The organism is Enterobacter cloacae complex sp. 402C9, assembly GCF_050030745.1.
GTDB classification, from domain to species: domain Bacteria; phylum Pseudomonadota; class Gammaproteobacteria; order Enterobacterales; family Enterobacteriaceae; genus Enterobacter; species Enterobacter intestinihominis.
The window spans coordinates 4,695,039-4,752,709 of record NZ_JBLGUW010000001.1 but is presented as its reverse complement, the minus strand read 5'-3'; the positions used below and the strand labels follow the sequence as shown (position 1 = coordinate 4,752,709).

Genomic DNA, 57,671 nt, shown 5'->3' with positions numbered 1-57,671 from the left:
CTGACCCTGCCTGGCCTGCGCATTGCGAAGCCGGGTGAGTTCTCCGAGCGTGCCTTCCTGAACGATAAGCTCGACCTGGCGCAGGCCGAAGCGATTGCCGACCTGATCGACGCCAGTTCCGAACAGGCAGCCCGCTCCGCGCTGAACTCGTTGCAGGGGGCATTTTCCGCACGCGTGAATCACCTTGTGGAAGCACTTACTCACCTGCGAATCTATGTTGAAGCTGCTATCGACTTCCCGGACGAGGAGATTGACTTCCTTTCTGACGGCAAAATCGAAGCCCAGCTCAACCAGGTGATGAACGATCTGGATGCCGTTCGCGCCGAAGCGCGTCAGGGCAGCCTGCTGCGTGAGGGCATGAAGGTGGTCATTGCTGGTCGCCCCAACGCCGGGAAATCAAGCCTGCTGAACGCTCTGGCGGGCCGTGAAGCGGCGATCGTGACCGACATAGCCGGCACCACCCGCGACGTCCTGCGCGAGCATATCCATATCGACGGCATGCCGCTGCACATCATCGATACCGCTGGCCTGCGCGATGCGAGCGATGAAGTCGAGCGTATCGGTATCGAACGCGCCTGGCAGGAGATCGAGCAGGCCGACCGCGTGCTGTTTATGGTGGACGGAACCACAACCGACGCCGTTGACCCGGCAGAAATCTGGCCAGACTTTATCGCCCGTCTCCCGGCCAAACTGCCGATCACCGTGGTGCGCAATAAGGCCGACGTTACCGGCGAAACGCTGGGCATCAGCGATGTGAATGGCCACTCACTTATTCGTCTGTCGGCCCGTACCGGGGAAGGCGTGGAAGCCCTGCGTAACCACCTCAAACAGAGCATGGGTTTTGACACCAGCATGGAAGGCGGCTTCCTGGCGCGTCGTCGTCACTTGCAGGCGCTGGAAGAGGCGGCTCGCCACCTTGAGCAGGGCAAAGCCCAGCTGATCGGCGCGTGGGCCGGCGAGCTGCTGGCGGAGGAACTGCGTCTGGCGCAGCAGAACCTGAGCGAGATCACCGGGGAGTTTACGTCGGACGATCTGCTTGGACGAATTTTCTCAAGCTTTTGTATTGGTAAGTAATCCCCGAAAGAACATGGTGATTTCCTCCAGGGAAATCACCATTGTCCCAATGGCAACTCGCTTAATCCCCCCATGCCCCCTATCCTGCTTGCCTGCACCTATGGGGGATTTATGGCTCGTTTTCTGTTTTGTAGTTTCGCATTAGTTCTGCTGTATCCGTCCGGTATTGATATGTATCTGGTGGGGCTACCGCATATTGCCCGCGATCTGGGTGCCAGCGAGGCGCAACTGCACATCGCGTTTTCGGCCTACCTCGCGGGAATGGCGTCGTCGATGGTATTTGCCGGGAAAATCGCGGACAGAGCCGGCCGTCAACCCGTCGCCATTACGGGGGCGGTTATCTTTACGCTGGCATCGGTACTGTGTTCAATGGCTCAGGAAAGCACAATGTTCCTGTCAGGGCGCTTTATCCAGGGCATTGGCGCGGGCGGCTGTTACGTGGTGGCGTTTGCCATTCTGCGCGATACCTTGAGCGCCCAGCGCCGCGCCAGGGTGCTGTCGATGCTGAACGGCATTACCTGCATCATCCCGGTGCTGGCACCGGTTGTAGGCTACCTGATCATGCTGAAATTTCCATGGCAGAGCCTTTTCTGGACCATGGCCACAATGGGCGCCATCGTCTTTATACTGTCCGTGACGGTGTTGAAAGAGACCCATCCCGGTTCGCAGCAGACGCACCACGCTGCTACCATTCATCCGGCTGAAAAGCTTCTGAATCGCTTTTTCCTGAGCCGCCTGGCCATCATCACGCTCAGCGTGGCGGTGATCCTCACCTATGTAAACGTTTCCCCGGTGTTACTGATGGAGACGATAGGCTTCGATCGCGGTGAGTATTCGACGGTGATGGCGCTCAATGCGATGGTCAGCATGGCGGTTTCATTCTCGATGCCCTTTGCGCTCAATATCTTCCGCCAGCGCACGCTGATGCTCGCTTCACAGACGCTGTTTCTCGCCGCAGGCGTAATTCTGGCGACCGCCACCTCACATGCGCTGATGCTGGTGGGTATGACCCTGATCTGCGCCGGATTCTCCGGCGGCTTCGGCGTGGCGATGAGTCAGGCGCTTGGCCCGTTCTCACTGCGGGCAGGCGTGGCAAGCTCGGTGCTGGGCATTGCGCAGGTCTGCGGTTCGTCGCTGTGGATTTGGCTGGCGGCGGTGATCGGCCTTAACGCGCTGAATATGCTGATCGGGGTTCTGATTGGCTGTAGCATACTCTGCATTACCTTACTTATGGTCATCCAGCCCGCGGCGCACTATGAAGAAGCCCATCAGCAGTCTCGATCTTAATCTTTTACTTTGCCTGCAGTTGTTGTTGCAGGAGCGCAGCGTCACCAAAGCCGCGAAGCGAATGAACGTGACGCCGTCCGCGGTGAGTAAATCGCTGGCGAAGCTGCGCGACTGGTTCGACGATCCGCTGTTTGTGAAAACGCCTTTAGGGCTACTGCCCACGCCGCTAACGGTGAGTCTGGAACAGGATCTGGCCGACTGGATGCAGATTGGCAATCAGATCGTCGATAAATTCCACCATAGCTCTCCTGGCGGGCTCAAGTTTGTGCTCGCCGCCGAAACGCCGCTGATGCTGATTCGCTTCAACACCCTGCTGGAGCAGGTGAATGAGCGCTACCCACAGGCGACGGTGAAGTTGCGCCAGTGGGATTATGATTCGCTGGACGCCATTACGCGCGGGGAGGTCGATCTCGGTTTTACCGGCCGCGAAACGCACCCGCGCTCCCGCGAGCTGCTAAAGCTGATGCCGTGGTTTATTGACTACGAAATCCTGTTCAGCGACCGTCCGTGCGTCTATCTGCGAGAAGATCATCCGGCACTTCACGAAGCGTGGAACCTTGAGACGTTTCTGCGCTACCCGCATATCAGCATCTTCTGGGAGCGCAGCGATACCTGGGCGCTTGATGAAGTGCTAAAAGAGATGGGCCGGGAGCGCAACGTCGCCATGAGCCTGCCCGGCTTTGAACAGTCGATGTTTATGGCGGCTCAGCCGGACCACAACTACATTGCCACTGCGCCCTACTACTGCCATCACTACAATCAACTCCACCAGCGTAATCTGGTCTGCCTTCCCATTCCCATCGATGAGGCGCAGGCAGAAAAGCTGACCGTACCCTTCACGCTAATCTGGCATAAGCGGAACAGCCATAATCCGAAAATTATCTGGCTGCGCGAAACTATAAAAGCCCTGTATACCGCGCCAGGTCAGGTTTTTGCCTAAGATAATGTAAAGTTCGGTCCTCAGGCTTCTCTTATTTCTATTTACTGATTAAAACAGAAGCTGAGTTAAGCGATAATCATGTAACCGTTTAACCGACTACGACCATTATCAGGGAGCGAAAAATGGCTACGCACTTTGCACGAGGAACATTAACGGAAGGGCATCTCGTATCGGCCAGAATTTCTTCAGCCTGTCACAGTGAGGCGCTCAAACTACCTGAACACCGCAGGACGCGGTTTTTAGCTTCCAGAGCGCTCCTCGCAGAACTGCTTTTTATGCTGTACGGCACCAGCGAATTACCGGACATACTCACCCAGCCAGAAGGTCGCCCGGTTTTTGCGGACCCGGCACTCCCCCATTTTTCCATTGCGTATACCGGCAACATTGTTGGCGTCGCGCTGACGACTGAAGGTGATTGCGGCCTGGATATGGAGCTGCAACGGGTCACGCGCAGCTTCCATGGTGCTAACGCGCTCGATGAATACCCGCTCTCCAGCAATGAAAAGCTGTGGATACGTAACCAGAACGATCCCGTAGAAGCCAGAGCGCAGCTCATCACCCTTCGCCAGAGCATCCGTAAACTGAGCGGCGCGGCATCAGACGACGCCAGCCTGTTGCAGCTGCTTCCCGGCTCCGGACGCCTGCGCGCCGCGAAAGCGTCGCTGGTAGAGGCGCTCAGCGACGCTGAGGATGTACTGATCTGGTCCGTTGCGGTGAGCCCCGCCATCGAACGGCTGAAAATCTGGGAGTTTGACAGTATTCGCGGTTGGCGTAGTCTTCCGGATGTACCTGAGCGCGCCAACGAGCCCGCCGCGCGCCTGATGCGATTAACCAGTTTACCGGTAGAAAAAGCATACACCCATAGCTGATCCGTCCAGGGTCATCATGATGAAACAGGAGTAATCATGTCTGATACGTTGAAAGTTGTTACGTTACTGGGAAGCCTGCGCAAAGGTTCGTTTAACGGGATGGTAGCGCGCACGCTGCCACAGCTGGCGCCTGCGGGAATGGAGATCAGCGCCCTGCCGTCTATTGGCGACATCCCGCTTTATGATGCTGACGTTCAGCAGGAAGAAGGGTTCCCGCACAGCGTGGAGGCGATAGCCGAGCAGATCCGTCAGGCTGATGGTGTAGTGATTGTAACGCCAGAATATAACTACTCGGTTCCGGGGGGTCTGAAGAACGCGATTGACTGGTTATCCCGTTTACCGGAGCAGCCGCTGTCAGGCAAACCGGTGCTGATCCAGACCAGCTCAATGGGCGCCATCGGCGGTGCGCGCTGCCAGTATCACCTGCGACAGATCCTGGTGTTCCTGGATGCGATGGTGATGAACAAGCCGGAATTTATGGGCGGCGTGATTCAGAACAAAGTCGACCCGCAGACGGGTGAAGTGGTGGATCAGAGTACGCGTGATCATCTCTCTGGTCAGTTGACTGCGTTTGGGGATTATATTAAGCGGGTTAAAAGCTGATAAAAAAGCCCGGTGGCGCTAGCGCTTACCGGGCCTACACTCATCAGTAGGTCAGGTAAGCGAAGCGCCACCTGACACCACAAACCGCACCTTAGTGCGCGTCAATAAACACAATCTTGAGCACAAACAGCAGCGCCACAATCATCACGCACGGGCTGAGTTCGCGGAAACGGCCGGTACCGATCTTCATCACACAGTACGAGATAAAGCCCAGCGCGATACCTTCGGTGATCGAGAAGCTGAACGGCATCATCACCGCGGTAATAAACGCCGGAACGGCTTCCGTCAGATCTTCCCACTTCACGCGCGCCAGGCTCGAGGTCATCAGCACGCCGACGTAGATCAGCGCGCCAGCTGCCGCGTACGGTGGCACCATCCCCGCCAGCGGAGAGAGGAAGATCACCAGCAGGAACAGCAGACCCACGACTACCGCCGTCAGGCCAGTACGGCCACCCACGGACACGCCCGAAGAGGATTCAATGTAAGCGGTAACAGACGAGGTGCCGATGAAAGAACCCGCAACGGACGAGATGCTATCCACATACAGCGCCTGCTTCATGCGCGGGAATTTGCCTTTCTCGTCCGCCAGACCCGCTTTGTCCGTCACGCCAATCAGCGTACCGGAGGAGTCAAACAGGTTGACCAGCATGAAGGAGAAAATCACTCCGGCCAGACCCAGGTTCAGCGAGCCCGCCAGATCAACGTGACCAATCACGGTAGAAACGCTCGGTGGCGCAGAGACAATACCGCTGTAATGCACGTCACCCAGCATCCAGCCCAGCAGCGTGGTCACGATGATAGAGACCAGCACCGCAGCGTGGATGTTACGCGACGCCAGGATCGCGATAATAAAGAAGCCCAGCACGCCCAGCAGCACGCTGTGAGAGGTCAGGTTACCAATACTCACCAGCGTTTCCGGGTTCGCCACGATTACGCCAGCGTTTTTCAGCCCCATCATGCCGATAAACAGACCGATACCGCTGGTGATACCCACGCGCAGGCTCACGGGAATGTTCGCAATCATCCAGTAGCGCACACGGAAGATGGTCAGCAGCAGCAGGCCGACCGCGCCCCAGAAAATAGCGCCCATCCCGACCTGCCACGGCAGGCCCATCGCCTGAACCACCACGAACGCAAAGAACGCATTAAGACCCATTGCCGGGGCCAGCGCCACGGGCAGATTAGCGAAAACGCCCATCAGGATGCTGCCAAGGGCCGCGATCAGACAGGTGGTAACAAAGACGGCGCTGGTGTCCATGCCAGCCACGCCCAGAATTTGCGGGTTAACGAAAACGATATAGACCATCGTCAGGAAGGTAGTAAAACCGGCGATCACTTCGGTGCGTGCCGTTGTGCCGTGCTCGCGCAGTTTGAACACGCGCTCAAGCAGCCCCTGACCAGATGTCTGGGTAGTGTGTTGTTGACTCATCATCAATTTCCGAACAAGGAGGGAAAATTCGTCGCTATCCTATACCAAAATGCGACAATAGTGGCGGTTACGGGATACTTTTTTCATTGATTTTGCTTATACGGCAACGATTGCGTCTCGTTAAACTGTCGTACGTAAACGTTAAACTTGTTAAAAGGGAAAGGCATGTCCGGAATTGAAGCGGTATTTTTCGACTGTGACGGTACGCTGGTCGACAGTGAGGTCATTTGTTCCCGCGCGTATGTCGCCATGTTCCAGGAATTTGGCATTACGCTCGATCTCGAAGAGGTGTTTAAACGCTTTAAGGGCGTGAAGCTGTACGAGATCATCGACATCATTAACGAAGAGCACGGGGTGGATCTGGCGAAAGCGGATCTGGAACCGGTGTACCGCGCCGAGGTCGCACGCCTCTTCGACGCCGAGCTGGAAGTTATCGCCGGCGCTAACGCGCTGCTGGATGCGATGACGGTGCCGATCTGCGTGGTCTCTAACGGCCCGGTCAGCAAAATGCAGCACTCACTCGGCAAGCTGGACATGTTGCACCACTTCCCGGAAAAACTGTTCAGCGGCTACGATATCCAGCGCTGGAAGCCGGATCCGGCATTGATGTTCCACGCGGCGAAGGCGATGAACGTCAACGTGGAGAACTGCATCCTGGTGGATGACTCGTCTGCGGGCGCGCAGTCGGGGATTGATGCGGGGATGGAGGTGTTTTACTTCTGCGCCGATCCGCACAACAAGCCGATCGATCATCCAAAAGTGACGACCTTTACAGACCTGGCGCAGCTGCCGGAACTGTGGAAGGCGCGCGGGTGGGATATTACTCGCTGAAAAAACAAAGCCGGATGGCGCTAACGCTTATCCGGCCTACAAGGATCGTAGGGCGGGTAAGCGATAGCGCCACCCGCCACACACATCACTCTTTCGGATCTTTACCCGCCAGCAGCTTGTCCAGCTCGTCGCCGCCCACGTGACGGAAATCCTGTCCCTTCACGAAGTAGAAGATGTATTCGCAAATGTTCTGGCAGCGGTCGCCAATACGCTCAATTGAGCGCGCGCAGAACAGCGCGGTCAGCACGCTTGGAATGGTACGGGAATCTTCCATCATGTAGGTCATTAGCTGACGCACTATGCCTTCGTATTCCTGATCAACTTTCTTATCTTCACGGTAGATACGGACCGCTTCGTCCAGATCCATGCGCGCGAAAGCGTCCAGCACATCGTGCAGCATCTGCACGGTGTGGCGACCGAGAGACTCCAGGCTCACCAGCAGCGGCTGGTGCTGCTGGGAGAATTTCTCCAGCGCGGTGCGGCAGATTTTATCCGCCACGTCACCAATACGCTCCAGCTCGGCGATAGTTTTGATGATCGCCATTACCAGACGCAGGTCGCTCGCGGTTGGCTGACGCTTGGCAATGATGCGCACGCACGCTTCGTCGATGGCGACTTCCATCATATTGACGTTGTGATCGCCTTCGATAACGCGCTTCGCCAGCTCGCTGTCCTGGTTGTGCATTGCCGTAATCGCATCAGAAAGCTGCTGCTCGACCATGCCGCCCATGGTCATCACCTGGGTGCGAATGCTTTCCAGCTCTGCGTTAAACTGGCCGGAAATGTGTTTATTAAGATTGAGGTTGTCCATGGTTTCTCCACATGCACTAAGGCAAATCAACCGTAGCGGCCAGTAATATAATCTTCGGTTTGTTTCTTCGCAGGACGGGTGAACAGCGCGTCCGTATCGCTGAACTCAATCAACTCGCCCAGGTACATAAACGCCGTGTGGTCAGAACAACGGGCAGCCTGCTGCATGTTGTGAGTGACGATCACCACGGTGTAATCCTGCTTCAGCTCGGTGATCAGCTCTTCGATACGCCCGGTTGAGATCGGGTCCAGGGCTGAGCACGGCTCATCCAGCAGCAAGACTTCCGGGCGAATGGCGATACCGCGCGCAATGCACAGACGCTGCTGCTGACCACCGGAGAGAGAGTACCCGCTCTGGTGAAGTTTATCTTTGGTTTCGTTCCATAATGCGGCCTTGGTCAATGCCCACTGCACACGCTCGTCCATATCCGCACGGGAGAGCTTCTCAAACAGACGCACACCAAAGGCGATGTTGTCATAGATCGACATCGGGAACGGCGTGGGTTTCTGGAACACCATCCCCACTTTCGCACGCAGCAGGGCGATATCCTGGGTATTGGTCAGGATGTTGTCACCGTCCAGCAGAATTTCACCTTCTGCGCGCTGCTCCGGATAGAGCGAATACATTTTGTTAAAGGTGCGCAGCAGCGTGGATTTACCACAGCCAGACGGACCGATAAATGCCGTGACCTGGTTCTTCGCGATATCCAGGTTGATATTCTTCAGGGCATGGAATTTGCCGTAGTAGAAGTTCAAATCACGAACCTGAATCTTACCCGGGGCAGTATCAACCATACTCATTGACTCATTTCCTCATTCGGCGCCGCGATGTGCCGCGCCGTAAAAATTTAACCGTGTTTCTGCTTCGCGAAAATGACGCGCGCCAGAATGTTCAGCAACAGTACGCAAAGGGTGATGATCAGCACCCCGGCCCAGGCCAGCTGCTGCCATTCCGCGAATGGGCTCATCGCAAATTTAAAGATCGTCACCGGCAGGTTGGCGATCGGCTGCATCATGTCCGTACTCCAGAACTGGTTGGAGAGGGCGGTAAACAGCAGCGGTGCGGTTTCACCAGCGATACGGGCGATAGCCAGCAGGATACCGGTCATGATCCCCGAGACGGACGCTTTCAGGGTGATCGCCGAAATCATTTTCCATTTCGGCGTGCCCAGTGCGTAAGCCGCTTCACGCAGGCTGTCCGGCACCAGTTTCAGCATGTTTTCAGTGGTACGAATAACGATAGGCACCTGCAACAGCGCCAGCGCAATCACACCCGCCCAGCCGGAGAAGTGTTCCATTTGCGCCACCACGATGGTGTAAACAAACAGACCTACCACAATCGACGGGGCAGAAAGCAGAATGTCGTTAATAAAGCGGATGACTTCAGCGATCCAGGACTTGCGGCCATACTCCGCCAGATAGATACCCGCCATGATGCCCAACGGCGTACCGAAAACGGTCGCCCACAGGATCAGCAGGCCGCTGCCCGCCAGGGCGTTTGCCAGACCACCACCCGCCGTGTTTGGCGGCGGCGTCATCTCGGTGAACAGCGCCAGGGACATTCCATCAATACCACGGGTGATGGTGGACATCAGGATCCAGATCAGCCAGAACAGGCCGAACGCCATCGTGGCCATGGAAAGCGTCAGCGCAATGCGGTTTTTAATCCGGCGCTTTGACTGCATTTTGCGACGAGATTCCGCAAGCTGAGCGGTGTTTTGCATGTCGAGAGTCGCCATTAGCGTGCCCCCTCGTTTTTAGCCAGACGCATAATCATCAGCTTGGAGATAGCCAGCACAATAAAGGTAATAACAAACAGGATCAGACCCAGTTCCATCAGCGCTGCGACGTGCAGCCCGGATTCCGCTTCGGCAAATTCGTTCGCCAGCGCAGAGGTAATACTGTTCCCCGGCATGTAGAGCGACACGCTGTCGAGCTGGTAGGTGTTGCCGATGATAAAGGTCACCGCCATGGTTTCACCCAGCGCGCGGCCTAAGCCCAGCATGATGCCGCCGATCACCCCATTTTTGGTGAACGGAAGGACGATGCGCCAGATAACCTCCCAGGTGGTGCAGCCGATGCCGTAGGCCGACTCTTTCATCATCACCGGGGTTTGTTCGAAGACATCGCGCATGACCGCCGCAATGTACGGAATAATCATGATGGCGAGGATCACGCCAGCCGCCAGAATACCGATACCGAATGCCGGGCCAGAGAACAGGGCCCCCACAAACGGAACGGCGGAGAGAACATTACCCACCGGCTCCTGGAAGTACGTCGCAAACAGCGGAGCAAAGATAAACAGGCCCCACATGCCGTAAACGATACTAGGGATGGCCGCCAGCAGTTCAATGGCGATACCCAGCGGGCGTCGCAGCCAGCCCGGCGCCAGCTCCGTCAGGAACAGGGCAATACCGAAGCTTACCGGCACCGCAATCAGCAGAGCGATAAAAGAGGTCACCAGCGTGCCGTAAATCGGCACCAGCGCACCGTAGATATCGTTCGGCGCATCCCACTCTTTGGTCCACAGGAAGGCGAAACCAAATTTTTGAATGCTCGGCCAGGAGGAGAAAATGAGGGACACGATAATGCCGCCCAGCAGCAATAGCACAATCAGCGCAGCCAGTTTCACCAGCGCGCTGAAAATCATGTCACCTTTTTTACCCGGAGGGTTAAATGCAGGCTTGGTTGCAGCCATAAATTACTCTTCTTTATGAGACGTCTTACGAATATGCCCGGTGGCGCTGGCGCTTACCGGGCCTACAGGATGAACCGTAGGGCGGGATCGCTGCGCGCCACCCGCCATCTTCGTCAAAAATATCCTGTTAGTACAGCGCTTTACCGCTGCTGTCTTTCACGTTGGTTTTCCATGCAGCACGGATCTGCTCAACCACGCTGTCTGGCAGGCTGGCGTAATCCAGGTCATTCGCCTGTTTGCCGCCGTTTTTGTATGCCCAGTCAAAGAACTTCAGCACTTCAGCACCCTGCTCAGGCTTCTTCTGCTCTTTGTGGACCAGAATGAAGGTGGTAGACGTGATAGGCCATGCATCGTCGCCTTTCTGGTTGGTCAGGTCCTGCGCGAAGGATTTGCTCCAGTCAGCGCCTTTTGCGGCGTTAGCGAAGTTCTCTTCGGTCGGGCTAACCGGTTTGCCGTCAGCAGAAACCAGTTTGGTGTAAGCCAGGTTGTTCTGCTTCGCGTAAGCGTACTCTACGTAGCCGATAGAGCCAGGCAGACGCTGTACGAAGGCAGCGATACCGTCGTTGCCTTTACCGCCCAGACCGGTTGGCCAGTTAACGGTAGAGCCGGAACCGACTTTAGATTTCCACTCTTCGTTCACTTTCGCCAGGTAGCTGGTGAACACGAAAGAGGTACCAGAGCCGTCAGCACGACGAACCACCGCGATATTCTGCGAAGGCAGCTTAACGCCCGGGTTCAGTTTGGTGATGGCTTCGTCATCCCATTTTTTGATTTTGCCCAGGTAGATATCACCCAGGGTTTTGCCGTCCAGCACCAGCTCGCCTGATTTCAGGCCAGGGATGTTAACAGCCAGCACAACGCCGCCGATCACGGTCGGGAACTGGAACAGGCCTTCCTGATTCAGTTTCTCATCAGACAGCGGAGCGTCGGATGCGCCGAAATCAACGGTATTCGCGGTAATTTGTTTTACGCCACCGGAGGAGCCGATACCCTGATAGTTAACCTTGTTGCCGGTTTCTTTCTGGTAGGTATCCGCCCATTTGGCATACACCGGCGCAGGGAAGGTTGCACCAGCGCCAGTCAGGCTTGCTGCTGCGAAAGCAGAGAAAGCGCTCAGAGATAAGGTCGCGGCGACAACAGTTGCGACAGTGGTACGCATAACTTTCATAATGTCTCCTGCAAGGATTTCGTAAATCATTGTTTAAGTGGCTACGATGAGCAAAATAGGACAAACAGGTGACAGATAAATGTACGAAATATGACAGTTTTATGACAAAGAAAATTTCACTTAAAAATAAGCAAAAATCCATCAATAAATCATAAACTTAATGATTATTATGACAGCTTGTTTTCAGTAATATTTTCTTTATGTGACACTGATAAAATAGCTGAAAATGACGGATTGTCATAAAAAAAGGCTCCACCGGATGGCGGAGCCTGGAAGGATTATTCTACGGTAACGGACTTCGCCAGATTTCGCGGCTGGTCAACGTCGGTGCCTTTGATCAGCGCGACGTGGTAAGCCAGCAGTTGCAGCGGTACGGTGTAGAAGATCGGCGCAATCACCTCTTCCACATGCGGCATCTCGATGATGTGCATGTTGTCGCTGCTGGCGAAACCGGCATCTTTATCCGCAAAGACGTACAGTACACCACCACGGGCGCGCACCTCTTCGATGTTAGATTTCAGTTTTTCCAGCAGTTCGTTGTTCGGTGCCACCACGATAACCGGCATATCCGCGTCGATCAGCGCCAGCGGACCGTGTTTCAGCTCGCCTGCCGCGTAGGCTTCCGCGTGGATGTAGGAGATCTCTTTCAGCTTCAGCGCGCCTTCCAGCGCGATAGGGTACTGATCGCCACGACCCAGGAACAGAGCGTGGTGCTTATCAGAGAAATCTTCAGCCAGCGCCTCAATGCGTTTGTCCTGAGACAGCATCTGCTCGATACGGCTCGGCAGCGCCTGGAGACCGTGAACGATGTCATGCTCAACGGAAGCATCTTCGCCTTTCAGACGCGCCAGCTTCGCCACCAGCATCAGCAGAACGGTCAGCTGAGTGGTAAACGCTTTGGTGGAGGCGACGCCGATTTCGGTGCCCGCTTTAGTCATCAGCGCCAGATCGGATTCACGCACCAGCGAGGAGCCCGGTACGTTACAGATGGCCAGCGAACCCAGGTAACCCAACTCTTTAGACAGACGCAGCGCCGCCAGGGTATCGGCCGTTTCGCCAGACTGGGAAAGAGTGATCATCAGGCTGTTACGGCGCACAGCGGATTTACGATAGCGGAACTCAGATGCGATTTCGACGTCACACGGCACGCCCGCCAGGGATTCAAACCAGTAGCGAGAGACCATACCGGAGTTGTAAGAGGTACCGCAGGCCACGATCTGAATGTGCTCGACTTTGCTCAGCATTTCATTGGCATTGGCGCCCAGCTCGCTCAGATCCACTTCACCATGGCTGATGCGCCCGGTCAGGGTGTTTTTAATGGCGTTTGGCTGTTCGTAGATCTCTTTCTGCATGTAGTGACGATAAGCACCTTTGTCGCCCGCGTCGTATTGCAGGTTTGATTCGATTTCCTGGCGCTTAACCTGCTCGCCTTTCGTGTCGAATACGGTCACGCTGCGACGTGTCACCTCGGCAATGTCGCCCTCTTCCAGGAAGATAAAGCGACGGGTAACCGGCAGCAGCGCCAGCTGGTCGGAAGCGATAAAGTTTTCACCCATGCCCAGACCAATCACCATCGGGCTACCGGAACGCGCGGCCAGCAGCGTGGACGGGTCACGGGAATCCATGATCACCGTACCGTAAGCACCACGCAGCTGAGGGATAGCGCGCAGCACCGCATCACGCAGTGTACCGCCCTGTGCCAGCTCCCAGTGCACCAGGTGAGCAATCACTTCGGTGTCGGTTTCAGAGACGAAGGTATAGCCGCGCGCTTTCAGTTCTTCACGCAGCGGTTCGTGGTTTTCGATAATGCCGTTATGCACCACCACAATGTGTTCAGACACATGCGGGTGTGCGTTGCCTTCAGATGGCTCACCGTGAGTCGCCCAGCGGGTATGCGCAATACCGGTGCCACCGTGCAGCGGATGTTCCTCCGCCGCCTGGGCCAGCATCTGCACTTTACCGAGACGACGCAGACGGGTCATATGACCTTCTGCATCGACGACAGCCAGACCGGCTGAGTCATAACCACGGTATTCCAGACGACGTAAACCTTCGAGAAGGATTTCAGCAATATCACGCTGCGCAACTGCGCCAACAATTCCACACATAGTTAGATTTCCTGATTATGGCGTTATGCCATGCGTTGTCGCTGACCTGTATTTGCCCTTTCCGGGCACCCCGAGCCTTGTAGAGAGTGGGGTTATTTTTATGGGTACTGCTGGTGGGGGGAGGATTATGTTATCCCCTCACCCCAGCCCTCTCCCCATAGGGGAGAGGGTGAAAACCGCACCATTCAGTTCCCCTCTCCCCTATGGGGAGAGGGTCAGGGTGAGGGGTGTATATTGTCGTTACTCTTTCTTCACCGGGCGTTTCCAGCCCTGCTTGTGTACCTGCGGAACGCGGCTTAACACCAGCTCGTTCTCGGCCACATCGCGCGTAACGGTTGTCCCGGCGGCAATGGTCACGCCTTTGCCCACGGTAACAGGCGCCACCAGCTGGGTATCGGAACCTACAAACACGTCATCACCGATGATGGTTTTAAACTTATTGGCACCGTCATAGTTACAGGTAATCGTCCCTGCACCGATGTTTACGTTGTCGCCAATTTCCGCATCGCCCAGATAGGTCAGATGACCGGCTTTCGAGCCTTTACCGAGACGTGCTTTTTTCATTTCCACGAAGTTACCTACATGAGCGCCTTCCAGCAGCTCAGCGCCCGGGCGCAGACGCGCAAACGGGCCGATGGTACAGGCGGGATCCAGACGCGCATCTTCTACCACGCTGTACGGGCTGATTTCGCAGTCGTCACCGATCACGCTGTTTTTAATCACACAGCCGGTGCCGATTTTGACGCGGTTGCCCAGCGTGACGTTACCTTCCAGGATAACGTTAGTATCTATTTCAACGTCGCGCCCGTGGGTCAGCGTGCCACGCAGATCGAAACGCGCCGGATCGCGCAGCATCACTCCCGCCAGCAACAGTTTTTCTGCCTGCTCGGACTGGTAAATACGCTCCAGGCGTGACAGCTGTAGACGGTTGTTTACGCCGTCCGTTTCGCTGATACGCGCCGGATGAACGGCGGCAATCTCACGCCCTTCCTGGTACGCCATCGCAATGATGTCGGTGATGTAGTATTCACCCTGCGCGTTGTTATTATTGAGTTTGGACAGCCAGCGCTTCATATCCGCACCGTTCGCAATCAGGATGCCGGTGTTGATCTCCTGAATCTGACGCTGTTCGTCAGTGGCATCTTTATGCTCAACAATCCCGGTTACCTTGCCGTTTTCACGCGTAATGCGGCCATAGCCGGTTGGATCGTCCAGCACGACGGTTAACAACCCAATGCCACCCTGCGGTTTGGCTTCACGCAGGCGAGTGAGGGTTTCAACGGAGATCAGCGGGACGTCGCCGTAGAGCATCAGGATATCTTCATCATCAGCGAAGAAGGGTGCAGCCTGCTGCATTGCATGACCCGTACCCAGCTGTTCTGCCTGTAGCACCCAGTTGAGATTGTCGTCACGCAGCGTTTTTTTCAGCAGATCGCCGCCATGTCCATAAACCAGATGCACCTGGCTGGCGCCTAATTCATTAGCTGCATCAATAACATGCTGCACCATTGGCTTTCCTGCCAGTGTGTGGAGCACTTTAGGCAGATCGGAATACATGCGGGTACCTTTGCCTGCGGCAAGGATCACCACGCTCATCGCACTGTTTAACATACGCATCCTGACGGTAGTTTGTGTGAGAAGTAAAAACGTTTGATGCTTAAAATTCTACATCTTTTTCATCATGAATTAAGGCCGAAAAAAAAAGCCAGCCTGGGATCCAGACTGGCTTTTGTGCTTTTCAAGCCGGTGTTACATCGCTTTTTTGGTCAACTCGATAACGCGCAGTTTCGCGATCGCTTTGGCCAGCTCCGCAGACGCCTGAGCGTAATCCACGTCACCATGAGAGCTGCTAATGTGCTCTTCAGCCTTACGCTTCGATTCCAGGGCTCGCGCTTCGTCGAGATCCTGGCCACGAATAGCGGTATCGGCCAGAACGGTCACACTGCCTGGCTGCACTTCAAGAATGCCGCCGGACAGATAGATAAACTCTTCATGACCGAACTGTTTAACGATGCGGATCATACCAGGCTTAATGGCGGTGAGCAGCGGTGCGTGACCCGGGAAAATACCCAGTTCACCTTCACTACCCGTTACCTGGATTTTCTCGACCAGACCAGAGAACATTTGTTGCTCTGCGCTGACGACGTCCAGGTGGTAAGTCATTGCCATATCACCCTCCGATTAAGGCGTTAAAGTTTTTTGGCTTTTTCCACGGCTTCTTCGATGGAACCAACCATGTAGAACGCCTGCTCTGGCAGGTGATCGTATTCGCCTTCCATGATGCCTTTAAAGCCACGGATGGTGTCTTTCAGGGAAACGTATTTACCTGGAGAACCGGTGAATACTTCCGCAACGAAGAACGGCTGGGACAGGAAGCGCTGGATCTTACGCGCACGTGCTACCACCAGTTTGTCTTCTTCAGACAGTTCATCCATACCCAGGATGGCGATGATGTCTTTCAGTTCCTGGTAACGTTGCAGCAGGGACTGTACGCCACGCGCGGTGTCGTAGTGTTCCTGGCCAACAACCAGTGGATCCAGCTGACGGCTGGTAGAGTCCAGCGGGTCAACGGCCGGGTAGATACCCAGAGACGCGATCTGACGGCTCAGTACCACGGTTGCATCTAAGTGAGCAAAGGTGGTGGCTGGAGATGGGTCAGTCAAGTCATCCGCAGGTACGTATACCGCCTGAACGGAGGTGATAGAACCAGTTTTGGTAGAGGTGATACGTTCCTGAAGAACACCCATCTCTTCCGCAAGCGTAGGCTGATAACCTACCGCTGAAGGCATACGACCCAGCAGTGCAGATACTTCAGTACCGGCCAGGGTGTAACGGTAGATGTTATCAACGAACAGCAGAACGTCACGGCCTTCGTCACGGAACTTCTCAGCCATCGTCAGGCCAGTCAGCGCAACGCGCAGACGGTTTCCTGGTGGCTCGTTCATCTGGCCGTAAACCAGGGATACTTTATCCAGAACGTTGGAGTCGGTCATTTCGTGGTAGAAGTCGTTACCCTCACGAGTACGTTCACCAACACCCGCAAACACGGAGTAACCGGAGTGCTCGATCGCGATGTTACGGATCAGCTCCATCATGTTTACGGTTTTACCTACACCCGCACCACCAAACAGACCAACTTTACCGCCCTTCGCGAACGGGCACATCAGGTCGATAACTTTGATGCCGGTTTCCAGCAGTTCCTGAGAGCTGGACAGCTCTTCGTAGGAAGGTGCCGCGCGGTGGATAGCCCAACGCTCTTCTTCACCGATGTCGCCTTTCATGTCGATTGGTTGACCCAATACGTTCATGATACGACCCAGTGTTGCTTTACCTACCGGGACTTCGATCGGGTGCTCAAGGTCTTTCACTTCCAGACCACGACGCAGACCGTCGGAAGAACCCATGGCGATGGTACGCACGATACCGCCGCCGAGCTGCTGCTGAACTTCCAGCACCAGGCTCTCGTTACCATTTTGTACCTCAAGCGCGTCGTACACGCGTGGTACGGCGTCCTGAGGGAACTCGACGTCCACCACGGCGCCGATTACCTGGACAATCTTTCCAGTAGCCATCTTGAATCCTCTACGTAATTCGTAAACCTGGTTAAACCGCGGCGGCCCCCGAGACGATCTCGGTGAGTTCCTGAGTAATGCTGGCCTGACGAGCTTTGTTGTAAACCAACTGCAGCTCTTTAATCAGGCTGCCGCCATTATCGGTCGCGGCTTTCATCGCCACCATTCGTGCGGCCTGCTCGCTGGCCAGGTTTTCTACAACGCCCTGATAAACCTGAGATTCAACGTAACGACGCAGCAGGGTATCCAGCAGCGGTTTCGGATCGGGTTCATACAGGTAATCCCAGGCTTTCTGTTTCAGCTCGTCATCTTCTGATGCCGGTAACGGCAGCATCTGAGTGAGCGTAGGCACCTGAGACATGGTGTTAATAAATTTGTTGCTGACAACGTACAGTCTGTCCAGACGGCCTTCATCGTAGGCCTGCAACATCACTTTAACCGGGCCGATCAGTTCGGACAGGGACGGGTTATCACCCATACCGGTCACCTGAGCGACAATGTTGCCACCAACGGAGTTAAAGAAAGAGACGCCTTTAGAGCCAATCAGTGCCAGATCGCACTGAACGCCTTTATCGGACCAGCCTTTCATATCCGCCAGCAGTTTTTTGAACAGGTTAATGTTCAAGCCGCCACACAGACCACGGTCAGTCGACACCACCAAGTAGCCCACGCGCTTAACGTCGCGTTCTTCCAGGTAAGGGTGCTTATATTCCAGATTACCGTTTGCAAGGTGACCAATCACTTTGCGCATGGTCTCTGCATAAGGACGGCTGGCCGCCATGCGATCCTGCGATTTACGCATTTTGGAAGCGGCGACCATCTCCATCGCTTTAGTGATCTTTTGCGTGTTCTGGACGCTTGCGATCTTACTACGTATCTCTTTTGCGCCGGCCATGAGCTTCTCCTCAATGCCAGACGGCTTGTCCTGAGACAAGCCGCCGGACGATTACCAGGATTGGGTTGCTTTGAAGGAATCGAGGATAGCTTTCAGCTTGCCTTCGATTTCGTCGTTATAGCCACCGGTCTGGTTGATCTCTTGCATCAGCGGAGCGTGATCACGGTCGACGTAAGCCAGCAGAGCGGCTTCGAAGCTACCGATTTTCGCCAGTTCCACATCTTCGAGGTAACCGCGTTCAGCCGCGAACAGTACCAGGCCCTGCTGAGCAACAGACATTGGCGCGTACTGTTTCTGCTTCAGCAGCTCGGTCACTTTCTGACCGTGGCTCAGCTGTTTACGGGTTGCTTCGTCCAGATCGGATGCGAACTGAGAGAACGCAGCCAGTTCACGATACTGTGCCAGCGCGGTACGGATACCACCGGACAGTTTCTTGATGATCTTGGTCTGAGCAGCACCACCCACACGGGATACGGAGATACCCGGGTTAACCGCCGGACGAATACCGGAGTTAAACAGGTTGGTTTCCAGGAAGATCTGACCATCGGTAATGGAGATTACGTTGGTCGGAACGAACGCAGAAACGTCACCCGCCTGGGTTTCAATGATCGGCAGAGCGGTCAGAGAACCTGTTTTACCCTTCACTTCACCTTTGGTGAAGTTCTCGACGTATTCCGCGTTAACGCGGGAAGCACGCTCCAGCAGACGAGAGTGGAGGTAGAATACGTCGCCCGGGAATGCTTCACGTCCTGGTGGACGACGGAGCAGCAGGGAAACCTGACGATAAGCAACAGCCTGTTTAGACAGGTCATCGTATACGATCAGCGCATCTTCACCGCGGTCACGGAAGTATTCGCCCATTGCGCAACCAGCGTATGGTGCCAGGTATTGCAGTGCAGCAGATTCAGACGCGGTAGCTACCACAACGATGGTGTTAGACAGTGCGCCGTGCTCTTCCAGTTTACGAACCACGTTGGAAATGGTGGACGCTTTCTGGCCGATAGCCACGTACACACATTTGATGCCGGAGTCACGCTGGTTGATGATGGCGTCGATTGCCATCGCGGTTTTACCGGTCTGACGGTCACCGATGATCAGTTCACGCTGACCACGACCGATTGGGATCATGGCATCAACGGACTTATAACCCGTCTGCACTGGCTGATCAACGGACTGACGGTCGATAACGCCTGGTGCGATAACTTCGATTGGAGAGAAGCCATCGTGCTCAACCGGACCTTTACCGTCGATTGGCGCACCCAGGGTGTTAACAACGCGACCCAGCAGGCCACGGCCAACCGGCACTTCCAGAATACGGCCAGTACACTTAACCTTCATGCCTTCGGCAAGGTCAGCGTATGGACCCATCACAACGGCACCTACGGAGTCGCGCTCCAGGTTCAGTGCGATAGCGTAACGGTTACCCGGCAGGGAAATCATCTCACCCTGCATACAATCGGCCAGGCCGTGGATGCGGATAACACCGTCACTTACAGAAACAATAGTACCTTCGTTGTGAGCTTCACTCACAACACTGAACTGAGCAATGCGCTGCTTGATCAGTTCGCTGATTTCGGTGGAATTCAGTTGCATGCTCCAGTCCCCTTAAGACTGCAAGACGTCTGCAAGGCGCTCAAGACGGCCGCGTACGCTGCCATCAATGACCATATCACCCGAACGGATGATTACGCCTGCCATTACAGACTTATCGATTTTGCAATTCAGCTTAACTTTGCGTGACAGACGTTTTTCCATCGCGGCGGTGATTTTCGCAAGCTGTTCATCACTCAGTTCAGTCGCGGAAGTTACTTCAACTTCAGCGGTAGCTTCACTAAGGGCACGTAAGTGCTCAAACTGCTCGAGAACATCCGGGAGCACACGGAGACGACCATTTTCCGCCATCACCTTAATCAGGTTCTGGCCGTTGGCATCCAGTTGCTCTCCGCACACGGCGATAAACGACGCGGCGAGGGTTTCAGGCGCTAACGCACCAGAAAGCAACTCGGCCATTTGTTCGTTTTTCGTCACCTCAGCGGCAAACGCCAGCATATTCTGCCAGCGATCGACATTTTGGTGTTCGACAGCAAAGTCAAAAGCTGCTTTGGCGTAGGGGCGAGCTACCGTAACAAATTCAGACATCAGCCCCTCCCTCCTTACAGTTCAGCGACAAGTTTGTCCACGATGTCGCTGTTAGCAGCTTCATCCACGGAACGTTCGATGATCTTCTCGGCGCCAGCAACAGCCAGAATCGCAACCTGCTTACGCAGTTCTTCACGAGCACGTTTACGCTCAGCTTCAATTTCAGCCTGAGCCTGTGTCACGATCTTAGTACGTTCCTGTTCTGCTTCAGCTTTGGCTTCGTCCAGGATCTGAGAACGGCGTTTGTTAGCCTGTTCAATGATTACCTGAGCTTCAGCTTTCGCTTTTTTCAGCTGGTCTGTCGCGTTGGCCTGTGCAAGGTCCAAATCTTTCTTAGCGCGTTCTGCGGAAGCCAGACCGTCAGCAATTTCTTTCTGACGTTTTTCGATGGCAGCCATTAAAGGCGGCCATACATACTTCATGCAGAACCAGACAAAGAGAATAAACGCGATGGCCTGGCCGAGGATTGTTGCGTTCATGTTCACAGCACAATACCTCTTAAATTTCTGTGGCTTGGGGTTTTAAAACAACTACTACGCGACAGCAAACATCACGTACAGACCCAGACCTACAGCGATCATTGGGATTGCATCCACCAGACCCATAACGATAAAGAACTGAGTACGCAGCAGAGGAATCAGATCAGGTTGACGCGCTGCGCCTTCCAGGAATTTGCCCCCGAGGATGCCGATACCGATCGCAGCACCGATAGCCGCCAGACCCATCATCACAGCGGCAGCCATGTACAGCAGATCCATATTCAGGTTTTCCATGACAGTCTCCAGTTTGTTTCAATTAAAACGTAGTAGTGTTGGTAAAAAATCAGTGCTCTTCAGACGCCATCGACAGATAGACGATCGTCAGAACCATGAAGATAAAGGCTTGCAGCGTAATGATCAGGATGTGGAAAATGGCCCATGGCACATTCAGAATCCACTGTGACCACCACGGCAGAAGACCCGCGATCAGAATGAAAATCAGCTCACCCGCATACATGTTGCCGAACAGTCGCAGACCCAGTGAAACAGGTTTGGACAGCAGGCTAACGCCTTCCAGGATCAGGTTGACCGGAATAAACGCCCAGTGGTTGAACGGCTGCAAGGTAAGCTCTTTCACAAAGCCGCTTACGCCTTTCATTTTGATGCTGTAGAAAAGAATCAGGATAAATACGCCCAGCGCCATCGACAGGGTGATGTTCACGTCGGCAGACGGAACCACGCGCAGGGCAGGCAGACCGAAGACATGTTCGCCGATCCACGGCAGGAAATCGATAGGCAGAAGGTCCATCAGGTTCATCAGGAAGACCCAAACGAACACGGTCAGGGCCAGCGGAGCAATCAGCTTGCTCTTACCATGGTACATGTCTTTGACGCTGCCATGGACGAAGCCGATGATCATCTCGATGAACGTCTGGAATTTCCCTGGAACACCGCTGGTCGCTCGTTTAGCAACACCGCGGAACATGGCCAGGAACAGAAGACCCAAAACCACCGAGAAGAACATGGAGTCGATGTTGATCGTCCAGAAGGTGGCCGGGGGGTTATGTGGATCCACCAGCGAGAATGTACGCAGGTCCAGCTGAAGGTTATTCAGATGGTGACCTATGTAATCCTGCGGCGTCATATTTTCTGAAGCCATGATGCCTTTTACCCTTTGTTATTGATTACAGCTGGAGCCAGAACTTGTACCACCAGCACCAAAACCCACGTTGCTATCAGCGGCATGAATACCACTTTCAAAACCGCCAGCGCCATCACCAGTAGAGCAAAGGTCAGCAACACCTTACACACTTCGCCGAGAGCGAAGGACCAGGCCACGCGGCCTTTGGCGGGTGTATGCGCCTGATGACGCCAGGCAAAAATCATAAACAACACGTTTGGCAGAACCACCGCCAAACCTCCGCACGCGGCGGAGATGCCCCAGAAGGGGTCTTTGAGGCTAAACAGCAGTCCACTTGCTATCACAGCCAGAAACTGAATGAACAGAAGCTTACGAGCAACGTTTCTACTCAAGAGCGACACAGACATCACGTTTTTACTCCTGCTCCCTTCGAGGTATGCCGCGTGTCGTATAAAACGTCCTTTAAGGCTCAGAGTCAAGCATCAAAAAGCGGTCAAATTATACGGTGCGTACCCGTGATTTCAAACATTAAGTAGCGAAAAGGTGAATAAATGTTTAAATATTTTTCCCCAGTCCTATTTTTCAACTTTTGAACTCAGTGCCAACCTTCAGGCAAAACTGCAAACAGCGCGGAAACGTTGGTGATAAAGCGTGCACGAGATCACAAAATACACATTTGCGATAAAGTGGTATTTATCAAAGACGTAAAACGATTTATTTCATCCGATTGAAATTAAAGCAAAAAAATCGCAACTATTTTTAAAACAGAGCCGTATACAACAAAAACCTTTTATTGACATTCTTAATAAATATTTAACATTTCATTCTTGTTGCCTTTACCCACTTTTAGCAGGCTGATATTTTCATGGTTGACTATCTTCAGGGTGAACGAATCACTTTAGGTTAACCATAAGAAAATCCATGGTGACAACAAGGTTAAATTAACTACGGCCAAATCAGACTGGATGTGCTGCTTTTTAACACCATCAGAACAGCACAAATTCCACATTTTTTATTAATTTTTTAAAATGTGTTTGGCTTAATTATCACCAGATGACGCTCACCTTCGAGCTGAGGGATCTGGAGTTTTTCAATGGATTCCACTGCAAAACCGTCCGGAAGCTGCTCTATTTCGTCCCCCGGAAGTTGTCCTTTCAGCGCATAAAAACGGCCCTTATTCGCCGGCAGGTGTTTGCACCAGCTCACCATGTCATTGAGTGAGGCAAATGCGCGGCTGATAACGCCGTCAAACGGTGGCTCTGCCGGGAACTCCTCTACCCTGCTCTGCACGGGCGTGATGTTTTCCAGCTTCAGCTCATGCTGAACCTGTCGTAAAAAGCGTACGCGCTTGCCCAGACTGTCCAGCAGCGTGAAATGACTCTCCGGTCGAACAATAGACAACGGAACGCCCGGCAAGCCCGGACCGGTGCCCACGTCGATAAAACGTTCACCGGTAAGATACGGCGCCACAACGATGCTATCGAGAATATGGCGAATCAGCATCTCGTTGGGATCGCGTACGGAGGTGAGGTTGTACGCTTTATTCCATTTGTTCAGCATATCGACATAGGCCACCAGCTGATTTTTCTGGTGATCGGTGAGCGAAATACCTGCCTGTTCCAGCAGACGAGAGAGTTTATTGAGCACGGTGGATACCTGTTAAGAGATTGTTCGCCCGGTGGCACAGCCGCTTACCGGGCCTACGATTAAGTAGGGCGGGTAAGCGAAGCGCCACCCGCCAAAAGCAATGTTAATTACGCGCTGCGGCGCAGCATACCCTGCTTTTTCAGCCACACCAGCAGAATCGAAATCGCGGCAGGTGTGACACCGGAGATACGTGAGGCCTGGCCAATCGACACAGGTTTGTGATCGTTCAGCTTAGCGATCACTTCGTTGGAAAGCCCCGTCACCTGACGATAGTCCAGCATTTCCGGCAGTAGCGTATTTTCGTTGCGCTGCTGTTTTTCGATCTCATCCTGCTGACGCGCGATGTAACCTTCGTATTTCACCTGAATCTCGACCTGTTCAGCCGCTTCAGCGTCTTCAAGGCCCGGTGCGAACGCGGTCAGTTTGACCAGATTCTCGTAGGTGACTTCAGGACGGCGCAGCAGATCTTCACCACTGGCTTCGCGCGAAAGCGGCGCAGTTAAGTGAGCGTTCACTTCAGCAGCAGTTTCCGCCTGCGGATTCACCCAGGTGGTTTTCAGGCGCTGACGTTCCTGTTCGATACGCTCCAGCTTCTCGTTGAAGCGCGCCCAGCGTTCGTCATCCACCAGACCCAATTCGCGGCCCACCTCGGTCAGACGCAGATCGGCATTGTCTTCGCGCAGCATCAGGCGATATTCCGCACGAGAAGTAAACATGCGGTACGGTTCTTTGGTCCCCAGCGTGCAGAGATCGTCGACCAGAACACCCAGGTAAGCCTGAGAACGCGCCGGTGCCCAGCCCTCTTTCTCGGCAGAGAAGCGAGCGGCGTTCAGACCGGCCAGCAGCCCTTGTGCGGCAGCTTCTTCGTACCCGGTGGTGCCGTTAATCTGGCCTGCGAAGAACAGACCCTGGATGAATTTGCTTTCCAGCGTCGGCTTCAGGTCACGCGGATCGAAGAAATCGTACTCAATAGCGTAGCCAGGACGAACGATCTTCGCGTTTTCCATCCCCTGCATTGAACGCACAATCTGCATCTGCACGTCGAACGGCAGGCTGGTGGAGATGCCGTTCGGGTAAATTTCGTTCGAGGTCAGCCCTTCAGGTTCGAGGAAGATCTGATGCTGGTTACGATCGGCAAAGCGCATCACTTTATCTTCGATCGACGGGCAATAACGTGGGCCGATCCCTTCGATCACGCCGGCGTACATTGGGCTGCGATCGAGGTTATTGCGGATCACGTCATGGGTTTTTTCATTGGTGTGCGTGATGTAGCACGGCACCTGCTGCGGATGTTGCGCCGCATTGCCCATGAACGAGAATACCGGCATCGGGTTATCACCGTGCTGCTGTGCCAGTACGCTGAAATCAATGGTACGCGCATCAATTCGCGGCGGCGTACCGGTTTTCAGGCGGCTTACGCGCAGCGGCAGCTCACGCAGACGACGAGACAGCGGAATCGACGGCGGATCGCCCGCACGGCCACCGCTGTAGTTGTCCAGACCAATATGGATTTTACCGTCCAGGAATGTCCCGACCGTCAGCACCACCGCTTTTGCGCGGAACTTGAGACCCATCTGGGTCACGGCGCCAACAACACGATCGTTTTCCACGATAAGATCTTCTACAGCCTGCTGGAAGATCATCAGGTTCGGTTGGTTTTCCAGCGCGGTGCGCACAGCCTGACGGTAAAGCACGCGGTCTGCCTGTGCACGGGTGGCGCGAACAGCCGGACCTTTACTCGCGTTTAGTATCCTAAACTGAATGCCCGCATGATCGATCGCTTTCGCCATCAGGCCGCCAAGTGCATCCACTTCTTTTACCAGGTGTCCTTTCCCAATGCCGCCAATCGCCGGATTACAGGACATTTGTCCCAGCGTGTCGATATTGTGTGTCAAAAGCAGGGTCTGCTGACCCATTCGCGCTGCGGCCATTGCGGCCTCAGTGCCTGCGTGACCCCCGCCAATGATGATGACGTCAAAAGGATCCTGATAAAACATGGTGGTCTGCCTCGCGTAAAGCGGTATGAAAATGGATTGAAGCCCGGGCCGTGGATTCTACTCAACTTTAGTCTTTCGAGAAAGCATTGGGATCCTGGGCTATTAAAAAGAAGATCTTTTTATTTAGAGATCTGTTCTATTGTGATCTCTTATTAGGATCGCAGACCTTTGTGGATAAGTCCGATCCCATAAATAAGATCATGCAGTTAGGAAGGATCGTTTGCTGTGAATGATCGGTGATCCTGGACCGTATAAGCTGGGATCAGATCGCCACTTTATACACAGGTCAAAAACTAAACTAACGTTGTTCTTTGGATAACTACGGGTTAATACGAGCTTTTAACCAGAGTTATCCACATCTGATCGCACGATCTTTAATCGTTTTTGAGTAATTTTTTCCATTCCGCGAGCCAGATCTCGGCTGGATCTTCGGGAATATCATGATCGAGGATGTTGATCTTCAGTGTTTCACCCAGCTGTTTTGCTCCGCAGGCGGTCACCGCAGCTTCTACTTTCTCTATGGCGCCACAGAAAGTGTCATATTCACGGCTGCCGATCCCTACAGCGCCAAACCGGACGTTTGCCAGATCGGGCTGTTGTTCCAGCAGTTCGTCATATAAAGGTTGCAGGTTATCCGGCAGATCGCCCGCGCCGTGCGTGGAGGTGATCAGCAGCCAGACCCCGTCAGTCGGGAGATCTTCCAGCAGCGGTCCGTGCAGCGTTTGTGTAGAAAAGCCCGCGTCTTCCAGCTTCTCAGCCAGATGTTCCGCTACATATTCCGCACCGCCCAGGGTGCTGCCGCTGATAAGAGTAATGTCCGCCATTGATCGCTCGCTCAGATAAAGAGGCGGCCATTGTACGCTGTGAACGAGCTGGGATCTACCTGTGGAAAATGTGGGAATGAAATTGCCCGATCACGGGCGGATAGTACGCATGATCGGGTTTTGCAGAGAGATCAGGGTTTCGGTGGACTGAATTTCATCGATTGTTTGGATCTTGTTGATAAGTACCTGCTGGAGAGCGTCGATGGATCGGCACATGACCTTTATAAAGATGCTGTAGTGCCCGGTGGTGTAGTACGCCTCAGTGACTTCATCCAGCGCGTTCAGCTTCTCCAGCGCGGAGGGGTAATCTTTGGCGCTTTTCAGAATAATGCCAATGAAGCAGCAGACGTCGTAGCCGAGTTGCTTCGGGCTGACATCAATGCGTGCGCCGGTGATGATCCCGGCCTGCTTCATTTTCTCTACGCGAACGTGAATGGTCCCCGGGCTGACGCCAAATTGTTTCGCCAGTTCGGCATACGCGGTGCGTGCGTTGGCCATGAGCGCTTCCAGAATGCCGCGGTCCAGATTGTCGATCTGATAATTTTCCATAGGTTTTTCTTATGAAGATTAATGATTCCTTCTATTCTAGCGCCTTATTTTAACGAATCAAAAGTGAAGGTGGCTTTTTGTTGATGGGTTATTGAATTAAGCGCCTGTTCTGTTGCTTAATCAGTATCAACAGGACGCAGGAGTATAAATAATGAAAACCGCTTACATCGCAAAACAACGCCAGATCAGTTTCGTTAAATCCCATTTTTCTCGCCAGCTGGAAGAGAAGCTTGGCCTTATTGAAGTGCAGGCGCCGATTCTGAGCCGCGTGGGTGACGGGACGCAGGATAACTTGTCTGGTTGCGAAAAAGCGGTACAGGTAAAAGTGAAAACACTGCCAGACGCCCAGTTCGAAGTGGTTCATTCCCTGGCGAAGTGGAAGCGTCAAACCCTGGGACAACACGACTTCAGCGCGGGCGAAGGGCTTTACACGCATATGAAAGCCCTTCGCCCCGATGAAGACCGCCTCTCCCCCATTCACTCTGTCTACGTTGACCAGTGGGACTGGGAGCGCGTAATGGGTGACGGCGAGCGTCACGTCGGTACACTGAAATCCACCGTTGAGGCGATCTACGCCGGGATCAAAGCGACCGAAGCGGCCGTGAGCAAAGAGTTTGGTCTGGCACCGTTCCTGCCGGAAACGATCCACTTTGTTCACAGCCAGGAGTTGCTGAGCCGTTTCCCGGATCTGGATGCCAAAGGCCGTGAACGCGCGATCGCCAAAGAGCTGGGCGCGGTATTCCTGATCGGCATTGGCGGGAAATTGTCTGATGGTAAACGTCACGACGTCCGTGCGCCGGATTACGATGACTGGAGCACCGTGGGCGAGAGCGAATATGCCGGTCTGAACGGCGATATTCTGGTCTGGAACCCGGTTCTGGAAGATGCGTTTGAACTCTCTTCGATGGGGATCCGCGTGGATGCTGAAGCACTGAAGCGTCAGCTGGCCGTGACCGGTGATGAAGATCGTCTGCAACTGGAATGGCACCAGGCGCTGCTGCGCGGTGAAATGCCGCAGACCATCGGCGGTGGTATTGGCCAGTCTCGTCTGACCATGCTGCTGTTGCAACTGTCCCATATCGGTCAGGTACAGTGTGGGGTCTGGCCGCAGCAGGTACGTGAGAGCGTCGGTTCTCTTCTTTAATTAACGTCGCCAGCGTCTGAGCAGGCGGCTACGCAACCCGGTATCAAAGCGCCAGATGTGATCGAAGATGCGCATGATGCCGGGTTTTCCATGTGCAGACATCGCCACGGCATGGAAGCGGTGCTGATGCACGCGCTGCATCTCCTTCACTTTATTCACGACGTCGTCGGGCAGCCGCTGGGCAATAAAATCGGAAATCACCACCGCATCCGCGTCGTACCAGTCTCCGCCCTGCATGCGCTCAATGATGCTGCGAAAACAGCTGGCCAGATCGGTGCCGCCGCGAAAGCGCTGGCTTAAAAAGCGGATCGCCTGCTCCAGCCCCTGTGGGCTGGTCAGTTCATACCCCACCACTTCGCTGGAAAATAACATGATGTAGCAGCGACGACGATCGGCGAGCGCCACGCGCATCAGAGCCAGGCAGAACGCTTTTGCACACTGCTCGTTAAATCCCCCCATCGATCCGGACGTATCTACGCAAACAATGAATGGACCGCGCGGTTGCTCAGCAAAGTCCTGATGCACCACCGGGCGCTGGCTGATTTTTTCGCGCCAGGCTTCGCCATGCAACCGATAGGTAAGAAGCTGTTTTTCCACCAGACGGCGATAAAACTCATACTCCAGTTCGGTCATTCCCAGCGTGCTGAGTTCCGTAGGCAACAGGCGCAGGATATCATCGCTTTGCTGTAAGCCGTCCACCTGCTCCGGTACGGTGGAGGGCTCGCGTACCAGCGTACGGAAGGTTTCCATCGGCGCATCTTTCTTTGGAATTGACCTGGCCTCCCGGGAACGACCAAGCTGTTCTGCAAGCTTCATCAGCTCCGGCTGTTGTGCCAGAAAGTCGCCGTACTTCACGATCAACTGATAATCGCCACGTTTTAACTGACCGGCACTCATATCCCAGAGTCGACCGGCGGCGTTTTCATTCTCCACCAGCACCTGTTCTAGCTGGCCGCTTAACGTCATCCGCTCCTGAACTTCGCTTAACAGCTGTTCGCGCTCTTCGTCCAGCAACTGCTGGTTGAGAGAGGTGGCCTGAACGACAAGACTGAGCCGCCAGCGCTGTAAAAACAGCGTATGCAGGGCGGGAGTAAAGCTGGGGTTGTCCGTGACCAGCGCTCTGGCCTGGCTGGCAAACGGGGAGTGAACGTTATCTAGCAGCGTCAGGGTTTGCTGTAGCTGGGCAATAAACTGCGGCGTTGAAAGCCGCTGGCACTGCTGGTAACCAGCCACTTCCTCTGTCAGTTCCGGCGGGACTTCCGTCTCCTTAAACCGCTGGCGCAGGTTATCGCGCCAGCGGGGAAGATCGTCCGTCATTGCTTTTCTGAGCTTCGGAAATTTTTCAAAGAAGGCCGCCAGCTGCGGTGAAGCGAGCAAGGTAATGACGACCTCTTCGATCAACCCTTCCTCGCTAACCGCCAGCATGACGTTAAGCGTGTCCAGCGTTAGCATTGACGCGCCTGTTTAATCTGCGCGCTGACATCCTGCAAGCTGGCTTCAATGCGACCTAACCAGTCGCTATGGATAAAGAGGCATTTCTGCTGCTCGCTGAAGCGCGTGTGCTGCTGATGCCATTCGTTATCCAGCGCTTCGAGCTGCTGTTTGATCTCCTCCGGAAGACTGTCAGAGGCCGTGCCCGGCAGCGCCAGGCGCGATCCCTGAAGGCTGACGTCGCGGATCACAAGGTGCTGGCTGCTGTCGACTTCCATCGACAGCGGCTGTGCAAAGCCGATACCGTTGAGTTTACCGCGGATCTCGCCGCCCTTATCCAGCCACTGAACCAGCGCAACGCGTTCGATCGTCACGTGCACCACCTGCATATCATGAAGCTTTAGCGGCTGCTGAAGAAGAAGCGTGAGCGAGGCGTCAGTCAGCTCGGCTGGCAGTTCATAGTGCGGTTTACGGGCAAACATCCCGCCAAGACGGTTCACCTTCAGCGCGGTTTTGTCACTTTGCTGCTGCTGAAGCTGAAGACGACGTTGGGCAATCGCCCCCAGTTGATTAAGCATGGATTGCTGACCCCACGCGTGCCCGGTCATCAAAACGTCCAGCTGCTGCTGCATCAGATTCATCCCTTCTGCGTCGTGCCACAGACAGTCTTTCAGCAGGATCAGATCGATGGGGGCGACAGCATCGCGGCCGCTGAACAGGGCGCTTGCCTGAAGCAGACGAATGGCTTTTTTCCAGCGACGGTCGGAGACGTAAGGCGCGGAGGGCAATAAATCAAGCTGCTGGCGCAGCATGAAGATCAGCTCAAAGACGGCATCGGGCAGCTTAATTTTACCTATCTCTTCCTGCCACTGGTCATACTCTTCGTCCGTGACCTGTAATGATGGTGCCACCGGATTTTCGTTTTCGTCCTGCTGGCTTACCAGCATTGAGCGGAAGTTCGATTTGTCCTGGACTTTATCCAGCCACAGGCGGATCAGCATGCGGTCATACAGCGCTTCCAGGCTGCTGTCGGCTTCGGGAAGTTCGTTAGACGCGGCCACCAGCAACCGCATGGGGATCTTCTCTTCGCTCGCGCCGTTGCGGAAGCGGCGTTCGTTGATTGCCGTCAGCAGGGTATTCAGAATGGCCGGGCCGGCTTTCCAGATCTCATCAAGAAAGACGATTTCCGCTTCCGGGAGATAGCCCGCCGTCAGACGTTCATAGCGTCCCTCATCTTTTAACGCCTGAATGGAGAGCGGGCCGAAAACTTCTTCCGGCGTGGAGAAGCGCGTCATCAAATACTCGAATGCGCGAGCGTTCTGGAAAGCGAATTTGAGGCGGCGTGCGATCAGACTTTTGGCAATGCCCGGCGGACCCAGCAGAAACACGCTTTCCCCGCTCAGCGCCGCCAGTAAACAGAGGCGAATGGCGTGGCTACGCTCGTATAGGCCTTTCTCCAGCGCACTGCTGAGGCGGGAAATTCTTTCTGCTAATAAATGTGAGTGAGCCATAATAGTTTTGCATCCTTTCGCCGTCGTGGCGGCTAATTGAAGCGAGTATAGACGTTTCGGTCTGGCCTGGTAATAGGCTGAAGTGCGGCGCTATTTTCTTTGCGCTACATTAATGCGGCTGCATTTAGGGGTACGATTTTGCATTGAATCGTGCATACTGTGCGCTTTTTGTGGGCCAAGGGACTAAGCACACATTTGTTATTCAAACGAAAAGACTAGTCTATGAGCACTGATAATAAGCAATCATTACCCGCAGTAACGCTTGCAGCGATCGGGGTTGTCTACGGTGATATCGGCACCAGCCCGCTTTATACGCTTCGTGAATGTTTGTCCGGTCAGTTTGGTTTTGGTGTAGAGCGTGACGCCGTATTTGGTTTCCTCTCGCTCATCTTCTGGCTGCTGATCCTGGTGGTCTCCCTTAAGTATCTCTCTTTCGTTATGCGGGCTGATAACGCGGGCGAGGGCGGTATTCTGACCCTGATGTCCCTTGCTGGGCGCAATACGTCTGCAAGAATGACCTCCGTGCTGGTCATCATTGGCCTGATTGGCGGCAGCTTCTTCTATGGGGAAGTCGTGATTACGCCAGCGATTTCGGTGATGTCGGCCATAGAGGGGCTGGAGATTGTCGCGCCTCAGCTTGATACGTGGGTGGTGCCACTCGCTATTATCGTGCTGACGTTGCTGTTTGCTATACAAAAACACGGTACCGGGCTGGTGGGTAAGCTGTTCGCGCCTATTATGCTGGCCTGGTTCCTGATCCTGGCGGCGCTGGGCTTACGCAGTATTATTGCCAACCCGGATGTCCTGCACGCGCTGAACCCAATGTGGGCGGTGCATTTCTTCCTGGAATATAAAGTGGTGTCGTTTGTGGCGCTGGGCGCGGTAGTGCTTTCCATTACCGGTGTTGAAGCGCTGTATGCAGATATGGGCCACTTCGGGAAACTCCCAATTCGCGTCGCCTGGTTTAGCGTTGTTCTGCCTTCACTGGTGCTGAATTACTTCGGCCAGGGCGCGCTGCTGCTTGCCCATCCTGAAGCGATTAAAAACCCCTTCTTCCTGCTGGCGCCGGACTGGGCGCTGGTTCCGATGCTGATCCTGGCGACGCTGGCGACGGTCATTGCCTCTCAGGCTGTCATTTCCGGCGTATTTTCCCTGACGCGTCAGGCCGTGCGTCTGGGGTATCTCTCGCCGATGCGCATTATCCATACCTCTGAGATGGAGTCAGGTCAGATCTACATTCCGTTCGTCAACTGGCTGCTCTATTTCGCGGTGGTGATTGTTATCGTCAGCTTCGAGCACTCCAGTAACCTGGCGGCGGCGTACGGTATCGCGGTGACCGGAACGATGGTGTTGACCTCTATTCTCTCTACCACCGTGGCGTACCGTAACTGGCACTGGAATAAGTTCCTCGTGGGGCTGATCCTGGTTGGCTTCCTCTGCATCGACGTACCGCTGTTCTCTGCGAACCTCGATAAGATTGTCTCCGGTGGCTGGCTGCCGCTGACGCTGGGTCTGGTGATGTTCATCGTGATGACGACGTGGAAGAGCGAACGTTTCCGCCTGCTGCGTCGTATGCATGAGCACGGTAATTCTCTGGAGGCGATGATCGCCTCGCTGGAGAAATCCCCGCCGGTGCGTGTGCCGGGTACGGCGGTGTATATGTCTCGTGCGCTGAACGTGATCCCGTTTGCGCTGATGCATAACCTTAAGCACAACAAAGTGCTGCACGAGCGCGTGATCCTGTTGACGCTGCGTACCGAAGATGCGCCGTATGTTCACAACGTGCGACGCGTACAGATTGAGCAGCTGTCGCCAACCTTCTGGCGCGTGGTGGCAAGCTACGGCTGGCGCGAAACGCCGAACGTGGAAGAGGTATTCCACCGCTGCGGTCTGGAAGGGCTGAGCTGCCGCATGATGGAGACGTCGTTCTTTATGTCCCACGAGTCGCTGATCATCGGCAAGCGCCCATGGTATCTGCGCCTGCGCGGCAAGCTGTATCTCATCCTGCAGCGTAACGCCCTGCGTGCGCCTGACCAGTTTGAGATCCCGCCCAATCGCGTGATTGAGCTGGGGACGCAGGTCGAGATTTAATTCTCAGTGCGGCCTGATGCCCTCACCCTGCCCCTCTCCCACAGGGCTGAGGGATCCCCAGTAATTTTTTTATGCAGAAGCAATAAAGTTGCTTTCTAAATGACTGAGGGCTGTCAGCGATGCCCTGGTCCGGCTGTAAATCGCTGAGGCGTTTCCTGCAGGCCGGGGCGAGGCGCAGGGATGCGCCGAGAGGGCGGCTTTACAGGGACGTTGCCTCCGCCCGTACCCGATAAGCCGGAAGGAATAAGCCGAGGGCACCGCGAAGCGGCGATTTACCGCCGGGAGCCCGGGTCGCCAGGGTGGTGGCGACTGAGCCACCCTGGCACGTTCACCGGTCATGTCGTTACAGAGTAGCAAGGAACATAAAGTGAACGGAATGACCACCACCGCCGTATGTTCCCCTCACCCTAACCCTCTCCCCGGAGGGGCGAGGGGATTGCTCAGTGCTCGCATTAATTTGTGGGGAACCCTCAGCCCACAGGGAGAGGGCGCAAACATAAAAAACGGTAACCTGACGGTTACCGTTTTGCATTTACCTCCTTTGCATTTCACTTAGCGAAACGTTTCGACGCCGATCACAAATCCGTTACGTCATGATGGTTTTCTGAACACTTCTGCGGCTACACTGTTTTTAGCGAAACGTTTCGCTAGTGGAGCAAAAAATGAAGAAAGGCACAGTACTCAACTCAGAAATATCATCGGTGATTTCCCGTCTTGGGCATACCGATACGCTGGTGGTTTGCGATGCAGGCTTACCGGTTCCGCGCAGCACAACCCGTATCGATATGGCGTTAACGCAGGGCGTACCCTCGTTCATGCAGGTACTGGAAGTCGTGACGGCGGAGATGCAGGTTGAGGCGGCCATTCTCGCGGCGGAAATCAAACAACATAATCCGCAACTCCACGAAACGTTGCTCAGCCACATTGAGCAACTGCAACAGCACCAGGGAAACACCATAGAAATTCGTTACACAACGCACGAGCAGTTCAAACAACAAACCGCAGACAGTCAGGCGGTGATTCGCAGCGGGGAGTGTTCCCCGTATGCGAATATCATTCTCTGTGCTGGCGTCACCTTCTGAGGCCATCATGGACGCATTACTGCAACTCAAAGGGATCGATAAGTCGTTCCCGGGCGTTAAAGCCCTCTCTGGCGCGGCGCTGAACGTCTATTCCGGGCGTGTAATGGCGCTGGTGGGCGAAAACGGCGCCGGCAAATCCACCATGATGAAAGTGCTGACCGGGATCTATCAACGCGATGCCGGTTCGCTGCTGTGGCTGGGTAAAGAGACCACCTTCAACGGCCCGAAATCCTCTCAGGAAGCGGGAATTGGCATCATCCACCAGGAGCTGAACCTGATCCCGCAGCTCACCATTGCGGAGAACATCTTCCTCGGCCGTGAGTTCGTGAACCGGTTTGGCAAAATCGACTGGAAAACCATGTATGCCGAAGCGGACAAACTGCTGGCGAAGCTGAATCTGCGCTTTAAGAGCGACCGACTGGTGGGCGACCTTTCCATCGGCGATCAGCAGATGGTGGAGATCGCGAAGGTGCTGAGCTTCGAGTCGAAGGTCATCATTATGGATGAACCGACCGACGCCCTGACCGATACCGAAACCGAATCCCTGTTCCGCGTGATCCGTGAGTTGAAATCCCAGGGGCGCGGCATTGTCTATATCTCTCACCGCATGAAAGAAATTTTCGAGATCTGCGACGACGTCACCGTCTTCCGCGACGGGCAGTTCATTGCCGAGCGTGAAGTGGCCACGCTGACCGAAGATTCGCTGATTGAAATGATGGTGGGACGTAAGCTCGAAGACCAGTATCCGCGTCTGGACAAAGCGCCAGGAGAGATCCGCCTGAAGGTGGATAACCTCTGCGGGCCGGGCGTGGATGACGTCTCCTTTACCCTGCGCAAGGGCGAGATCCTTGGCGTCGCGGGCCTGATGGGCGCGGGACGTACCGAACTGATGAAAGTGCTCTATGGCGCACTGCCGCGCACCAGCGGCTACGTTACCCTTGACGGCCATGAGGTAGTCACCCGCTCGCCGCAGGATGGCCTGGCGAACGGCATTGTCTATATCTCCGAAGACCGTAAGCGTGACGGCTTAGTGCTGGGCATGTCGGTAAAAGAGAACATGTCCCTGACCGCGCTACGCTATTTCAGCCGCAGCGGCGGCAGCCTGAAACATAAAGATGAGCAGCAGGCGGTCAGCGATTTTATCCGTCTCTTTAACGTTAAAACCCCATCGATGGAGCAGGCGATTGGCCTGTTGTCCGGCGGTAATCAGCAGAAAGTGGCGATTGCCCGCGGGTTGATGACGCGCCCGAAAGTACTGATCCTCGATGAGCCAACTCGCGGCGTTGACGTGGGCGCGAAAAAAGAGATCTATCAGCTGATTAACCAATTCAAGGCCGACGGTCTGAGCATCATTCTGGTCTCTTCCGAGATGCCAGAAGTATTAGGCATGAGCGATCGCATTATCGTCATGCATGAAGGGCATCTCGGTGGTGAATTCACTCGCGAGCAGGCCACCCAGGAAGTTCTGATGGCTGCCGCTGTGGGCAAGCTTAATCGCGTGAATCAGGAGTAAGAAGATGACTACCCAGGCTGTTTCTGGTCGCCGCTATTTCACAAAGGCATGGCTGATGGAACAAAAATCGCTGATTGCCCTGCTGGTGCTGATCGCGATTGTCTCGACCATGAGCCCGAACTTTTTTACCGTCAATAACCTGTTCAACATTCTTCAGCAGACCTCCGTCAACGCCATTATGGCGGTGGGGATGACGCTGGTGATTTTGACCTCGGGTATCGATCTGTCCGTCGGTTCCCTGCTGGCGCTCACCGGTGCGATTGCCGCGTCGATTGTCGGTATTGAGGTCAACGCGCTGGTGGCCGTTGCTGCTGCGCTGGCGGCAGGTGCGGCAATTGGCGCGGTAACCGGCGTGATTGTGGCAAAAGGCCGCGTACAGGCGTTTATTGCCACGCTGGTGATGATGCTGCTGCTGCGCGGCGTCACCATGGTGTACACCAACGGTAGCCCGGTGAATACCGGCTTTACCGAAAACGCCGATCTGTTTGGCTGGTTCGGTATCGGTCGCCCGCTGGGTGTCCCGACCCCGGTCTGGATCATGGCTATCGTCTTCCTGGCGGCATGGTACATGCTGCACCATACCCGTCTGGGTCGTTATATCTATGCGCTGGGCGGTAACGAAGCGGCAACGCGCCTGTCCGGTATCAGCGTTAATAAAGTCAAAATTATCGTTTACTCCCTGTGCGGCCTGCTGGCGTCTCTGGCGGGCATCATCGAAGTGGCGCGCCTCTCCTCCGCGCAGCCAACGGCGGGTACGGGCTATGAGCTGGATGCCATCGCGGCAGTGGTTCTGGGTGGTACGAGCCTTGCGGGCGGTAAAGGTCGCATTGTTGGGACATTGATCGGCGCACTGATCCTCGGTTTCCTGAATAATGGCTTGAATTTGTTAGGTGTTTCCTCCTATTACCAGATGATCGTTAAGGCAGTGGTGATTTTGCTGGCGGTACTGGTAGACAACAAAAAACAGTAACTGACGACACTACAGGACATCTTAGATATGAACATGAAAAAACTGGCTACCCTGGTTTCTGCTGTCGCGCTGAGCGCAACCGTAAGTGCTAACGCCATGGCGAAGGACACCATCGCGCTGGTTGTCTCTACCCTGAACAACCCGTTCTTCGTCTCCCTGAAGGATGGCGCGCAGAAAGAAGCAGACAAACTGGGTTACAACCTGGTGGTGCTGGATTCTCAGAACAACCCGGCGAAAGAGCTGGCTAACGTTCAGGACTTAACCGTTCGTGGTACCAAAATCCTGCTGATCAACCCAACCGATTCCGACGCGGTCGGTAACGCCGTGAAGATGGCAAACCAGGCGAAGATCCCGGTAATCACCCTGGACCGTCAGGCGACCAAAGGCGACGTTGTTAGCCATATTGCGTCTGATAACGTACTGGGCGGCAAAATCGCCGGTGACTACATCGCGAAGAAAGCAGGTGAAGGCGCGAAAGTGATCGAGTTGCAGGGTATCGCCGGGACTTCCGCGGCCCGTGAACGTGGTGAAGGTTTCCAGCAGGCTGTAGCGGCGCACAAATTTAACGTGCTGGCGAGCCAGCCGGCAGACTTCGACCGTACAAAGGGTCTGAACGTCATGCAGAACCTGCTGACCGCGCATCCTGATGTGCAGGCGGTATTCGCACAGAACGACGAAATGGCGCTCGGTGCGCTGCGCGCTCTGCAGACTGCAGGTAAATCTGATGTGATGGTTGTCGGATTTGACGGCACGCCGGATGGTGAAAAAGCAGTAAATGATGGCAAACTGGCTGCGACCATTGCTCAGCTGCCTGAGCAGATTGGCGCGACTGGCGTGCAAACTGCCGATAAAGTGCTGAAGGGCGAAAAAGTTCAGGCCAAATATCCTGTTGACCTGAAACTGGTCATTAAGCAGTAAAGGCGATTCAGGCAGTCGCTGGCTGCCTGAGGGACACCAAATAAAAGAAAAGTGTGGCATACGCCACCGGGTAATACCGGTGGCGCTCTCAGATGGACACCTCAATACATGAAAACCGCAGGCAACCTCGTCGTCCTTGGCAGTATCAATGCCGATCACATTCTTAACCTTGAAACGTTCCCCACTCCGGGCGAAACCGTCACCGGCAATCAGTATCAGGTGGCGTTCGGCGGTAAGGGCGCAAACCAGGCAGTTGCCGCCGGACGCAGCGGGGCGAATATCGCGTTTATCGCCTGTACGGGTGATGACGATACCGGCGAGCGCGTACGCAAACAGCTCGCAAGCGACAACATCGACATCGCACCCGTCAGCGTGGTTGCAGGGGAATCTACCGGCGTGGCGCTGATTTTCGTCAATGCGGAAGGTGAGAATGTCATCGGTATTCATGCGGGGGCTAATGCCGCGTTAACGACTGAACGCGTCGAAGCGCAGCGTGGGATCATCGCCGGAGCGGAAGCCCTGCTGATGCAGCTGGAGTCACCGGTTGAAAGCGTGCTGGCCGCTGCGAAAATTGCGCATGAAAATCATACGTCTGTCGTACTTAACCCGGCGCCTGCCCGTGTATTATCAGACGAGCTGCTGGCGCTGGTGGATATCATCACCCCGAACGAAACCGAAGCGGAAAAGCTGACGGGTATCCGTGTCGAAAATGATGACGATGCCGCGCGTGCCGCGCTTGCGCTGCATGATAAAGGCATCGGCACCGTGATCATCACCCTCGGGAGCCGTGGGGTGTGGGCTAGCGTCAATGGCGAAGGCCGTCGCTTACCGGGCTTTAAGGTCAAAGCCATTGATACCATCGCCGCAGGTGACACCTTCAACGGTGCGCTGGTAACGGCGCTGCTGGAAGGTAAAGCAATGGATGACGCGATTCGCTTCGCGCATGCCGCCGCCGCGATTGCGGTGACGCGTAAAGGCGCTCAGCCTTCTGTTCCATGGCGTAAAGAGATTGATGAATTCTTAAGTCAGCAGGGGTAACGCTTGGCCACAATGAAAGATGTCGCCCGTATGGCGGGCGTTTCTACCTCGACTGTCTCCCACGTTATCAATAAGGATCGCTTCGTCAGCGAGGCGATTCGGGAGAAAGTTGACGCTGCAATTAAAGAACTCAATTATGCGCCGTCTGCGCTGGCCCGCAGCCTGAAGCTTAACCAGACGCGCACCATCGGCATGCTGATCACCGCCAGTACCAACCCTTTTTATTCTGAACTGGTGCGCGGCGTGGAGCGCAGCTGCTTCGAGCGCGGCTACAGCCTGGTGCTGTGCAATACCGAAGGCGATGAGCAGCGCATGAACCGAAACCTGGAGACGCTGATGCAAAAACGCGTCGACGGGCTGCTGCTGCTCTGTACCGAAACGCATCAACCCTCGAAAGAGATCATTCAGCGCTACCCTTCTATTCCTACGGTCATGATGGACTGGGCGCCGTTCGACGGCACCAGCGATCTGATCCAGGATAACTCGCTGCTGGGTGGCGATATGGCGACCCAGCATCTGATAGATAAAGGCCATACCCGCATCGCCTGTATTACCGGCCCGCTGGATAAAACCCCGGCGCGCTTGCGTCTGGAAGGCTATCTTTCGGCCATGGAACGGGCGGGGCTTGCCATTCCTGATGGCTATCGCATCACCGGCGATTTCGAATTTAATGGTGGATTTGAAGCAATGCAGAAACTGCTGGCGCAAGAGCCGCGCCCGCAGGCGGTGTTTATCGGTAACGATGCGATGGCATTCGGAGCTTATCAGGCGCTGTATCAGGCGGGATTACGTGTTCCGGACGACATGGCGATCGTCGGTTATGATGATATCGAACTGGCGCGCTACATGACGCCGCCGCTGACCACCATTCATCAGCCGAAGGATGAACTGGGTGAGCTGGCCATCGACGTGTTGATCCACCGCATGGCTCAGCCCACGCTGCAACAGCAACGTTTGCAGCTTACTCCTGTTCTGATGGAACGCGGTTCGGTTTAGCCTTATCTTTATGACGCTCTTTAATCAGGTTCCGGCCGTCTTTTGGTTTTAACAACATAAAGACCACCGCCGATACCACGGTAAGCGCGCCCATGGTGATAAAGGTATAGTGGAACTGCTCAACGGTATTTGTACCGTCAAACCCTTCATAAAACCGCAGTACCGCCGCGCTCACGGCAACCCCGAGGCTGATCGACAGCTGTTGAGTGACCGCCAGTACGCTGTTGCCGCTGCTGGCATTCTCGTCGGTGAGGTCCCCAAGGGTGATGGTGTTCATCGACGTAAACTGCGTCGACATGGCCATACCCAGCACAAACAGCGGCAGGATCAGCATCCAGATGGGTAATGCCGCAGATTGCAGGGAGAACTGCGCAATCATCAATCCAATAAAGATCGTCACGCCAACCAGCGTCTTACGATAGCCAAACCAGCGCAGCACCTGCGTGACCGTCGATTTTGCCAGAATTGAGCCCATCGCTGTGGGGGCCATCATGCAGCCAGCAATCAGGGCCGGATAGCCGAAACCGACCTGGAGCATCAGCGGCATCAGGAACGGTACGCAGCCCGTGCCCAGACGCGAGGCAATATTGCCCGCGATCCCGACGGAAAACGTTCGGGTGTTAAACAGAGATAAAGAGATAAGCGGTGTCGGATGGCGACGCGCATGACGGATATATAGAAGGAACAGCAGAATACCGCTAAGAATGATGGCCAGCGCCAGCCACGTCGCTACGATTTTCTCGCCAAACAGCTCCATCCCGCTGGAGAACAGGACCAGGCTCAGGCCAAACAGGAAGAAGCCGCCCATATCGAAGCTGCGTCGTGGTGTGGTGAAGTTCGGCATATATTTGCGGGCATAGATTAGCCCTGCCACACCAATCGGAATATTAATCAGGAAGATCCAGTGCCAGCTTGCCCAGGTCACCAGTACGCCGCCGAGAACCGGGCCAAGTATCGGGCCGACCAGCCCCGGCATAGTCACAAAGTTGAGCACCGGGAGCAGTTCGCTGCGCGGATAGGCGCGCAATAACGCCAGACGCGCGACGGGCATCATCATCGCGCCGCCTATCCCCTGTAGAACGCGGAAGATAACCAGTTCCGTCAGAGAGGTAGAGAGGGCGCAAGCCAGAGAACCGAGGGTGAACAGCGTCACCGCCAGCATAAACACTTTGCGCGTACCGAAACGATCGGCCAGCCAGCCGCTGACCGGAATGAGCATCGCCACCGTCAGGGTATAACTGATGATGGCGGATTGCATCGCCAGTGGGGAGCGGTTAAGGCTTTGGGCTATTGCGGGAAGGGCGGTATTGAGGATAGTGGCATCCAGTGCCTGCATAAAGAACGCCATGGCTGCAATCCACGGCAATCCGGCCATACTGCGTGCTTTTTTCTCTGTCATTTATTTACCTGCTGGTGGGTTGGCGCCGCCAGCAACGCCTGGCACGCACTCAGGGCTCGCTGCCCGTCGCTTTCCTGAATGGCATCGACTATCGCCTGATGCAGATCCAGCTTCACCACCTCATCCTGTGTGATAGAGGCAAAGTAAGTGTGGTACACAGAATGGAATAAAGAAGCAAAGGAGGTCAGGAAAGGATTTCCGCTCATATTATAGATATGTTCATGCCAGGCCATATCGACCTCTATCCAGCGCTCGCGGTTAAAGTGCTTTTTCAGATCCACCATCTCTTCCATAAAAGTATTGAGCTGCGCTTTTTGCTCTGCTGTGCCGAGCGTGGCGGCAAGCAGACAGGCCTGAGGCTCAAGACTGCTGCGCATGACCAGAAAGTGATCGACGACCTGATTAAAGTTATCTTCGGTCATCCACCAGGTGAGTAACTCCTGATCGAGAAAGTTCCAGTTCCCCTGAGGCATAACGCGGGTGCCAATGCGCGGGCGTGGAAGCACCATCCCTTTCGCCGTTAATGTTTTTACCGCTTCGCGAACGGCGGTACGGCTAACGCCAAACTGATCCCCCAGCTCCATCTCGCTGGGCAAGATGCTACCTGGGGCATATTTACCCGCTAAGATCAGCTGAGCCAGCTTTTCTGCCAGCACATAGGACAGGTTTTTTTGAGCTGCCAGCTGTTGTGCGCTTAATGGCATCGCTTTTATTCCTTAAATATTGATGCGGCTAATTATGCCATCTCAGGGGTGATTGTGGTTGCAGATACATCAATTAGAACAATTTGTAGCTTGATCTCATCGCTTTTGGTGAAAAAAAACACGGTCAGAAACTTTTTTTAAATTACCTCTTGTCACTTCAGAAGAACTCCCTATAATGCGCCTCCACTGACACGGAACAACGGCACGCAAGCCGCCGGGTCAGCAGAGAAAAGCAAAATAAACGCTTGACTCTGAAGCGGGAAAGCGTAATATGCACACCCCGCGCCGCAGCGAAAACGTAGCGGCACTGCTCTTTAACAATTTATCAGACAATCTGTGTGGGCACTCAAAGTGACATGGATTCTTAACGTCCTCGGACGAAAAATGAATACCAAGTCTCTGAGTGAACATACGTAATTCATTACGAAGTTTAATTCACGAGCATCAAACTTAAATTGAAGAGTTTGATCATGGCTCAGATTGAACGCTGGCGGCAGGCCTAACACATGCAAGTCGAACGGTAACAGGAAGCAGCTTGCTGCTTCGCTGACGAGTGGCGGACGGGTGAGTAATGTCTGGGAAACTGCCTGATGGAGGGGGATAACTACTGGAAACGGTAGCTAATACCGCATAACGTCGCAAGACCAAAGAGGGGGACCTTCGGGCCTCTTGCCATCGGATGTGCCCAGATGGGATTAGCTAGTAGGTGGGGTAACGGCTCACCTAGGCGACGATCCCTAGCTGGTCTGAGAGGATGACCAGCCACACTGGAACTGAGACACGGTCCAGACTCCTACGGGAGGCAGCAGTGGGGAATATTGCACAATGGGCGCAAGCCTGATGCAGCCATGCCGCGTGTATGAAGAAGGCCTTCGGGTTGTAAAGTACTTTCAGCGGGGAGGAAGGCGACAGGGTTAATAACCCTGTCGATTGACGTTACCCGCAGAAGAAGCACCGGCTAACTCCGTGCCAGCAGCCGCGGTAATACGGAGGGTGCAAGCGTTAATCGGAATTACTGGGCGTAAAGCGCACGCAGGCGGTCTGTCAAGTCGGATGTGAAATCCCCGGGCTCAACCTGGGAACTGCATTCGAAACTGGCAGGCTAGAGTCTTGTAGAGGGGGGTAGAATTCCAGGTGTAGCGGTGAAATGCGTAGAGATCTGGAGGAATACCGGTGGCGAAGGCGGCCCCCTGGACAAAGACTGACGCTCAGGTGCGAAAGCGTGGGGAGCAAACAGGATTAGATACCCTGGTAGTCCACGCCGTAAACGATGTCGACTTGGAGGTTGTGCCCTTGAGGCGTGGCTTCCGGAGCTAACGCGTTAAGTCGACCGCCTGGGGAGTACGGCCGCAAGGTTAAAACTCAAATGAATTGACGGGGGCCCGCACAAGCGGTGGAGCATGTGGTTTAATTCGATGCAACGCGAAGAACCTTACCTACTCTTGACATCCAGAGAACTTTCCAGAGATGGATTGGTGCCTTCGGGAACTCTGAGACAGGTGCTGCATGGCTGTCGTCAGCTCGTGTTGTGAAATGTTGGGTTAAGTCCCGCAACGAGCGCAACCCTTATCCTTTGTTGCCAGCGGTTAGGCCGGGAACTCAAAGGAGACTGCCAGTGATAAACTGGAGGAAGGTGGGGATGACGTCAAGTCATCATGGCCCTTACGAGTAGGGCTACACACGTGCTACAATGGCGCATACAAAGAGAAGCGACCTCGCGAGAGCAAGCGGACCTCATAAAGTGCGTCGTAGTCCGGATTGGAGTCTGCAACTCGACTCCATGAAGTCGGAATCGCTAGTAATCGTGGATCAGAATGCCACGGTGAATACGTTCCCGGGCCTTGTACACACCGCCCGTCACACCATGGGAGTGGGTTGCAAAAGAAGTAGGTAGCTTAACCTTCGGGAGGGCGCTTACCACTTTGTGATTCATGACTGGGGTGAAGTCGTAACAAGGTAACCGTAGGGGAACCTGCGGTTGGATCACCTCCTTACCTTAAAGAACCTGCCTTTGTAGTGCTCACACAGATTGTCTGATGAAAAGTAAATAGCAAGGCGTCTTGCGATTGAGACTGTACGTCCCCTTCGTCTAGAGGCCCAGGACACCGCCCTTTCACGGCGGTAACAGGGGTTCGAATCCCCTAGGGGACGCCACTTGCTGGTTCGTGAGTGAAAGTCACCTGCCGTCATATCTCAAAACTGACTTGCGAGTCATGTTTGAGATATTTGCTCTTTAAAAATCTGGATCAAGCTGAAAATTGAAACGACACACAGCTCATGTGTGTTCGAGTCTCTCAAATTTTCGCAATCATGAAGTGAAACATCTTCGGGTTGTGAGGTTAAGCGACTAAGCGTACACGGTGGATGCCCTGGCAGTCAGAGGCGATGAAGGACGTGCTAATCTGCGAAAAGCGCCGGCGAGGTGATATGAACCTTTGACCCGGCGATGTCCGAATGGGGAAACCCAGTGCAATCCGTTGCACTATCGTTAACTGAATACATAGGTTAACGAGGCGAACCGGGGGAACTGAAACATCTAAGTACCCCGAGGAAAAGAAATCAACCGAGATTCCCCCAGTAGCGGCGAGCGAACGGGGAGCAGCCCGGAGTCTGAATCAGCTTGTGTGTTAGTGGAACGGTCTGGAAAGTCCGACGGTACAGGGTGATAGTCCCGTACACGAAAGCACACTTGCTGTGAACTCGAAGAGTAGGGCGGGACACGTGGTATCCTGTCTGAATATGGGGGGACCATCCTCCAAGGCTAAATACTCCTGACTGACCGATAGTGAACCAGTACCGTGAGGGAAAGGCGAAAAGAACCCCGGCGAGGGGAGTGAAAAAGAACCTGAAACCGTGTACGTACAAGCAGTGGGAGCCTCTTTATGGGGTGACTGCGTACCTTTTGTATAATGGGTCAGCGACTTATATTCTGTAGCAAGGTTAACCGTATAGGGGAGCCGAAGGGAAACCGAGTCTTAACTGGGCGTTAAGTTGCAGGGTATAGACCCGAAACCCGGTGATCTAGCCATGGGCAGGTTGAAGGTTGGGTAACACTAACTGGAGGACCGAACCGACTAATGTTGAAAAATTAGCGGATGACCTGTGGCTGGGGGTGAAAGGCCAATCAAACCGGGAGATAGCTGGTTCTCCCCGAAAGCTATTTAGGTAGCGCCTCGTGAACTCATCTTCGGGGGTAGAGCACTGTTTCGGCTAGGGGGCCATCCCGGCTTACCAACCCGATGCAAACTACGAATACCGAAGAATGTTATCACGGGAGACACACGGCGGGTGCTAACGTCCGTCGTGAAGAGGGAAACAACCCAGACCGCCAGCTAAGGTCCCAAAGTCATGGTTAAGTGGGAAACGATGTGGGAAGGCACAGACAGCCAGGATGTTGGCTTAGAAGCAGCCATCATTTAAAGAAAGCGTAATAGCTCACTGGTCGAGTCGGCCTGCGCGGAAGATGTAACGGGGCTAAACCATGCACCGAAGCTGCGGCAGCGACACTATGTGTTGTTGGGTAGGGGAGCGTTCTGTAAGCCGTTGAAGGTGTCCTGTGAGGGGTGCTGGAGGTATCAGAAGTGCGAATGCTGACATAAGTAACGATAAAGCGGGTGAAAAGCCCGCTCGCCGGAAGACCAAGGGTTCCTGTCCAACGTTAATCGGGGCAGGGTGAGTCGACCCCTAAGGCGAGGCCGAAAGGCGTAGTCGATGGGAAACAGGTTAATATTCCTGTACTTGGTGTTACTGCGAAGGGGGGACGGAGAAGGCTATGTCAGCCGGGCGACGGTTGTCCCGGTTTAAGCATGTAGGCGGAGGTTCCAGGTAAATCCGGTACCTTGTTAACGCTGAGGTGTGATGACGAGGCACTACGGTGCTGAAGTGATAAATGCCCTGCTTCCAGGAAAAGCCTCTAAGCATCAGGTAACACGAAATCGTACCCCAAACCGACACAGGTGGTCAGGTAGAGAATACCAAGGCGCTTGAGAGAACTCGGGTGAAGGAACTAGGCAAAATGGTGCCGTAACTTCGGGAGAAGGCACGCTGATATGTAGGTGAAGCCCCTGCGGACGGAGCTGAAATCAGTCGAAGATACCAGCTGGCTGCAACTGTTTATTAAAAACACAGCACTGTGCAAACACGAAAGTGGACGTATACGGTGTGACGCCTGCCCGGTGCCGGAAGGTTAATTGATGGGGTTAGCGGCAACGCGAAGCTCTTGATCGAAGCCCCGGTAAACGGCGGCCGTAACTATAACGGTCCTAAGGTAGCGAAATTCCTTGTCGGGTAAGTTCCGACCTGCACGAATGGCGTAATGATGGCCAGGCTGTCTCCACCCGAGACTCAGTGAAATTGAACTCGCTGTGAAGATGCAGTGTACCCGCGGCAAGACGGAAAGACCCCGTGAACCTTTACTATAGCTTGACACTGAACACTGGTCCTTGATGTGTAGGATAGGTGGGAGGCTTTGAAGCGTGGACGCCAGTCTGCGTGGAGCCAACCTTGAAATACCACCCTTTAATGGCTGGTGTTCTAACGTAGACCCGTAATCCGGGTTGCGGACAGTGTCTGGTGGGTAGTTTGACTGGGGCGGTCTCCTCCCAAAGAGTAACGGAGGAGCACGAAGGTTGGCTAATCCTGGTCGGACATCAGGAGGTTAGTGCAATGGCATAAGCCAGCTTGACTGCGAGCGTGACGGCGCGAGCAGGTGCGAAAGCAGGTCATAGTGATCCGGTGGTTCTGAATGGAAGGGCCATCGCTCAACGGATAAAAGGTACTCCGGGGATAACAGGCTGATACCGCCCAAGAGTTCATATCGACGGCGGTGTTTGGCACCTCGATGTCGGCTCATCACATCCTGGGGCTGAAGTAGGTCCCAAGGGTATGGCTGTTCGCCATTTAAAGTGGTACGCGAGCTGGGTTTAGAACGTCGTGAGACAGTTCGGTCCCTATCTGCCGTGGGCGCTGGAGAATTGAGGGGGGCTGCTCCTAGTACGAGAGGACCGGAGTGGACGCATCACTGGTGTTCGGGTTGTCATGCCAATGGCACTGCCCGGTAGCTAAATGCGGAAGAGATAAGTGCTGAAAGCATCTAAGCACGAAACTTGCCCCGAGATGAGTTCTCCCTGAGACTTTAAGTCTCCTGAAGGAACGTTGAAGACGACGACGTTGATAGGTCGGGTGTGTAAGCGCAGCGATGCGTTGAGCTAACCGATACTAATGAACCGTGAGGCTTAACCTTACAACGCCGAAGCTGTTTTGGCGAAGAGAGACAGACACGATTTTCAGCCTGATACAGATTAACAGAATTTGCCTGGCGGCTTTAGCGCGGTGGTCCCACCTGACCCCATGCCGAACTCAGAAGTGAAACGCCGTAGCGCCGATGGTAGTGTGGGGTCTCCCCATGTGAGAGTAGGGAACTGCCAGGCATCAAACAAGTGAAGAGGCCATCCGCAAGGATGGCCTTTTTGCGTTTGTACGTCGAAAAACGATAGGCCGGGTAAGGCGAAGCCGTCACCCGGCAGATTTCAGACTGCACACCACGCCAAAATAAACTCTGCAATCCCCTCCACATTATTCAAATCCAGAACCGGTACTTCCAGCGTCAACGCAGCGTCACTGGCCACAGCAATCACATGTTCATCCAGCGTTAACTCACTTACATCATGCCCGGCACCGTTTCTGAACAGCAGGATCTTCGCAACAGCCTCGTGCTTAAACCCCTCAACCAGCACCAGATCCAGCGTGGAATGATCCATCCGGCTGACAAGATAAGCGAGATCCAGCGGTGCTTCATCCGGAGTTTCTGTCATTAACGCCCAGCGCTGGTTACTCGCCACCATCGTTTGTGCAGCGCCAGCCTTACGCAGCTCATAGCTATCTTTCCCCGGCTTATCGACATCCATGTTATGGTGCGTGTGCTTAATCAATCCGGGACGAATACCTTTAGCGCAAAGTGCAGGTATCAGCTTTTTTAGCAGCGTAGTCTTCCCGGTGCCGCTCCAGGCAGAGATCGCTAATACGGGTATCATTTCTTCTCCTGCATCATCTGCAAATCTTCCGTCGTGTTTACATTCACAAACGCCGATTTCATGTCGCTGAAATCAACGGAATGCCCTCCCGACTGGCGCATAAATACCATGACGCGTCGCTCTCCTGCGGCCAGGTAATCTTCCAGCGCAGATATTAACGAGCGATTAATCAATGCGATCGTCGGATGGTCGCGTTCGCCGTCGTGTACCCAGACGACGGGAGCACCCTCGCACCGCTGCACCAGACGTTCAACCAGACAGGACGGGATGAAGGGCGTATCACATGAACAAAAGAGAAACCACTCTCCATGCGACTGCTGCATAACGGAAAGCATTCCCGCCAGCGGGCCGGGGTAGTCCACAAGCTTATCCTGATAAACCGGATATCCACTGCGCTGGTAAATATCAACATGTCGGTTAGCGCTGATCGCCATCGACGACACCTGATTTGCCAGGGTATCAGCAACATGCTGCCATAAGGGGGTGTTGTTCAGGAGCTGAAGACCTTTATCTTTTCCGCCCATTCGCGTTGCCCTGCCTCCGGCAAGAACGACCCCGATGATTTCCTGGCATTGATTCACGAATATCGCCTCTTTTATTGTGGGATTGACCCTGCTAACGTGTCTCTCTAAATGAAAGGAGCACTACCATGAAATGTAAACGTCTTAATGAAGTCATTGAGCTTCTCCAGCCGGCCTGGCAAAAAGAGCCAGAGCTGAATCTGATGCAATTTTTACAGAAACTGGCGAAAGAGTCAGGTTTTGATGGCGAACTGGCAGACCTTTCTGACGACATCCTGATCTACCACCTCAAAATGCGTGACTCGGCTAAAGATGCTGTTATTCCTGGTATTCAGAAAGATTATGAAGAGGATTTTAAAACCGCATTACTGCGCGCCCGAGGCGTAATTAAAGAGTAAAAGCTTGTAAGCGGAGCCACCGAAATCGCCACAAGATGATATCCTGAATCATTCGTATAATTTCCGGATGATCGGATGAACGACCAGGCTTTTACTTTCCAGACACTACACCCGGATACCATTATGGATGCGCTGTTCGAGCAGGGTATTCGGGTGGATTCCGGGTTAACCCCTTTAAACAGCTACGAAAACCGTGTCTACCAATTTCAGGACGAAGAGCGCCAGCGCTTTGTCGTAAAGTTTTACCGGCCACAACGCTGGTCCGCAGAACAAATTCAGGAAGAGCATCAGTTTGCCCACGATCTGCTGGATGACGATGTTCCCGTTGCGGCACCGCTCAAATTTAATAACCAAACGCTGCTGACCCATCAGGGTTTTTACTACGCGGTATTTCCGAGCCTGGGCGGAAGACAGTTTGAGGCAGATAATATCGATCAGATGGAATGGGTTGCCCGTTATCTGGGGCGCATTCATCAGACGGGACGTAAAAAATCGTTTGTTGCCCGACCGACGATTGGTGTTCAGGAATATCTTATTGAGCCGCGAGAGGTATTCGAAACATCGGCGCTGATCCCAAAGGCGCTTAAGGATAATTTCCTCACGGCGACCGATAAGCTTATTGATGCTGTAAAAGCCTGCTGGCGGGATGATATTACCGCTCTACGCCTGCACGGTGACTGCCACGCCGGGAATATTCTCTGGCGCGACGGCCCGCTATTTGTCGATCTTGATGACGCTCGTATGGGACCTGCGGTGCAGGATCTGTGGATGCTGCTCAACGGTGATAAAGCCGAGCAGCGCATGCAGCTTGAGACCATAATTGAAGCTTATGAAGAATTTAGCCCCTTTAATTCAGACGAAATTGCCCTGATAGAGCCTTTACGTGCGATGCGATTTGTTTATTATCTCGCGTGGTTAATCAGGCGTTGGGAAGACCCGGCTTTTCCCCGAAATTTCCCCTGGCTTACCGGGGAGGATTACTGGCGCAACCAGATATCCACATTTACCGAGCAGGTTAAGGTTCTACAGGAACCCCCTCTGCAATTAACGCCGATGTATTAATTGGACACACCCAGGAGAGAGTTAATCATGAAAAAAATTTGGCTGGCGCTGGCTGGTATGATTCTGGCATTTAGCGCAACTGCTGCGCAGTTTACCGACGGCAAGCAGTACATTACGCTGGACAAGCCTGTAGCTGGCGAGCCTCAGGTGCTGGAGTTCTTCTCCTTCTACTGCCCGCACTGCTACGAGTTTGAGCAGGTACTTCATGTTTCTGACAACGTGAAGAAAAAGCTGCCGGAAGGCACCAAAATGACGAAATACCACGTTGAGTTCCTTGGCCCATTGGGTAAAGATCTGACTCAGGCATGGGCGGTTGCGATTGCGCTGGGTGTGGAAGATAAGATCACCGCGCCTATGTTTGAAGCCGTACAGAAAACCCAGACCGTACAAACTACGGCAGATATCCGTAAAGTGTTTGTTGATGCCGGTGTGAAAGGTGAAGACTACGACGCTGCCTGGAACAGTTTTGTGGTGAAATCTCTCGTGGCACAGCAGGAAAAAGCTGCCGCTGACTTCCAGTTGCAGGGCGTGCCAGCGATGTATGTTAACGGTAAATACCAGGTAAATATGCGTGGTATGGACACCACCAGTATGGATATCTTCGTACAACAGTACGCTGATACCGTGAAACACCTGGTTGAGATGAAGTAACAAACATAAAGAAAACGCCGGTCATTGACCGGCGTTTTTGTATGAAGATTTTAACTCCGCTATCTGTTCGTCTTTCTCTTTCCAGAGTGTATTGAGCCAAAGCTGGAAACGACGTTTGAAGTTTTTATCGTTAACGTAATCACCGTGCAGTTCCGTATCGATGGGCAACAGATCAACGCGGACTACGATACGCGTCAGCTTGCCGCTGAGCATATCGTAGAACGGCGTCCTGTCGTTTTCCGGATAGCAGAGCGTTACGTTCAACAATTTATCAAACTGCTCACCCAGCACGTTGAGGGCCATTGCGATACCCGCTGCCTTTGGCGGCAACAGGTGCTGATACGGAGAGCGAGTCTGCTGGCGCTTCTCTTCGGTAAAGCGCGAACCTTCGACGAAATTAACTATGGTGGTGGGATGCGCGCGAAACTTCTCGCAAGAACGGCGCGTAGTTTCCACGTCCATACCGCGGCGTTCCGGATGACGAATCAGATAGCTGCGTGAATAGCGTTTCATAAACGGCATATCCAGCGCCCAGCAGGCCAGACCAATGAAAGGCACCCATGCCAGTTGCTGTTTCAGAAAGTATTTGTTCATCGGAATATGTTTGCGAAACAGCACGCACAATACAACGATGTCGGCCCAGCTGTGATGATTGCAGATCAGCAGATACCAGTTCTTTTTATTCAGCTTCTCAAGGCCCTGAACGTCCCACTTTAACCAGGGGTTCAGATACAACAGGATCGCCAGCCCTTCACACCAGCAGTACATCATAAAATTACAAAAAGCAGACACTGCACGCCATACCGGAGGGACGGGCAGCAGGAGCTTAATTATTCCGGCAACGATGATTGGCACAGAACAGGCGATGGTAACCAGAATAGTTAAAATGACGCTTAGCAATAAGGTTATCGCAGCGAGTATTTTCGACATAATGAATTTTTTCAGATAGTTAGCTGTAATTAAGCAGCCGGCTATCCGGTGCTGGGCGCCGATCTTATCAGATATTGGCCCAGACCAGGGCGCTTTCGCACGAAGAGGCTGCGGCTTTTCCTGCCATGCAGCGAAATTTTCTATATAGACAGGGTGCTTACGTCTTATATCCACATAGACTAAATAACCATCAGCGGGGTGGGATCTTAAGTGATCTAATTTCAACTAATTGATTTTATTTGATAAATAAGTTTTCAGTATCAGTTTTATAGAACTGTTATTCACCTGTATTAAAAATATGCACAAACTTATCCACAGTTTGTTTTTGCGAGCGATCTTCACGATCGCAAAATCTTTTTCTGTATAAAGCGCTAAAACCTGATGTTTTCATCCTTCTGTGGCATCCTTTACCCATAAATTAATTAAAGGCACGGACATTATGGTTCAGATCCCAGAAAACCCACTTATACTCGTCGATGGCTCTTCTTACCTTTATCGGGCGTATCATGCGTTTCCTCCTCTGACCAACAGCGCAGGGGAACCTACCGGCGCAATGTACGGCGTGCTGAATATGCTACGCAGCCTGATTCTGCAATACCACCCAACCCATGCGGCCGTGGTGTTTGATGCGAAGGGGAAAACCTTCCGCGATGAATTATTTGAGCATTACAAATCTCACCGTCCTCCCATGCCTGACGATCTGCGTGCGCAGATTGAACCGCTGCACGCTATGGTCAAAGCGATGGGGCTGCCTTTGCTGGCTGTCTCGGGCGTTGAGGCTGACGACGTTATTGGCACCCTGGCGCGCGAAGCTGAAAAGGCTGGCCGCCCGGTGCTGATCAGTACCGGTGATAAAGACATGGCGCAGCTGGTAACACCTGGGATCACGCTGATTAATACCATGACCAACACCATTCTTGGCCCGGAAGAAGTGGTTGCCAAATATGGCGTGCCGCCAGAACTCATTATTGATTTCCTCGCCCTGATGGGGGATTCCTCGGATAACATCCCTGGCGTGCCGGGCGTGGGCGAAAAAACAGCTCAGGCACTGCTGCAAGGGTTAGGTGGGTTGGATACGCTGTACGCTGAGTCCGACAAAATTGCCGGACTTACCTTCCGTGGTGCAAAAACCATGGCCGGAAAGCTCGCCGATAACAAAGAGGTGGCTTACCTCTCTTATCAGTTAGCCACCATCAAAACCGACGTCGAGCTGGAGCTTACCTGCGACCAGCTTGAAGTGCAGGAACCCGCCGCAGAAGAACTGCTTGGCCTGTTCAGAAAATACGAATTTAAACGCTGGACCACGGATGTCGAAGCCGGGAAATGGCTTCAGGCGAAAGGGGCAAAAGCTGCGGCGAAGCCGAAAGAAACTATCGTTGTCGATGCCGAAGAGCAGGCAGAAGAAGAAGCGGCAGCGCTCTCATTCGATAACTATGAAACCATCCTTGAGGAGTCGCAGCTCGTCGCCTGGATTGAAAAGCTGAAAAAAGCACCGGTATTTGCGTTCGATACCGAAACGGACAGTCTCGATAACATATCTGCCAATATGGTAGGTCTGTCATTCGCGACGGAGCCGGGTATGGCAGCCTATGTTCCGGTAGCGCATGACTATCTGGATGCGCCGGAGCAGATCTCGCGCGAGCGCACCTTAGCACTGCTGAAGCCGATTCTGGAAGACGAGAAAGCGCTGAAGGTCGGGCAAAACCTGAAGTACGACCGCGGTATTCTGCAAAACTACGGCATTGAACTGCGTGGTATCGCTTTTGACACCATGCTGGAATCTTACATTCTGGACAGCGTGGCGGGCCGCCATGATATGGATTCCTTATCCGATCGTTGGCTGAAACACAAAACCATCACCTTTGAAGAAATTGCCGGTAAGGGCAAAAATCAGCTGACCTTTAACCAGATCGCGCTGGAAGAAGCAGGCCGCTACGCCGCGGAAGACGCTGATGTTACGCTACAGCTGCATCTCAAAATGTGGCCGAAATTGCAGAAGCACGAAGGGCCGCTGAATGTTTTCCAGAACATTGAGATGCCGCTGGTGCCTGTGCTGTCCCGCATTGAGCGTAACGGCGTCAAAATCGACCCAACGGTGCTGCATAATCACTCTGGCGAGCTGGCGCAGCGCCTGACCGAGCTTGAACAGAAAGCGCATGAACTTGCTGGAGAGGCATTTAACCTGTCGTCACCGAAACAGCTGCAAACCATCCTGTTTGAAAAGCAGGGTATTAAACCGCTGAAGAAAACGCCGGGCGGCGCGCCTTCAACCTCTGAAGAGGTGCTGGAAGAGCTGGCGCTGGACTATCCGCTGCCAAAAGTTATCCTGCAGTACCGTGGTCTGGCGAAGCTGAAATCGACCTATACCGACAAACTGCCGTTGATGATCAACCCGAAAACGGGTCGCGTGCACACCTCCTATCACCAGGCTGTAGCGGCGACCGGGCGGCTTTCGTCAACCGATCCTAACCTGCAAAACATTCCGGTGCGTAATGAAGAGGGCCGCCGTATACGCCAGGCTTTCATTGCGCCAGAGGATTATCTGATTGTCTCCGCAGACTACTCGCAAATCGAACTGCGTATTATGGCGCACCTGTCGCGTGACAAAGGCCTGCTGACGGCATTTGCCGAAGGGAAGGATATCCACCGGGCGACAGCTGCCGAAGTGTTTGGCCTGCCGCTGGACAGCGTGACAAACGAACAGCGTCGTAGCGCAAAAGCGATTAACTTTGGCCTTATTTACGGCATGAGCGCATTTGGCCTATCACGCCAGCTCAACATTCCGCGTAAAGAGTCGCAGAAGTATATGGATCTCTACTTTGAGCGCTATCCGGGCGTGCTGGAATATATGGAGCGTACCCGCGCGCAGGCGAAAGAGAAAGGCTACGTTGAAACGCTGGATGGCCGTCGTCTTTACCTTCCGGACATCAAATCCAGCAACGCCGCGCGCCGTGCTGGCGCTGAACGTGCTGCTATCAATGCCCCGATGCAGGGCACTGCGGCAGACATCATCAAACGCGCGATGATCGCCGTTGATGCCTGGCTGGAAAAAGAGAAACCGCGCGTGAAAATGATCATGCAGGTACACGATGAACTGGTATTTGAAGTCCATAAAGACGACCTGGAAAAGGTCTCTCAGAAGATCCATGAACTGATGGAAAACAGCATGAAGCTGGACGTTCCGTTGCTGGTGGAAGTGGGTAGCGGCGAAAACTGGGATCAGGCTCACTAAGCGTTATCGGAATAACGCGCGTTTTATGTAAGTAAGCAACATAAGTACGCGCGTTTTGTGACGATCATTAGAATTCCCTATGTAAAGAATGAAAAAAAACTACAAAAAGTGCTTTTTCAAGAGACAAAAAAAGAGTAGAGTTAACGACGTAGGGTACAGAGGTAAGATGTTCTATCTTTCAGACCTTTTACTTCACGTAATCGGATTTGGCTGAATATTTTAGCCGCCCCAGTCAGTAATGACTGGGGCGTTTTTTATTGCGGAAAGGAAAGTTTCGGGCGGAAAAAACGCGGTCATCGCCGCGCCTGTTGTTACTCTGCTTCCGCTTCTGTCGCCGGTTCCAGATCGTTAAACCAGCTGTCTAGCTTCTGTCGCAGTTTGTCCACACCCTGCTTTTTCAGCGAGGAGAACGGTTCAACCTGTACATCACCGTTGAATGCCAGCACCGCTTCACGCACCTTGTTCACCTGCGCCTTGCGCGCGCCGCTCGCCAGCTTATCCGCTTTTGTCAGCAGCACCAGCACCGCAATATCGCTTGCCACCGCCCAGTCAATCATCTGCTGGTCGAGATCTTTTAGCGGGTGTCGAATATCCATCAGCACCACCAGACCTTTCAGACACATGCGTTTTTCCAGGTATTCACCCAGCGCACGCTGCCATTTGATCTTCATCTCTTCCGGTACCTGCGCGTAACCGTAGCCCGGTAAATCGACCAGGCGTTTGCCTTCAGCCACTTCAAACAGGTTAATCAGCTGAGTACGGCCAGGTGTTTTTGAGGTACGCGCCAGGTTTTTCTGATTGGTCAGCGTATTCAGGGCGCTGGATTTTCCCGCATTGGAGCGCCCAGCAAATGCCACTTCAATCCCTGTGTCTGAGGGCAGGTGGCGAATATCGGGCGCACTGGTGACAAAATGCGTCTGTTGGTAGTTCCAGGTAGTCACGTGGTCGTCTCCAAAAATCGTAATCTGCGGGGGATTATACCTGAATGCGGGCAAAAGGCTTTTCCCTTCGTCATTGACGTGTAAGTGAAAGCCCTACGGAATGTAAGAGATCTGCCCTTAAGCGTATGAGAAATTTAAGAGAAATCGCAGGCGCTAAAAAACTCAAAATATTAAAATTCAAAGAGTTATTAATGAGTAATTATCTGAAAATCCGGTTTAGTACCTTTTCGTTGCTTGTTAGTTTAAGAGAACAAGGTAAAGTGTGCGTCAAGGCGAGGATGCCAGCAGGAAAACGACTTAAGGATAAGGGTCAGGAGCGCCAGGAGGCGAAGACTCAGGATTGTCAGGACGACCGGCGCCTGGAGGCGTTTTTAACAGGAAACGGAACCGTATCACGGACGGTAGTAGCCAAGGGATAAACAGGGTTTGTTGAAGGCAAACAGGGAATGTCTGACCCGTTAAGGGTTGTGAGTCAGGAAAAAAGGCGACAGATTGCTCTGTCGCCTTTTTTCTTTGCTTGCTTTCTGCTAGATTTCGCCGCAATTCTATACTGAAGAAAACGACTTAAAGATAAAACATCATGAAAAAACCGACCTCCGCTGCGGGCGCGAAACGCCCTGCAAAAGCCCGCCGCAAAACGCGCGAAGAACTGAATCAGGAAGCGCGCGATCGCAAACGCGATAAAAAGCATCGTGGCCATACTGCGGGTAGCCGTGCTAACGGTGGCGGTGCCGCAGGCGCTTCTGCAAAAGGCAAACAGCAGAAAGATCCTCGTATCGGCAGTAAAACTCCCATTCCACTGGGCGTGACAGACACGCCGGTCACTAAGCAGCACAAACCAAAGAGCGAGAAACCTATGCTTTCACCGCAGGCTGAGCTGGATATGCTGGAGAACGATGAGCGCCTGGATGCGCTGCTGGAACGTCTTGAAGAGGGTGAAACCCTGACCGCTGAAGAGCAGTCCTGGGTAGATGCCAAACTGGATCGCATTGATGAATTGATGCAGAAGCTGGGTCTGTCCTACGATGATGAAGAAGACGAAGAGGAAGACGAAAAGCAGGAAGATATGATGCGTCTGCTGAAAGGTGGAAACTAACATTTGCACCCGGCAGGTACACTCGTCCTGCTTATAACCCTTCCGGTTATATGTTATCTGGTGTGGTTATTCGTTAAACTACGGCGGTTGTCGCGGCGACAGAAGTGGCTGCGCACCCGAATGATGGCCCGCAACGGGACCAGAACGGGCCGCCGTATACGAACGCGACACCAACGGAAGGAGTGAGCATGTCTGTACCATCTATCGACTGGGATTTGGCCCTGATCCAGAAATATAACTATTCCGGGCCGCGTTATACCTCATACCCCACCGCGCTGGAGTTTTCTGACGCTTTCGGCGAGGCGGATTTTCAGCATGCTGTGGCGCGCTATCCCGAGCGCCCGCTGTCGCTCTACGTCCATATTCCGTTCTGCCACAAGCTCTGCTACTTCTGCGGCTGCAATAAAATCGTTACCCGCCAGCAGCACAAAGCCGATCAATACCTCGATGCGCTTGAACAGGAAATTCTGCACCGCGCACCGCTGTTTAAAGGCCGTCACGTCAGCCAGCTTCACTGGGGCGGCGGTACGCCAACTTATCTGAACAAAGCGCAGATCAGCCGCCTGATGGCGCTTCTGCGCGGCAATTTCAGTTTTAACCACGACGCTGAAATTTCGATCGAGGTCGATCCGCGTGAAATCGAGCTGGATGTGCTGGATCATTTACGCGCCGAAGGCTTCAACCGCCTGAGTATGGGCGTACAGGACTTCAACAAAGAAGTGCAGCGCCTGGTCAACCGGGAGCAGGACGAAGCGTTTATCTTTGCCTTACTCAACCATGCGCGTGAGATCGGCTTTACCTCAACGAATATAGACCTGATTTACGGCCTGCCGAAGCAGACGCCGGAGAGCTTCGCCTACACGCTTAAACGCGTGGCTGAGCTCAACCCGGACCGTCTGAGCGTCTTTAACTATGCGCACCTGCCGTCGCTGTTCGCCGCGCAGCGCAAAA

Annotated in this window: 50 protein-coding genes, 1 tRNA gene and 3 rRNA genes (2 of these 54 cut by a window edge); 25 read left to right on the top strand and 29 right to left on the bottom strand. The window is 54.0% G+C overall.

What is annotated here, in order from left to right; translation table 11 throughout:
* From mnmE to ACQG1K_RS22560, 5 genes are all read left to right on the top strand, one after another.
* Positions 1 to 1,074, top strand: partial view of a tRNA uridine-5-carboxymethylaminomethyl(34) synthesis GTPase MnmE gene (mnmE, locus tag ACQG1K_RS22580; protein ID WP_022649885.1) — the 3' portion only. It extends 291 nt beyond the left edge of the window; 1,074 of the gene's 1,365 nt are visible here — the last part of the coding sequence; the start codon falls outside the window, past its left edge; its stop codon occupies positions 1,072 to 1,074.
* 111 nt (positions 1,075 to 1,185) lie between these two features.
* On the top strand, positions 1,186 to 2,361 hold the full coding sequence (locus ACQG1K_RS22575; RefSeq protein WP_032622027.1) for an MFS transporter: 1,176 nt from the start codon (positions 1,186 to 1,188) through the stop codon (positions 2,359 to 2,361).
* The gene (yidZ, locus tag ACQG1K_RS22570) at positions 2,330 to 3,301 is read left to right on the top strand and encodes an HTH-type transcriptional regulator YidZ (protein WP_022649883.1); all 972 of its coding nucleotides are present in this window, start codon (positions 2,330 to 2,332) and stop codon (positions 3,299 to 3,301) included. Before ACQG1K_RS22575 ends, yidZ begins: the two co-directional genes overlap by 32 nt.
* A gap of 122 nt (positions 3,302 to 3,423) precedes the next feature.
* Complete coding sequence (locus tag ACQG1K_RS22565) at positions 3,424 to 4,170, top strand: 4'-phosphopantetheinyl transferase family protein (protein ID WP_038414972.1); 747 nt, start codon at positions 3,424 to 3,426, stop codon at positions 4,168 to 4,170.
* A gap of 36 nt (positions 4,171 to 4,206) precedes the next feature.
* Entirely contained in the window at positions 4,207 to 4,773 is a 567-nt protein-coding gene (locus ACQG1K_RS22560; protein ID WP_038414971.1) for an NADPH-dependent FMN reductase, read from the top strand.
* A gap of 91 nt (positions 4,774 to 4,864) precedes the next feature.
* Here ACQG1K_RS22560 and adeP read toward each other — a convergent pair whose 3' ends face one another.
* Positions 4,865 to 6,202, bottom strand: coding sequence for an adenine permease AdeP (gene adeP / locus ACQG1K_RS22555; RefSeq protein WP_139152660.1), 1,338 nt, complete (start codon positions 6,200 to 6,202; stop codon positions 4,865 to 4,867).
* 165 nt (positions 6,203 to 6,367) lie between these two features.
* Here adeP and yieH point away from each other — a divergent pair, with 165 nt between their 5' ends.
* Positions 6,368 to 7,033 carry a 6-phosphogluconate phosphatase gene (gene yieH, locus ACQG1K_RS22550; protein ID WP_022649879.1) on the top strand — a complete coding sequence of 222 codons (666 nt, stop codon included), beginning with the start codon at positions 6,368 to 6,370 and terminating at the stop codon, positions 7,031 to 7,033.
* Between the two features lie 85 nt (positions 7,034 to 7,118).
* Here yieH and phoU read toward each other — a convergent pair whose 3' ends face one another.
* The 20 genes from phoU to asnC all read right to left on the bottom strand — a co-directional run bounded on the left by phoU (position 7,119) and on the right by asnC (position 27,060).
* A complete protein-coding gene (gene phoU, locus ACQG1K_RS22545; RefSeq protein WP_003861153.1) occupies positions 7,119 to 7,844 on the bottom strand; it encodes a phosphate signaling complex protein PhoU in 726 nt (241 codons plus the stop codon).
* Between the two features lie 26 nt (positions 7,845 to 7,870).
* Positions 7,871 to 8,644: a phosphate ABC transporter ATP-binding protein PstB gene (pstB, locus tag ACQG1K_RS22540; RefSeq protein WP_003861154.1), complete on the bottom strand. Its 774-nt coding sequence runs from the start codon at positions 8,642 to 8,644 to the stop codon at positions 7,871 to 7,873.
* A gap of 47 nt (positions 8,645 to 8,691) precedes the next feature.
* Complete coding sequence (pstA, locus tag ACQG1K_RS22535) at positions 8,692 to 9,582, bottom strand: phosphate ABC transporter permease PstA (RefSeq protein WP_022649878.1); 891 nt, start codon at positions 9,580 to 9,582, stop codon at positions 8,692 to 8,694.
* A complete protein-coding gene (gene pstC / locus ACQG1K_RS22530; protein WP_022649877.1) occupies positions 9,582 to 10,541 on the bottom strand; it encodes a phosphate ABC transporter permease PstC in 960 nt (319 codons plus the stop codon). Before pstC ends, pstA begins: the two co-directional genes overlap by 1 nt.
* Positions 10,542 to 10,668: 127 nt before the next feature.
* Positions 10,669 to 11,709, bottom strand: a complete 1,041-nt coding sequence (gene pstS, locus ACQG1K_RS22525; protein ID WP_022649876.1) for a phosphate ABC transporter substrate-binding protein PstS — start codon at positions 11,707 to 11,709, stop codon at positions 10,669 to 10,671.
* A 278-nt stretch (positions 11,710 to 11,987) separates the two neighbouring features.
* Positions 11,988 to 13,817, bottom strand: coding sequence for a glutamine--fructose-6-phosphate transaminase (isomerizing) (glmS, locus tag ACQG1K_RS22520; protein ID WP_032626716.1), 1,830 nt, complete (start codon positions 13,815 to 13,817; stop codon positions 11,988 to 11,990).
* A gap of 240 nt (positions 13,818 to 14,057) precedes the next feature.
* Entirely contained in the window at positions 14,058 to 15,428 is a 1,371-nt protein-coding gene (gene glmU, locus ACQG1K_RS22515; protein ID WP_193131646.1) for a bifunctional UDP-N-acetylglucosamine diphosphorylase/glucosamine-1-phosphate N-acetyltransferase GlmU, read from the bottom strand.
* A 138-nt stretch (positions 15,429 to 15,566) separates the two neighbouring features.
* Positions 15,567 to 15,986, bottom strand: coding sequence for a F0F1 ATP synthase subunit epsilon (locus ACQG1K_RS22510; protein WP_006177560.1), 420 nt, complete (start codon positions 15,984 to 15,986; stop codon positions 15,567 to 15,569).
* A gap of 20 nt (positions 15,987 to 16,006) precedes the next feature.
* The gene (gene atpD, locus ACQG1K_RS22505) at positions 16,007 to 17,389 is read right to left on the bottom strand and encodes a F0F1 ATP synthase subunit beta (RefSeq protein ID WP_003862362.1); all 1,383 of its coding nucleotides are present in this window, start codon (positions 17,387 to 17,389) and stop codon (positions 16,007 to 16,009) included.
* Between the two features lie 31 nt (positions 17,390 to 17,420).
* Positions 17,421 to 18,284: a F0F1 ATP synthase subunit gamma gene (gene atpG / locus ACQG1K_RS22500; RefSeq protein WP_003862364.1), complete on the bottom strand. Its 864-nt coding sequence runs from the start codon at positions 18,282 to 18,284 to the stop codon at positions 17,421 to 17,423.
* A gap of 51 nt (positions 18,285 to 18,335) precedes the next feature.
* Entirely contained in the window at positions 18,336 to 19,877 is a 1,542-nt protein-coding gene (gene atpA / locus ACQG1K_RS22495; RefSeq protein WP_006808751.1) for a F0F1 ATP synthase subunit alpha, read from the bottom strand.
* Positions 19,878 to 19,889: 12 nt separating this feature from the next.
* A complete protein-coding gene (gene atpH, locus ACQG1K_RS22490) occupies positions 19,890 to 20,423 on the bottom strand; it encodes a F0F1 ATP synthase subunit delta (RefSeq protein WP_003862369.1) in 534 nt (177 codons plus the stop codon).
* Positions 20,424 to 20,437: 14 nt separating this feature from the next.
* Complete coding sequence (gene atpF, locus ACQG1K_RS22485) at positions 20,438 to 20,908, bottom strand: F0F1 ATP synthase subunit B (RefSeq protein ID WP_003862370.1); 471 nt, start codon at positions 20,906 to 20,908, stop codon at positions 20,438 to 20,440.
* Positions 20,909 to 20,956: 48 nt separating this feature from the next.
* Complete coding sequence (gene atpE / locus ACQG1K_RS22480) at positions 20,957 to 21,196, bottom strand: F0F1 ATP synthase subunit C (RefSeq protein WP_000429386.1); 240 nt, start codon at positions 21,194 to 21,196, stop codon at positions 20,957 to 20,959.
* Positions 21,197 to 21,245: 49 nt separating this feature from the next.
* Positions 21,246 to 22,061 (bottom strand): F0F1 ATP synthase subunit A, encoded by an 816-nt coding sequence (gene atpB / locus ACQG1K_RS22475; protein WP_022649873.1) that lies wholly within the window; start codon positions 22,059 to 22,061, stop codon positions 21,246 to 21,248.
* A gap of 8 nt (positions 22,062 to 22,069) precedes the next feature.
* Positions 22,070 to 22,450: a F0F1 ATP synthase subunit I gene (atpI, locus tag ACQG1K_RS22470; RefSeq protein ID WP_003862375.1), complete on the bottom strand. Its 381-nt coding sequence runs from the start codon at positions 22,448 to 22,450 to the stop codon at positions 22,070 to 22,072.
* A 616-nt stretch (positions 22,451 to 23,066) separates the two neighbouring features.
* Positions 23,067 to 23,690 carry a 16S rRNA (guanine(527)-N(7))-methyltransferase RsmG gene (gene rsmG / locus ACQG1K_RS22465; protein ID WP_023305125.1) on the bottom strand — a complete coding sequence of 208 codons (624 nt, stop codon included), beginning with the start codon at positions 23,688 to 23,690 and terminating at the stop codon, positions 23,067 to 23,069.
* 107 nt (positions 23,691 to 23,797) lie between these two features.
* Positions 23,798 to 25,687: a tRNA uridine-5-carboxymethylaminomethyl(34) synthesis enzyme MnmG gene (gene mnmG / locus ACQG1K_RS22460; protein ID WP_003862379.1), complete on the bottom strand. Its 1,890-nt coding sequence runs from the start codon at positions 25,685 to 25,687 to the stop codon at positions 23,798 to 23,800.
* A gap of 374 nt (positions 25,688 to 26,061) precedes the next feature.
* Entirely contained in the window at positions 26,062 to 26,511 is a 450-nt protein-coding gene (gene mioC, locus ACQG1K_RS22455; protein ID WP_163346840.1) for an FMN-binding protein MioC, read from the bottom strand.
* Between the two features lie 90 nt (positions 26,512 to 26,601).
* Entirely contained in the window at positions 26,602 to 27,060 is a 459-nt protein-coding gene (gene asnC / locus ACQG1K_RS22450; RefSeq protein WP_003862383.1) for a transcriptional regulator AsnC, read from the bottom strand.
* Between the two features lie 151 nt (positions 27,061 to 27,211).
* On the opposite strand from asnC, the gene asnA reads away from it, so the two are divergent.
* Positions 27,212 to 28,204, top strand: a complete 993-nt coding sequence (gene asnA, locus ACQG1K_RS22445) for an aspartate--ammonia ligase (protein ID WP_003862385.1) — start codon at positions 27,212 to 27,214, stop codon at positions 28,202 to 28,204.
* Here the strand turns inward: asnA and viaA are convergent, their stop codons facing one another.
* Together viaA and ravA are read right to left on the bottom strand one after the other, a co-directional pair.
* Entirely contained in the window at positions 28,205 to 29,656 is a 1,452-nt protein-coding gene (gene viaA / locus ACQG1K_RS22440; RefSeq protein WP_367076392.1) for an ATPase RavA stimulator ViaA, read from the bottom strand.
* Complete coding sequence (gene ravA / locus ACQG1K_RS22435) at positions 29,650 to 31,146, bottom strand: ATPase RavA (protein ID WP_022649869.1); 1,497 nt, start codon at positions 31,144 to 31,146, stop codon at positions 29,650 to 29,652. The genes viaA and ravA overlap by 7 nt, the downstream gene beginning before the upstream one ends.
* A gap of 222 nt (positions 31,147 to 31,368) precedes the next feature.
* On the opposite strand from ravA, the gene kup reads away from it, so the two are divergent.
* The 7 genes from kup (at position 31,369) to rbsR (ending at position 39,754) form a co-directional block, all read left to right on the top strand.
* Positions 31,369 to 33,237 (top strand): low affinity potassium transporter Kup, encoded by a 1,869-nt coding sequence (kup, locus tag ACQG1K_RS22430; protein WP_006808744.1) that lies wholly within the window; start codon positions 31,369 to 31,371, stop codon positions 33,235 to 33,237.
* Between the two features lie 662 nt (positions 33,238 to 33,899).
* Positions 33,900 to 34,319 carry a D-ribose pyranase gene (gene rbsD / locus ACQG1K_RS22425; protein ID WP_003862392.1) on the top strand — a complete coding sequence of 140 codons (420 nt, stop codon included), beginning with the start codon at positions 33,900 to 33,902 and terminating at the stop codon, positions 34,317 to 34,319.
* Positions 34,320 to 34,326: 7 nt separating this feature from the next.
* Positions 34,327 to 35,832, top strand: a complete 1,506-nt coding sequence (gene rbsA / locus ACQG1K_RS22420) for a ribose ABC transporter ATP-binding protein RbsA (protein ID WP_022649867.1) — start codon at positions 34,327 to 34,329, stop codon at positions 35,830 to 35,832.
* A gap of 4 nt (positions 35,833 to 35,836) precedes the next feature.
* The gene (gene rbsC, locus ACQG1K_RS22415) at positions 35,837 to 36,802 is read left to right on the top strand and encodes a ribose ABC transporter permease (RefSeq protein ID WP_063202193.1); all 966 of its coding nucleotides are present in this window, start codon (positions 35,837 to 35,839) and stop codon (positions 36,800 to 36,802) included.
* 27 nt (positions 36,803 to 36,829) lie between these two features.
* A complete protein-coding gene (gene rbsB / locus ACQG1K_RS22410) occupies positions 36,830 to 37,720 on the top strand; it encodes a ribose ABC transporter substrate-binding protein RbsB (RefSeq protein ID WP_003862397.1) in 891 nt (296 codons plus the stop codon).
* A gap of 108 nt (positions 37,721 to 37,828) precedes the next feature.
* Positions 37,829 to 38,758, top strand: a complete 930-nt coding sequence (gene rbsK, locus ACQG1K_RS22405) for a ribokinase (RefSeq protein WP_275062322.1) — start codon at positions 37,829 to 37,831, stop codon at positions 38,756 to 38,758.
* Between the two features lie 3 nt (positions 38,759 to 38,761).
* Positions 38,762 to 39,754, top strand: coding sequence for a ribose operon transcriptional repressor RbsR (rbsR, locus tag ACQG1K_RS22400; protein WP_072202236.1), 993 nt, complete (start codon positions 38,762 to 38,764; stop codon positions 39,752 to 39,754).
* On the opposite strand, the gene mdtD is transcribed toward rbsR, so the two are convergent.
* Positions 39,720 to 41,153 (bottom strand): multidrug transporter subunit MdtD, encoded by a 1,434-nt coding sequence (gene mdtD / locus ACQG1K_RS22395; protein WP_022649863.1) that lies wholly within the window; start codon positions 41,151 to 41,153, stop codon positions 39,720 to 39,722. The genes rbsR and mdtD overlap by 35 nt on opposite strands.
* Positions 41,150 to 41,857 (bottom strand): FadR/GntR family transcriptional regulator, encoded by a 708-nt coding sequence (locus ACQG1K_RS22390; protein ID WP_023298937.1) that lies wholly within the window; start codon positions 41,855 to 41,857, stop codon positions 41,150 to 41,152. The genes mdtD and ACQG1K_RS22390 overlap by 4 nt, the downstream gene beginning before the upstream one ends.
* A gap of 452 nt (positions 41,858 to 42,309) precedes the next feature.
* Between ACQG1K_RS22390 and ACQG1K_RS22385 the strand changes: the two genes are divergently transcribed.
* From ACQG1K_RS22385 to rrf, 4 genes are all read left to right on the top strand, one after another.
* Positions 42,310 to 43,851, top strand: a 16S ribosomal RNA gene (locus ACQG1K_RS22385).
* An 84-nt stretch (positions 43,852 to 43,935) separates the two neighbouring features.
* A tRNA-Glu gene (locus ACQG1K_RS22380) sits at positions 43,936 to 44,011 on the top strand.
* A 183-nt stretch (positions 44,012 to 44,194) separates the two neighbouring features.
* Positions 44,195 to 47,099: ribosomal RNA gene (locus ACQG1K_RS22375) — 23S ribosomal RNA — on the top strand.
* Between the two features lie 71 nt (positions 47,100 to 47,170).
* Positions 47,171 to 47,286 (top strand): 5S ribosomal RNA (gene rrf / locus ACQG1K_RS22370).
* The 16S, 23S and 5S rRNA genes sit together here with 1 tRNA gene alongside, the layout of an rRNA operon.
* 99 nt (positions 47,287 to 47,385) lie before the next feature.
* Here the strand turns inward: rrf and mobB are convergent.
* Together mobB and mobA are read right to left on the bottom strand one after the other, a co-directional pair.
* Positions 47,386 to 47,889 (bottom strand): molybdopterin-guanine dinucleotide biosynthesis protein MobB, encoded by a 504-nt coding sequence (mobB, locus tag ACQG1K_RS22365; RefSeq protein ID WP_022649861.1) that lies wholly within the window; start codon positions 47,887 to 47,889, stop codon positions 47,386 to 47,388.
* Positions 47,886 to 48,470 carry a molybdenum cofactor guanylyltransferase MobA gene (mobA, locus tag ACQG1K_RS22360; RefSeq protein ID WP_022649860.1) on the bottom strand — a complete coding sequence of 195 codons (585 nt, stop codon included), beginning with the start codon at positions 48,468 to 48,470 and terminating at the stop codon, positions 47,886 to 47,888. The genes mobB and mobA overlap by 4 nt, the downstream gene beginning before the upstream one ends.
* Before the next feature lie 68 nt (positions 48,471 to 48,538).
* On the opposite strand from mobA, the gene ACQG1K_RS22355 reads away from it, so the two are divergent.
* The 3 genes from ACQG1K_RS22355 to dsbA all read left to right on the top strand — a co-directional run bounded on the left by ACQG1K_RS22355 (position 48,539) and on the right by dsbA (position 50,521).
* Positions 48,539 to 48,808, top strand: a complete 270-nt coding sequence (locus tag ACQG1K_RS22355; protein WP_003861904.1) for a YihD family protein — start codon at positions 48,539 to 48,541, stop codon at positions 48,806 to 48,808.
* A gap of 75 nt (positions 48,809 to 48,883) precedes the next feature.
* Positions 48,884 to 49,870: a serine/threonine protein kinase gene (locus ACQG1K_RS22350; RefSeq protein WP_022649859.1), complete on the top strand. Its 987-nt coding sequence runs from the start codon at positions 48,884 to 48,886 to the stop codon at positions 49,868 to 49,870.
* 27 nt (positions 49,871 to 49,897) lie between these two features.
* Positions 49,898 to 50,521, top strand: coding sequence for a thiol:disulfide interchange protein DsbA (gene dsbA / locus ACQG1K_RS22345; RefSeq protein ID WP_022649858.1), 624 nt, complete (start codon positions 49,898 to 49,900; stop codon positions 50,519 to 50,521).
* Between the two features lie 21 nt (positions 50,522 to 50,542).
* Here dsbA and ACQG1K_RS22340 read toward each other — a convergent pair whose 3' ends face one another.
* Positions 50,543 to 51,451, bottom strand: coding sequence for an acyltransferase (locus tag ACQG1K_RS22340; protein ID WP_022649857.1), 909 nt, complete (start codon positions 51,449 to 51,451; stop codon positions 50,543 to 50,545).
* A gap of 439 nt (positions 51,452 to 51,890) precedes the next feature.
* Between ACQG1K_RS22340 and polA the strand changes: the two genes are divergently transcribed.
* Positions 51,891 to 54,683 carry a DNA polymerase I gene (gene polA / locus ACQG1K_RS22335; protein ID WP_228338293.1) on the top strand — a complete coding sequence of 931 codons (2,793 nt, stop codon included), beginning with the start codon at positions 51,891 to 51,893 and terminating at the stop codon, positions 54,681 to 54,683.
* 311 nt (positions 54,684 to 54,994) lie between these two features.
* Here the strand turns inward: polA and yihA are convergent, their stop codons facing one another.
* Positions 54,995 to 55,624, bottom strand: a complete 630-nt coding sequence (gene yihA, locus ACQG1K_RS22330) for a ribosome biogenesis GTP-binding protein YihA/YsxC (protein WP_003861913.1) — start codon at positions 55,622 to 55,624, stop codon at positions 54,995 to 54,997.
* 191 nt (positions 55,625 to 55,815) lie between these two features.
* On the opposite strand from yihA, the gene ACQG1K_RS22325 reads away from it, so the two are divergent.
* The 3 genes from ACQG1K_RS22325 to hemN form a co-directional block, all read left to right on the top strand.
* Positions 55,816 to 56,043, top strand: coding sequence for a hypothetical protein (locus tag ACQG1K_RS22325; RefSeq protein WP_022649855.1), 228 nt, complete (start codon positions 55,816 to 55,818; stop codon positions 56,041 to 56,043).
* Between the two features lie 161 nt (positions 56,044 to 56,204).
* On the top strand, positions 56,205 to 56,720 hold the full coding sequence (gene yihI / locus ACQG1K_RS22320) for a Der GTPase-activating protein YihI (RefSeq protein ID WP_022649854.1): 516 nt from the start codon (positions 56,205 to 56,207) through the stop codon (positions 56,718 to 56,720).
* Positions 56,721 to 56,908: 188 nt separating this feature from the next.
* A protein-coding gene (hemN, locus tag ACQG1K_RS22315; protein ID WP_367076182.1) for an oxygen-independent coproporphyrinogen III oxidase crosses the window boundary here: on the top strand, positions 56,909 to 57,671 show its 5' portion. It continues 611 nt past the right edge of the window; the window shows 763 of its 1,374 coding nt (coding positions 1–763); it begins with the start codon at positions 56,909 to 56,911; the stop codon falls past the right edge of the window.

Bases quoted from the DNA above. Each gene is read 5' to 3' on its own strand.
- ACQG1K_RS22575 (WP_032622027.1), top strand. From the start codon at position 1,186: ATGGCTCGTTTTCTGTTTTGTAGTTTCGCATTAGTTCTGCTGTATCCG.
- yidZ (WP_022649883.1), top strand. From the start codon at position 2,330: ATGAAGAAGCCCATCAGCAGTCTCGATCTTAATCTTTTACTTTGCCTG.
- ACQG1K_RS22565 (WP_038414972.1), top strand. From the start codon at position 3,424: ATGGCTACGCACTTTGCACGAGGAACATTAACGGAAGGGCATCTCGTA.
- ACQG1K_RS22560 (WP_038414971.1), top strand. From the start codon at position 4,207: ATGTCTGATACGTTGAAAGTTGTTACGTTACTGGGAAGCCTGCGCAAA.
- adeP (WP_139152660.1), bottom strand. From the start codon at position 6,202: ATGAGTCAACAACACACTACCCAGACATCTGGTCAGGGGCTGCTTGAG.
- yieH (WP_022649879.1), top strand. From the start codon at position 6,368: ATGTCCGGAATTGAAGCGGTATTTTTCGACTGTGACGGTACGCTGGTC.
- phoU (WP_003861153.1), bottom strand. From the start codon at position 7,844: ATGGACAACCTCAATCTTAATAAACACATTTCCGGCCAGTTTAACGCA.
- pstB (WP_003861154.1), bottom strand. From the start codon at position 8,644: ATGAGTATGGTTGATACTGCCCCGGGTAAGATTCAGGTTCGTGATTTG.
- pstA (WP_022649878.1), bottom strand. From the start codon at position 9,582: ATGGCGACTCTCGACATGCAAAACACCGCTCAGCTTGCGGAATCTCGT.
- pstC (WP_022649877.1), bottom strand. From the start codon at position 10,541: ATGGCTGCAACCAAGCCTGCATTTAACCCTCCGGGTAAAAAAGGTGAC.
- pstS (WP_022649876.1), bottom strand. From the start codon at position 11,709: ATGAAAGTTATGCGTACCACTGTCGCAACTGTTGTCGCCGCGACCTTA.
- glmS (WP_032626716.1), bottom strand. From the start codon at position 13,817: ATGTGTGGAATTGTTGGCGCAGTTGCGCAGCGTGATATTGCTGAAATC.
- glmU (WP_193131646.1), bottom strand. From the start codon at position 15,428: ATGTTAAACAGTGCGATGAGCGTGGTGATCCTTGCCGCAGGCAAAGGT.
- ACQG1K_RS22510 (WP_006177560.1), bottom strand. From the start codon at position 15,986: ATGGCAATGACTTACCACCTGGACGTCGTCAGCGCAGAGCAACAAATG.
- atpD (WP_003862362.1), bottom strand. From the start codon at position 17,389: ATGGCTACTGGAAAGATTGTCCAGGTAATCGGCGCCGTGGTGGACGTC.
- atpG (WP_003862364.1), bottom strand. From the start codon at position 18,284: ATGGCCGGCGCAAAAGAGATACGTAGTAAGATCGCAAGCGTCCAGAAC.
- atpA (WP_006808751.1), bottom strand. From the start codon at position 19,877: ATGCAACTGAATTCCACCGAAATCAGCGAACTGATCAAGCAGCGCATT.
- atpH (WP_003862369.1), bottom strand. From the start codon at position 20,423: ATGTCTGAATTTGTTACGGTAGCTCGCCCCTACGCCAAAGCAGCTTTT.
- atpE (WP_000429386.1), bottom strand. From the start codon at position 21,196: ATGGAAAACCTGAATATGGATCTGCTGTACATGGCTGCCGCTGTGATG.
- atpB (WP_022649873.1), bottom strand. From the start codon at position 22,061: ATGGCTTCAGAAAATATGACGCCGCAGGATTACATAGGTCACCATCTG.
- atpI (WP_003862375.1), bottom strand. From the start codon at position 22,450: ATGTCTGTGTCGCTCTTGAGTAGAAACGTTGCTCGTAAGCTTCTGTTC.
- mnmG (WP_003862379.1), bottom strand. From the start codon at position 25,687: ATGTTTTATCAGGATCCTTTTGACGTCATCATCATTGGCGGGGGTCAC.
- mioC (WP_163346840.1), bottom strand. From the start codon at position 26,511: ATGGCGGACATTACTCTTATCAGCGGCAGCACCCTGGGCGGTGCGGAA.
- asnC (WP_003862383.1), bottom strand. From the start codon at position 27,060: ATGGAAAATTATCAGATCGACAATCTGGACCGCGGCATTCTGGAAGCG.
- asnA (WP_003862385.1), top strand. From the start codon at position 27,212: ATGAAAACCGCTTACATCGCAAAACAACGCCAGATCAGTTTCGTTAAA.
- viaA (WP_367076392.1), bottom strand. From the start codon at position 29,656: ATGCTAACGCTGGACACGCTTAACGTCATGCTGGCGGTTAGCGAGGAA.
- ravA (WP_022649869.1), bottom strand. From the start codon at position 31,146: ATGGCTCACTCACATTTATTAGCAGAAAGAATTTCCCGCCTCAGCAGT.
- kup (WP_006808744.1), top strand. From the start codon at position 31,369: ATGAGCACTGATAATAAGCAATCATTACCCGCAGTAACGCTTGCAGCG.
- rbsD (WP_003862392.1), top strand. From the start codon at position 33,900: ATGAAGAAAGGCACAGTACTCAACTCAGAAATATCATCGGTGATTTCC.
- rbsA (WP_022649867.1), top strand. From the start codon at position 34,327: ATGGACGCATTACTGCAACTCAAAGGGATCGATAAGTCGTTCCCGGGC.
- rbsC (WP_063202193.1), top strand. From the start codon at position 35,837: ATGACTACCCAGGCTGTTTCTGGTCGCCGCTATTTCACAAAGGCATGG.
- rbsB (WP_003862397.1), top strand. From the start codon at position 36,830: ATGAACATGAAAAAACTGGCTACCCTGGTTTCTGCTGTCGCGCTGAGC.
- rbsK (WP_275062322.1), top strand. From the start codon at position 37,829: ATGAAAACCGCAGGCAACCTCGTCGTCCTTGGCAGTATCAATGCCGAT.
- mdtD (WP_022649863.1), bottom strand. From the start codon at position 41,153: ATGACAGAGAAAAAAGCACGCAGTATGGCCGGATTGCCGTGGATTGCA.
- ACQG1K_RS22390 (WP_023298937.1), bottom strand. From the start codon at position 41,857: ATGCCATTAAGCGCACAACAGCTGGCAGCTCAAAAAAACCTGTCCTAT.
- mobB (WP_022649861.1), bottom strand. From the start codon at position 47,889: ATGATACCCGTATTAGCGATCTCTGCCTGGAGCGGCACCGGGAAGACT.
- ACQG1K_RS22355 (WP_003861904.1), top strand. From the start codon at position 48,539: ATGAAATGTAAACGTCTTAATGAAGTCATTGAGCTTCTCCAGCCGGCC.
- ACQG1K_RS22350 (WP_022649859.1), top strand. From the start codon at position 48,884: ATGAACGACCAGGCTTTTACTTTCCAGACACTACACCCGGATACCATT.
- dsbA (WP_022649858.1), top strand. From the start codon at position 49,898: ATGAAAAAAATTTGGCTGGCGCTGGCTGGTATGATTCTGGCATTTAGC.
- ACQG1K_RS22340 (WP_022649857.1), bottom strand. From the start codon at position 51,451: ATGTCGAAAATACTCGCTGCGATAACCTTATTGCTAAGCGTCATTTTA.
- polA (WP_228338293.1), top strand. From the start codon at position 51,891: ATGGTTCAGATCCCAGAAAACCCACTTATACTCGTCGATGGCTCTTCT.
- ACQG1K_RS22325 (WP_022649855.1), top strand. From the start codon at position 55,816: ATGAGTAATTATCTGAAAATCCGGTTTAGTACCTTTTCGTTGCTTGTT.
- yihI (WP_022649854.1), top strand. From the start codon at position 56,205: ATGAAAAAACCGACCTCCGCTGCGGGCGCGAAACGCCCTGCAAAAGCC.